This is a genomic window from Micromonospora sp. NBRC 110038 (assembly GCF_020884815.1).
Taxonomy (GTDB): Bacteria; Actinomycetota; Actinomycetes; order Mycobacteriales; family Micromonosporaceae; genus Micromonospora; species Micromonospora haikouensis.
Genome location: NZ_BBOL01000001.1, coordinates 459128 through 508398, shown reverse-complemented (window position 1 = coordinate 508398; position 49271 = coordinate 459128). Strand labels below are relative to the sequence as shown.

Sequence of the window (49271 nt, the reverse complement as noted above, 5' to 3'; positions counted from 1 at the left end):
GGTGACACGGCGTGCACGGTGACACGGCGTGCACGGTGACACGGCGTGCACGGTGACACGGCGTGCACGGTGACACGGCGTGCACGGTGGAGGGCCGGGGCCGACCGTGCCCGGCTCCGGGCGGTCAGGCTTGATCCCTCCGCCGGTCACGGTCGGCCCCGGCCGTCGGTGGTCGCCCCGGGTCGCGGGCCGCGAAGGCCAGTCGGCACCGCCGCCCCGCACCTGATCGCCCCGCCATGTCGGCGACATAGCGGTATCCCACCCCCTCCAACCCCGCCATGTCGCCGACATGGCGAGCGACCCAAGCGGGCTGGCCCGGGACGGGGCAGACCCAGGGCAGAGCTGGCCCGGGACGGGGGCGGGTTGGCCGGGGCCACGCCCGGCTGGAGCTCCACCCGTCGCGCGCCGCCCAGTCGTCCCGGTGATCAAGAGAAAAGTGTCAAAGTTGATCGCGACGATGACGCAAACCTCTTGATCACCGCAGTGGGGGCGCCCGGTGCTCGCCCCTCGCCCGGAAGACGGGTGGCGGGAGGCGGGAGGCGGGAGGTGGGTGGGTGGGCGGGTGGTGGGTGGGTGGGTGGGTGCGCAGCCCGCAGGGCACGCGGCGGGGCAGGCCGTGGGGGCACCGCGGTGGGGCAGCGCGTTCGGGGCAGCGCCTGGCGTCGGGTGGAAGGGCCCGGACGGCGACGGGCGCCGCACCCCTGGGGGGTGCGGCGCCCGTCGTACGGGTTGACCGGGCGGGTCAGCGCTGGTCGAGGTTGCCCGCCTTGTCCTCCTGGTAGCTGGCCCCGTTGTCGGATTCGCTGGTCAGCGGCTTGGAGCCGCCCTCCGGCGGGCCGGCGAGGCTCTGGCCGGCGGCCAGCTCGGGGAACTTCGCGTCGAACGCGGGGCGCTCGGAGCGGATCCGGGGCATCCGGTCGAAGTTGCGCAGCGGGGGCGGCGAGGTGGTCGCCCACTCCAGCGAGTTGCCGTGGCCCCACGGGTCGTCGACCTCGACCACCGGGCCGGTCTTGTACGACTTCCAGCAGTTCCAGATGAACGGCAGGGTCGAGATGCCGGTGATGAACGCCCCGATCGTGGAGATCATGTTGAGCGTGGTGAAGCCGTCCTGGGGCGCGTAGTCGACGTACCGCCGGGGCATGCCCTCGTTGCCCAGCCAGTGCTGCACCAGGAACGTGGTGTGGAAGCCGATCATGGTCAGCCAGAAGTGGATCTTGCCCAGGCGCTCGTCGAGCATCCGGCCGAACATCTTCGGGAACCAGAAGTAGATGCCGGCGAAGACGGCGAACACGATCGTGCCGAAGAGCACGTAGTGGAAGTGCGCCACCACGAAGTACGAGTCGTGCACGTGGAAGTCCAGCGGCGGGCTGGCCAGGATCACGCCGGTGAGGCCACCGAAGAGGAAGGTCACCAGGAAGCCGATGGCGAAGAGCATCGGCGTCTCGAAGGTGATCTGGCCCCGCCACATGGTGCCGATCCAGTTGAAGAACTTCATGCCGGTCGGCACGGCGATCAGGTAGCTCAGGAAGCTGAAGAACGGCAGCAGCACCTGGCCGGTGGAGAACATGTGGTGCGCCCAGACGCTCATCGACAGGGCGGCGATGGCGATCGTCGCGGCGACCAGCCCCTTGTAGCCGAAGATCGGCTTGCGGGAGAAGACCGGGATGACCTCGGTGATGATGCCGAAGAACGGCAGCGCGATGATGTACACCTCGGGGTGGCCGAAGAACCAGAAGAGGTGCTGCCACAGCATCGGGCCGCCGGTGGCCGGGTCGTAGACGTGCGCGCCGAGCAGCCGGTCGGCGGCGAGCGCGAAGAGCGCGGCGGCCAGCAGCGGGAAGATCAGGATCGCCAGCAGGCTGGTGACCAGCATGTTCCAGGTGAAGATCGGCATCCGGAACATCGTCATGCCGGGGGCGCGCAGGGTCAGGATCGTGGTGATCAGGTTGACCGCGCCGAGGATGGTGCCCAGACCGGAGATGGCCAGGCCGACGACCCACATGTTCGCGCCGACGCCCGGCGAGTGCTCGGCGGTGCTCAGCGGGGTGTACGCGGTCCAGCCGAAGTCGGCCGCGCCACCCGGGGTGATGAAGCCGGCGGTCGCCATCGTGCCGCCGAACAGGTAGAGCCAGTACGCGAAGGAGTTCAGCCGGGGGAACGACACGTCCGGGGCGCCGATCTGCAGCGGCACCACGTAGTTCGCGAAGGCGAACACGATCGGCGTCGCGAAGAACAGCAGCATGATCGTGCCGTGCATCGTGAACAGCTGGTTGTACTGCTCCGGCGACAGGAACTGCAGCCCCGGGCGGGCCAGCTCGGCCCGCATGATCAGCGCCATCAGGCCGCCGATCATGAAGAACGCGAACGCGGTGACCATGTACATGATCCCGATCTGCTTCGCGTCCGTGGTGCGCAGCAGCCGCGCGATTGCCGACCCCTTGACCGGCTCTCGGACCGGCCAGGGCCGGGTCACGACCGGCTTGGGTGCGACGGTGGTCACGAGTGGCCTCCGGTTCTGGGTTGTCCCGCTCGGCACGCCCTGGTTATCTGCGAGCCGTCATCCGCAAGGAGGATAGTCCCCGGCAGGTGGGGGTGCCGCGTGGGGTGGCCGGCTACGATCACGCCCCGTTCGCGCGCGCTCGCGCCGGCGCGACCGACGGCCCCGCGCGCCCGTCGTCGGCGTCAGGGCAGATGCGGCGGGCGGCGAACACGCGGGCGCGACCGACCGCCCCACCCGCCGGGGCGACCGACGACCCCGCTCACACCGGCTTGACCAGCAACCCGTAGTGCGCGCCGAAGATCTCCGCCCCGCGCCGGCGCAGGAACGGGTCGCGCAGGGCCGGCGGCACGTCGCGGGTGCGGTTGCGGTCCCGGGTCCGGTCCCGCACCCACTGGGTACGCGGCCGACGGCGGCTCTCGTACGCGACCAGCGCCTCCTCGACCGTGTCGGTGGTGGTCAGCGACTCGGCCAGCACCACGGCGTCCTCCAGGGCCATGGCGGTGCCCTGCGACAGGGTGGGCGCGGTGGCGTGCGCGGCGTCGCCGACGAGCAGCACCCGCCCCCGGGACCACCGGCCCAGCTCGACCTCCTCGGTGATGCCGACGTGCACCTGCTCCAGGGCGTCGAGCACCTCGGGCACCGGGCCGGCGTACGCGCCGAACAGCCCGGTCAGCCGCGTGATGGGGTCGGCGGGGGCTACGGTGCCCACCTCGTCGGCGTAGCAGTAGAGCCGGCCGGCCCCGAGCGGCACGACGAGGAAGCCGGCCTGCTGGCCGAGCAGGGCGGTCCACTCGTCGACGCGCGGGCCACCCCGGACGACGCCGCGGTAGACGACGTGCCCGGCCGGGCGGGGCGCACCGCCGAGCGCGGCGAGGGCGCGCACGGTCGAGCGGGGGCCGTCGGCGCCGATCACCAGGTCGTACTCGGCGGTGGTGCCGTCGGCGAAGGTGATGCCGACGGCGGCCGGCAGCGGCTCGACCTCCCGCACCTCGACGCCGTGGCGGACCTCGCCGCCGGCCCCGGTGAGCAGCACCCGGTGCAGCTCCGACCAGGGCAGCGCGCGGCATTCGCCGACGTCCGCCCAGAGCGAGCCCAGGTCGACCTCGCAGAGCGGGTCGCCGGCGGCGTCGAGGAAGCACTGCCGGCGGATGATCTGCCCGAGGGGACGCACGGGGCCGTCGAGGTCGAGCCCGCGCAGGGCGCGGGCCGCGTTGCCGGGCAGGTAGAGACCAGTGTCGACGAGGGCCGAGGCCGGCAGGCGCTCGGTGACGTCGGGCCGGAGGCCCACCCTCCGCAGTGCCCGGGCCACGGCCAGACCGGCGATGCCCGCACCGACGACGAGGATGCGCAGGGGGGAGCCACCCATCGTGGTGTACGCCTCCGGGGGGTAGCGGCACGCGTTGGAGGCAAGACACTACTCGGTGCGATCGACGCACGCCAGGGCCGTTCGTCTCGGGCGGGTCGACCCTCGACGGGTTGCGTCGATTGCCGGGGGACGGCCCACGGACCGGCCGGCTGGGCGAAAAAGTTGTTCCGCGAGGTGAACGCCGTTCCGTCGGTACGCCGATCCATCGACGACCACTAAAGTGTTGGGGGTGACGGCGGACGACGCGCACCGGGCGGTGAAGTCGGCCGGTCGCGCGCTGGACGTGCTGGAGGCGCTGGCGGCGGCCGGCGGCCCGCGCCCGCTGGGCGAGCTGAGCCGGACGCTCGGCATCCCCAAGAGCAGCCTGCACGCGCTCCTGCGCACCCTGCTGTCGCGGGGCTGGGTGGAGACCGACGACGGCGGCGGCCGGTTCGCGCTCGGCCTGCGGGCCCTGGAGGTCGGCGCGGCGTACCTGGGGCGCGACGGCGCGACGGGCCTGCTGGGCGGTGTGCTCGACCGGCTGACGGCCCGGTTCGGCGAGACCGCGCAGCTGTTCCGGCTCGACGGCGGGTCGGTGGTGCTGCTGGCCCGGCGGGAGTCGCCGCACGCGCTGCGCGCGTACCACCCGATCGGCTGCCGACTGCCGGCGCACGCCACGGCGGCGGGCCGGGCGCTGCTCGCGCAGCGGCCGGACGACGCGGTGGACCGGCTACTGAGCTGGCCGCTGCCGGCCCGGACGGCGAGTACGGCGACCGGGCCGGCGTGGCTGCGCGCCGAGCTGGCGGCGGTGCGCGAGCGGGGCTGGGCGGCGGAGGCGCAGGAGTGCGACCCGGGGCTGGGAGCGGTCGCGGTGGCGATGCCGCTGCGGCAGCCGGCGACGGAGGCGATCGCGCTCTGCGCGCCGGTCGCGCGGCTGGGGCCGCAGACCCGGGCGCGGATGGCCGCCGCGCTGGTCGAGGCGGCCGCGCGGGTGGGCGCGGGGCGCCCACTGCTGGCCGGGGATTCGTGGCCGCCGTTCGACGGGCCGAACGGCGATCCTCCGCTAGCTTAACCGTTTCATTTGCGCAACGGTTTCAAACATGTAAATGTGTCGGCGGAGCGTGGGAGCGCTCCCGCGCCCACCTCCAGACCGCACCGCACCCCCGACCCGTCCCGACCGTTTCGCCGTCGCAGCAAGGAGCATCATGAAGCGTCCACTCCGCGCACTCGCGGCCGCCGGCCTCCTCGCGGCCGCCTCGATCGTCGCCGTCGCCGTCGGCGGCACCGCCTCCGCCGACACCCAGATCTGCGAGCAGTTCGGCTCGACGGTCATCGGCGGCAAGTACGTCGTGCAGAACAACCGCTGGGGCACCACCGCCCAGCAGTGCATCAACGCCACCAGCACGGGCTTCGAGATCACCACCCTCAACGGCAGCAGCCCGACCAACGGCGCGCCGACCGCGTACCCGTCGATCTTCGTCGGCTGCCACTACACGAACTGCTCGCCGGGGACCAACCTGCCGGTGCAGGTCAGCCAGATCAGCAGCGCCCCCAGCAGCATCAACTACCGCTACGTCAGCGGGGCCATCTACAACGCCTCGTACGACATCTGGCTCGACCCGAGCCCCAAGCGGGACGGGGTGAACCAGATGGAGATCATGATCTGGCTCAACCGGCAGGGCCCGATCCAGCCGATCGGCTCCCCGGTGGGCAACGCCAACATCGCCGGTCGCAACTGGGAGGTCTGGCGCGGCAACAACGGCGGCAACAACGTGATCTCCTACGTCGCGTCGTCGGCGATCCCCAGCCTGAGCTTCGACGTGCTGCACTTCATCAACGACACCCGCAACCGCGGGGCGATCACCAACTCCTGGTACCTGACCAGCATCCAGGCCGGCTTCGAGCCCTGGCAGGGCGGCGCCGGGCTGGCCGTGACGAACTTCTCGCAGAGCGTCAACACCGGCGGCACCCCGCCCACCACCAACCCGACCCCGCCCCCGGGCACCGGCGCCTGCGCGGTGAAGTACACGGCCAACTCGTGGAACAACGGCTTCACCGCCGACGTGCAGATCACCAACACGGGCACGGCGACGCTCAACGGCTGGACGCTCAACTACAACCTGCCGGGCGGGCAGCAGATCACCGGCTCGTGGAACGCCACCGTGTCCCAGAGCGGCTCGGCCGTGACGGCCCGCAACATCAGCCACAACGGCACCCTCGCCCCGGGCGGCACGGCCACCTTCGGCTACCAGGGCACGCTGAGCGGCGCATACTCGTCGCCGAGCAGCTTCACCCTCAACGGCATGACCTGCACCCGCTCCTGACCAGCCACCGCACGACGGGGGCGGCCCGGTCTCGGGCCGCCCCCGCGCCGTGGGTCGGGCCCGCCCCCGGGTGGACGTCAGCCGCCGAGGGCGTCGATGTCGCGCATCTCCTCGGCGGTCAGCGAAAAGCCCCAGATGTCGGCGTTGGTGCGGATCCGCTCCGGGGTGACCGACTTCGGGATCACCACGATCCCGTGGTCGACGTGCCAGCGCAGCACCACCTGGGCCGGCGACACGTCGTGCGCGGCGGCGATCCGGGTCAGCACCGGGTCGGACAGGTCTGTGGTCTTGAACGGGCTGTACCCCTCCAGCACCACGCCCCGGTCCCGGTGCTCGGCGTGCCGCCGCCGGTCGTACAGCGCGGGACCCCAGCGGATCTGGTTGACCGCCGGGACCTCCCCGGTGGCCTGGATCAGCTCGTCGAGCTGCGCGGTGCCGTAGTTGCTCACCCCGACGGCGCGGGTCAGGCCCTCGTCCCGCGCGGCGAGCAGTTCCCGCCACACCGGGATGCTGTCCGACGCCGCCGACGGCGGCCAGTGGATCAGCCAGAGGTCGACGTGGTCGAGGCCCAGGGCGCGCAGGCTGGCCTCGATCGTCTCGCGCTCCCGACCCACCCGGTCGGGCGGCAGCTTCGTGGTGACGAAGACGTCCTCCCGGCGCAGGCCGCTGTCGCGGACCGCCCGGCCCACCTCCGCCTCGTTGCCGTACATGGTGGCGGTGTCGACGTGCCGGTAGCCGGCGTCGAGGGCCGCGAGCACCGCCGCGTGCCCGGCCTCGCCGGTGGCCTGCCAGGTGCCGAAGCCGAGCAGCGGCATCCGCACGTCGCCGGGAAGCAGAACGGTGGGCTGGTCGAGGGTGTCCATGGCCGCTGTCCTACCCCTGATCGGGCCGGCCATGCCGCCCACGGACGACCGGCACACCGCACCGCGACGACCGGCGCACCGGCACCGCGACGACCGGCGCAACCGCACACCGGCCTGCGCGCCCGTCCGGTTCGACGGAGAATGCGGGGGTGGCCGACCGCCTGGAGGAGTACCGCCGCCGGCGGGACGCGCAGCGGACCCCCGAGCCGGTGCCGCAGCGTCCCCCGCGCCGCCGCCGGGGTGCCGGCGACGGGCGGCGGGCCCGGTTCGTGATCCAGCAGCACCACGCCCGCCGGCTGCACTGGGACCTGCGGCTGGAGCACGAGGGCGTGCTCGCCTCCTGGGCGGTGCCGCGCGGGCTGCCCCGGGAGCCGGGCCACAGCCACCTGGCCGTGCACACCGAGGACCACCCGATGGAATACCTCGACTTCCACGGCGAGATCCCGGCCGGCGAGTACGGCGGCGGGAAGATGATCATCCACGACGCCGGGACGTACCGCAGCGAGAAGTGGCGCGACGACGAGGTGGTCGTGGTGCTCGACGGGCGGCGCACCAGCGGCCGGTACGTGCTGTTCGCCACGGGCGGGCGGGACTGGCTGGTCCGCCGCACCGATCCCGCGCCGCCGGGCTGGAGCAGCATGCCGGAGCTGGTCCGCCCCATGCGCCCCACCCGGGCCGCCGGGCTCCCGCGCGACGCCGCCGACTGGGGGTACGAGCCCCGCTGGGACGGCGTCCGGGCGACGGCGTACGTCTCCGGCGGCCGGCTGCGGCTGAGCGACGACTCGGGCGGGGACGTCACCGGGGCGTACCCGTGGCTGCGGGAGCTGGCCGAGGAGCTGGCACCGACGGAGGCGGTCCTCGACGGCGTGCTGGTCGACATCGACCGGCGCGGCCGGGTGCGGCCGGCCCGACCCGGCGGCGGCCGGCGCTCCGACCCGGCGGGGCAGTACCTGCTGTTCGACCTGCTCTGGCTGGAGGGCGCGCCGAGCGCCGACCTGCCGTACGCGCGCCGCCGCGAGCTGCTCGACGGCCTGGCCCTGGCCGGCGCGCACTGGCAGACCCCGCCATGGTTCCCGGGCACCGGGGTCGAGGCCCTGCGGGCGGCCCGCGAGCAGGGGCTGCCCGGGGTCGTGGCCAAGCGGCTGGACTCGGCGTACGAGCCGGGGCGGCGCAGCCGGCGCTGGCTGAGCATCGACGCGACCACCGCCGCCAGCATCGACGCGACCTGACAGCTCCGAGCCGAGGGCGGGAGAACGCACCGTGTACCTGACGCACCTGGAGTGCCCGCGCTGCGGGCGGGCGTACCCAACCACGGAGCCGCAGAACCTGTGCGCCTGCGGCTCGCCCCTGCTGGCCCGCTACGACCTCGCGGCCGTGGCCGCCGCGGTCACCCCGGAGCGGTTCGCGCTGCGCCCGGCCGACCTGTGGCGCTACCGGGAGCTGCTGCCCGTGGCCGACCCCCGGCACGTCACCACGCTGGGCGAGGGCTGGACGCCGCTGCTGCGCGCCCCGGCGTACGGGGCCCGGATCGGCATCCCCGACCTGATCGTCAAGGACGAGGGGCTCACCCCGACGGGGTCGTTCAAGGCGCGGGGCGCCGCGGTCGGCGTGAGCCGGGCCCGGGAACTGGGCGTACGGCGGATCGCCATGCCCACCAACGGCAACGCGGGCGCGGCCTGGGCGACGTACGCGGCCCGCGCCGGCCTCGCGTCGACCATCGTGATGCCGCTGGACGCGCCGGCCATCTGCCGGCGGGAGGTGCTGGCCGCCGGGGGCGACCTGCGCCTGGTCGACGGGCTGATCAGCGACGCCGGCCGGCACGTGGCCGCGCTCGTGGCGGCGGCCGGCGGCGCGGTCTTCGACGCCGGTACGCTGCGCGAGCCCTACCGGCTGGAGGGCAAGAAGACCATGGGGTACGAGATCGTCGAGCAGCTCGGCTGGCAGGTGCCCGACGTGATCGTCTACCCGACGGGCGGCGGGGTGGGGCTGATCGGCATCCACAAGGCGATGCAGGAGCTGCACGGGCTGGGCTGGATCACCGACCGGCCGCCCCGGCTGGTCGCCGTGCAGTCGACCGGCTGCGCGCCGATCGTGCGCGCCTTCGCCGCCGGGGAGGACCGGGCACGGCCGTGGGCCGACGCGCGCACCGTCGCGTACGGGATCACCGTGCCGGCGCCGCTCGGCGACGAGCTGATCCTGGCCGCGCTGCGGGCCAGCGCCGGCACCGCGATCGCGGTGGACGACGCGGAACTCCTGGCCGACCTGCGGCACTTCGGCGCGGACGAGGGGCTGCTGCTCTGCCCGGAGGGGGCGGCCTGCCTGACCGCCGCCCGGCACCTGCGCGAGGGCGGCTGGATCCGGGCCGGCGAGCGGGTGGTGGTGCTCAACACCGGCGCCGGGCTGAAGTATCCGGAGACGGTGGACGTCTCGGCGGCCCCGGTCGTGGCCTGACCGGCCGGGCGCAGCGGGCCGGGTCAGCTCGTGGTCGGGTCGGTCAGCCGCCACGCGGCGTTGACCAGCCCGATGTGCGACAGCGCCTGCGGCGTGTTGCCCAGGTGGGCGCCGGTGCCCGGGTCGATCTGCTCGGGCAGCAGCCCCACGTCGTTGGCGTGCCCGAGGAGTTGCTCGAACAGCCGCCGGGCGCGGTCCCGCTCGCCGGTCAGCACCAGGCACTCCACCAGCCAGAACGAGCACAGCAGGAAGCCGGCGGGGTCGGTGGACCAGCGCCGCACCAGGCCGTTGCCGGCGCCCAGCTCGCGCTCGACCGCCTCGATGGTGGCGCGCATCCGGGGATCGGTCGCGTCGGCGAAGCGCACCAGGGGCAGCAGCAGCGCCGAGGCGTCCAGCTCCGGCGAGCCGAAGGCCCCCGTGTACGCGCCGACCCGCTCGTTCCAGCCCTCCCGGAGCACGGTTGCGCGGATCTCGTCGCGGGTCGCCGCCCAGCGGCGCGGGTCGGCCCGCCCGCCGAGCTGCGGGGCCAGCGCCACCGCCCGGTTCAGCGCCACCCAGCAGAGCACCTTGGACGACAGGTAGTGCCGGTCGGCGTCCCGGGTCTCCCACATCCCCCGGTCCGGCAGCCGCCACGTCACGGCCACCTGGTCGGCGAGGCCGACCACCATCTCCGCCAGCTCGTCGGCGAGCGTGTCGCCGAGCTGCTCGTGCAGCCGCCAGACCGCCGAGATCACCTCGCCGGGCACGTCGAGCTGCCGCTGCCGCCAGGCGTCGTTGCCGAGGCGGACGGGCCGACTGTCGGCGTATCCCCGCAGGTGGAGGCAGTCGTGCTCGGAGAGGTCCCGCTCCCCCTCCAGCCCGAACAGCACGGGCACCGGCGCGTCGCCGATGCGGCCGATCGAGCGGGCCGCCCAGGCGAACAGGCGCGACGCCTCCTCCGGGCAGGCCGCCACCCACAGGGCGCGCATCGTCGCCGCGAAGTCGCGCAGCCAGGAGAACCGGTAGTCGTAGTTGCGGTCGCCGCCGAGGCGTTCCGGCAGCGAGGTGGTCAGGGCCGCGGCGACCGCGCCGCTGCGGGCGTACGTGAGGCCGGTGAGCACCACCGCGCTGTGCCGCACCTGCGGGACGTACTCGCCCTCGTAGTGGTGGGACTCGCGGAACGCCTGCCACGCCCGGGTCGTGTCGGTGAGCGCGGCGACCGGGTCGAGGCGCACCGGCGGGTCGCCGTACGCCGGGGCGTACGCGAGGGTGAAGCCGACGGTCTCACCGGCCGCGACCGCGAACTCCTGCCGGACCCGGTCGCGGTCCGCGCGCAGGGCGGGCCCGGTCCCGGCCAGCACCAGCACCGCCGGGCCGGCGGCGGCCAGCACGCTGCCGTCGGCCTGCTCGTGCAGGTACGGCGTGAGCAGGCCGTGCTCCGGCCGGGGCGCGAGGTCCAGGCCCATCCGGACCCGGCCGGTGAGCCCCTCGACGACCCGCAGCAGCACGGCCGGGGAGTTCATGCCCAGCTCGTGGCCGCGCGCGCCGGCCTCGGCGGCGAGCGCGTCGGTGACCGCGACGCTGCCGGAGGGGGTGTGGTGGACGGTGCGCAGCACCAGCGTGTCCGGCCGGTACGCCCGCTCGACCCGCGACGGCGCGAGCGGGGCGAGCCGCCAGTGCCCGGCCGCCGGGTCCAGCACCCGGGCGAGGACGGCGGACCCGTCGAACCGGTCCGGGCACCACCAGTCGACCGAGCCGTCCCGGCCCACCAGCGCGCCGGAGCGGCAGTCGGACAGGAACGCGTAGTCGGAGATGGGCGGCTGTTCCACCCGGCCGGGGTACCCGCGCCGGCCCGGATCAGGCAGCGGGACCCGACCCGGGCGGCGGACCGGTCAGGCAGCACGGCGCGGACCGGGCGGCGGGGCCGGCCCGGCGCGCGAGCGGGCCGGGCCCCGGCCGTCGGCTCAGGAGGTGGGCGGCTCGTCCTCGCCGGCCGCCTCCGCCGCGTCGGCCTCCTCCTTGGTGTGGTGGACGGCCTGGTCGGCGTGCTCGGGCGGCCCGTAGACGGTGTAGAGCACCAGCGGGTTGGGGCCGGTGTTGACGAAGTTGTGCTTCGTGCCGGCCGGCACCACCACGAGGTCGCCCTGGGCGACCTCCTTCTTCTCCCCGGCGACGCGGGCCTCGCCCGTGCCGCTGACGAAGGTGAGGATCTGGTCGATGCCCTCGTGGACCTCCTCGCCGATCTCGCCGCCCGGCGGGATCGTCATGATCACCAGTTGGGTGTGCTCACCGGTCCACAGCACCCGCCGGAAATCCGGGCTCTTCTCGGCGACGGTCGCGATCGTGAAATGCTCCATGGCCCGCACATACCCGGTCCCGCCCCGCGTCACGCCGGGAACGACGGATGGTGGAATTTCCCACTGATCCGAGGTTTGGACCCGCCCGGACCGGGCATCGAGGTCTCGACCGACGCACCCGTTCGGTCGAGCCAGGTCCCCGCCGGCGTACCGCCGTACGGCTGCGGTGGTGGGAGACGGCCGGAGCGCGGCGACGTTACGACCCCCGGGTCGCGGCGGCGCCGTGCGCTCCTGTCCGGAGCCGGCCACCGAGCGCCGTCCGATCACGGACTCGGGCCGCCCGCGCGGCCAGCCGGCGCGCGTCAGCGGTCGCGGTGCAGCCAGGCCAGCAGGTCCGGTGGGGCGAGGGCGGCGGTCCGCGCCCGGTAGCGGGCCAGCGTCGCCGCGTCCAGCAGTTCCCGGCCCTGCCCCGAACGGCCGCGCCGGAAGAAGGCGTTCCGGTCCTTCAGCACCCCCGCCGGATCCGGGACCAGCAGGTCCGCCCGCTCGCGCATCCGGTCGAAGGTGGCCGCCTCGACCAGCTCCGGCCAGCGCGGCTGCGCCACCTCGACGCCGAGCCGCCCGGCCAGGGCGCGCATCTGCCCCGCCAGGTCGGCCACCAGGTCGTCGTAGTGCACGAGGGTCACGTTGGGCCGGTCGCGACGCCCCCAGGCGTCGCCCAGGTGCCACAACACCCCCTGGAGCGAGTCCAGCTCCGCGCGCGGGTCGACCTCGCGGTCCACCCACCGTCGCAACGACTCCACCAACGGGGTACGCGGGGCGGGCAGCCCCGCCGGGGCGGGCCGGCCGGTCAGCTCCGCCAGCCGCGCCCGGTCGAGGTTGCCGCTCTGGTGCCAGAGCGAGACCGCCCTGTCCAGCGGGTGCCGGGCCACCACCACGTAGTGCGCCCGGTCGTCCAGGGGCACGCCGTCGAGCGGGGTGTGGGTCTTGACGAACCGGCGGTGCCGCTGGGCGGCGAGCCGGGCGTACACCTCGTCGCGGGGTTCGGCCAGCCAGTCCAGCCAGGGCGAGAGGTGCGACAGCGGGGCCGGCAGGTCGGGCGTGCCGAACACCAGCAGGGCGCAGATCATCTGCATCCAGGTGGTGCCGCTCTTGGACCGGGTGCTGATGACGATGTCGCCGTCGCGGAACGGGAATCCGGCCCAGCGGGCGCTGTCTTCTTCGGACGATCGGTAGCGAAAGGGCGCGTCGGGCATCCGGGGATCGTACGATCGCCCCTGGCCGGACGCCCGGCATTTGCCGCAGGCCCTGTGACGAGCGCCGATGTGTCGCTACATTGAAGTATGGTGCCCGCCCACGGGAGCCGGGCGGCGGAACCGGTCTACCATCCCATCCTCGCCTGCCACCGCGGCGAACTGGAGGCGCTCCGCCACCTCGACAGCGCCACGGCCGCCCTGATCGCCCCGGTCCTCGACGTGTCCATCCTGGACCGCGCCCTCGCGGAGGCGTTCACCCGGCTCCCGCCCGGGCTGCTGCCGGCGGTCGACGTCACCGCCCTGCCCGACGGGCCCGACGCCGAGCTGGCCCGGTGGAACGTACCGCTGGTGCCGGTGGCCGGGCTCGCGGACAGCGACGCGCGGCTGGCCGCGCACGGCGTGGCGGCCCGGGCGTACGCCGGGCGGTTGGTGGTGCGGCTGCGGGCCCGCAGCGACCGGTATGGTCCGGACGCCGCGACGGCCTCGGTGGAACGGATCTGGCGGATCACCCGGCTCGTGCCCGAGCAGTGCGAACTCCTCGTAGACGCCGGGGACGTCTGCTGCCCGGCGGACGTCCGGCTGGCCGAGCCGCGCGTCCGACGACTGGTGGACTGGGCGCGGCGGCACGCCTGGCGGTCGGTGACGGTGGCGGCCGGTGGGCTGCCGCCGACCGGGTCCGGGTTCCCCACCGACGAGCCGGTCCGCCTGGAACGCTGGGACTGGCTGCTCTGGCGTCGGCTGGCCGACCTCGGCGTCCGGTACGGCGACTACGCGGTCGGCTGCGCGGTGCCCGGCGGCGAGCCGCTCTCCGACCGCCTGCCCACGGTCCGCTACACCACCGACCGGGAGTGGTGGCTCTACCGCTGGTCGCGGCGGGGCGGCCGGGGCGACGAGCGGGTGGCCGACCTGTGCCGGACGCTGGTGTCGGCGGCGCACTGGCCGGCGGCCGGGGCGGCCTTCTCGTGGGGTGACCACGAGATCCTGCGTCGGGCCCGGCGGGTGGCCGGGGCCGGCTCGACGACGAACTGGGCGGCCTGGAGCACCTCGCACCACCTGGCCCACGTGCTGCACCAGCTCCGGCACGGCGGCGAACGCCGCCCCACCGTACGGCCCGCACGCGCGGCGGGCCGGCGCGGCGAGGGGCCGGCTATTTCTCGGTGAAGCCGAACTGCACGACCCCCTCGTCGTCGACGGTGGCGTCGACCGAGGTGTCGGTGAGCAGGTCGGCGGCGTCGGAGTCGAGGAAGATCCGGGCGCCCTGGTGGTCGACCACCTGGTCGCCCTGGACGGGCTCGGGCACCAGTTCGATCGTGAGCGAGCCCGCGTCGGTGTCGGCGGCGATGCGCAGGCCACCGCCCTCGGCGACGTCCTCCTGGGCGGCCAGGTCGCGGATCACCAGCACGGCGTTGTCGGTCATGGTCAGCATGGACACTCCTCGTGGATTCTCGGTCGCGGTCGGCGCAGACCGGGCTCAGCCCGCGGACGATCACACGGGGGAGCTCGGGTGACGGCAGGGCCGTCACCGGGCGGAACGGGGCTGCTCGGCACACGCCCCTGCACCCACCGTGCCCGCTGCGGCCGCATCCGTCAAATGGAACGAGTTCGATCACCCCTTGCGGCGGAACCGGCTCCGAGCTGCCCGGATGCTCCCTAGGCTGAAGCCATGGACGACGCGAGGCGGTACGCGGCCGAGTTCGTCGGCACCCTGCTGCTGGTCTTCTTCGGCGTGGGCAGCGCGGTCTTCGCCCAGGTCCAGGGCGGCGTGGTGGTAGTCGCCCTGACCTTCGGCTTCATCGTGCTGGCGCTGGTCTACACCATCGGCCCGCTCTCGGGCTGCCACGTCAACCCGGCGGTGACCCTGGGGGTGCTGCTGTCGGGAAAGATCTCCCCGGTCGGCGCGGTGGCGTACTGGATCACGCAGTTCGCCGGTGCCACGGTGTCCGCTTTGATCATCTGGGGGCTGACCCGGTGGGGCGGCGTGGTGGACCAGACCGGCGCGCTCGGCACCAACGGCTACGGCGCGCACATCAACCTGGGCGGCGCGGCCGTGCTGGAGACGGTGCTGACGTTCCTGTTCGTCCTCGTCGTGCTGGTGGTGACCAGTCGGGCCGAGCATGCCGGGTTCGCGGGGCTGGCGATCGGGCTGGCCCTCGCGGCCTGCATCGCCGTCGGCCTGACCCTCGACGGCGCCTCGGTCAACCCGGCCCGGTCGTTCGGCCCGGCGGTGTTCGAGGGTGGCGCGGCCCTGCGGCAGCTGTGGGTGTTCGTCGTCTTCCCGCTGCTCGGTGGCGCGCTGGCCGCCCTCGCGGCACCGCTCGTGGTGCGGCGCAACCCGCACTACCGCGCCGACCCGGAGGAGCCCACCGGCCCCGCACCGAGGACCGCCTGACCCGGCCGACGGGCGCAGGACCGGGACGAAAGACGCCCGCCTGCGCCGCCGGGAACCCTTGGCACCTCCCGATTCGGCACTAACCTTCGCCCGATGGGGTTGGCCGGCAGAATTCTCCATGGCAGCATCAGCGCATGCAGCGTTGCGCCGCAGGCCCCGAACGGGTGCAGGCGTCACCTGTCAGACCGGCCCGGGCCCCTTCCGGGTGCGGAGGAAGGGGCCCGGGCCCACGGGCGCCCCACGGATCGACGGGCGCGTCAGGCGCCGGGGCGGTCCGGCGGGCGCACCGTGGCGGCCGGGTCGCCCCGCTCGATCAGCAGGTCTATCTCGGCGGCCCGCAGGCCCCGCAGGGCGAGCACCCGCCGGCCCCAGCGGTGCAGCCGGCAGGGGTGCGGGCTGGCGTCGTTGCGGCAGACCGTCCCGCCGGACCAGCGCCGGGGGGCGTGCACCACGACCGCCCGCACCGCGAACTGGGCGTCCTCCCCCGTCACGTACGGCGGCAGTGGAATGTCCCACAGCCCGTCCCCGGACTCCTCGCGGGCACCGGGGACGGCTGCGGAACGGACGGCACGGGTGGGGGTGGCGGTGCTGCTCATCGGGCAAGCCTCCACAGAGGACGGACGGACCAGGTCAGCGGAAAACCTACGACCGTCCAGAGGCGGCATGACGGACAAACTGTCCCGACCGGCGGGTAGGCGCCGACCACCCGGAACCGGCTCAGCGCAGCGCCACCGCCTGCAGGTTGACGTTGCCGCACCCGCCGAAGGTGGCCTCGACGGTCCAGGTGAGCAGCAGCTTCGCCCCCTTCGGGGCCCGGAACCGCACGGTGAACTCGGCGGTGTGCGTGGTGTGCGGATCCTCCAGCCGGCGGACGGTCGTGGCGCCGCCGCTGGACAGCCGCGCCTCCAGCCGGCCGCGCGCCATCCACAGGCCGGCGTAGAGGCGCACGGTGCGGGCCTCACCCCCGCCGTCCACGGCGAGCGCGAAGCCGCTGCCGACGCCGCAGGCGGAGACGCCGGTCGTGGTCGCCGTGGACGACGTCACCGGCGAACCGTCGCGCCAGCTGAACGTCTCCGGGCTGACGTCGTGGCCGACCCGGTCACCACGGCCGCCCTCGTCGGCGATCTCCCCCGAACCGTCGCGCTTGCGGACCGTCGAGTCGGCCCCCCGCAGTCCCCAGTGGACCCAGTCCCGGGTGCCCGCCGCGGTCAGGTCGACGTCGGCCGGCACGTCGGCCTGGGCGACGTCGAGGTGGACCGCCGCCGGTTGCGGCGCCACCGGGCTCGACGGCGACGGCGGCGGGGCGGTCGGGGTCCGCTGCCGGGGACGCAGGCCGGGCGTGGCCGCGTCGGCCGGCGAGCCCGGGCGGTCCACCACCGGGAACCCGCCGCTGGGCCGGCCCGCGGGGGCCGGCAGCACGGCCTCGTCGTCCGGCCCGGCGGCGGGGCCGCCCGGCGCGGCGGCGTACACCCCGAGGGCGACGAGACAGGCGAGCACCACCAGGCCCTCGACCGCCCACCGCCGGCGCTGCCGGGCCCGGGCCAGCCGACGCTGCTCCGAGCGCGTCCGGCCGTCGGCCGGCTCCCCGACCCGGTACGGCGGGTCGGGCACCCCCCGTCCACCAGGGCCGACGCCCCGCGTGAGGTCTTCCTGCGCCACCTGGCCTCCACTCCCCACCCGGTGTCCCGGTCCCGGCGACCGCCGCACACCGGCGTGAGCCGTATCACGTTGGCACCACCCCCGCCCGGACGCCAGGGGTGTCCCGCCGGGCGTTTCCACTTCGTTACCGTCCGGTAGGGACCGGCGCACGACCGGATCACCGGCGACCGGGCGGGCTGCGCCACGGTGCCGGTTCACCGGACGGGCGCGGGAACGTCGGCGGGGGTCAGCCGGACGGGCGCCGACGTCGCGGCGAGACAGGCAGGGCGCACCGCGACGCGCCGAGGCGGTGGTGGCGCCGCCGGCTGCGCTGAGCGTACTGGAGGTCACGTTAAGCGCGAAAGCGGCGAAGTCCACGAACCGGGGCGGGCCCCGGTCGAGCCGCCGGTCAGCCCACCTGGAAGCCGAGGGCCCGCGCCAGCAGCACCGCCTGCTCGGCGTCGATCAGCGCGCCGGCCCGCTGCACCGTCGTCGGATCCAGCGCCGACAGGTCGCTGCCCCGCAGGTCGGCGCGCAGCAGGCGGGAGCCGTGCAAGTGGGCGCCGGAGAGGTCGACGCCGGTCACCGTGGCACCGGTCAGATCGGCACCGGCCAGGTCCGCCTCGCGCATCCGGACGTCGGTCAGGCGCACCCCGCGCAGGTCGGCACCGGGCAGCGCCACGAACGACCAGTCGCCGCCGTCGACCCGCAACGGCCGCAGGTCGCACTGCTCGAAGCTGCTGCCGACCAGCTTGCAGCCCGTGAACTCGGCCTCGAACAGGTTGCACCGCTTGAACACGCAGCGGGTGAAGGCCGAGTCGACGTGGCGGGAGGCGTTGAACGCCACGTTGCCGAAGACGCACTCGGTGAAGACCGCACCCCGGCTGACCGCCTCGGTCAGGTCGACGTGGAAGAACTCGCAGCGCACGAAGTGCCGGTCGGCCAGGTCCTCGGCGTACCAGTCGTCGTGGCGGAAGGTCGCGTCCTCGGTGGGCTCCGGCACCCGGCCAGCCTAACGGCGGCCACCGACGTCTTCCGCGCGGCGCGTACCGGCTAGTAGGTTCGGTGGGTGAGCCTGGCCCTGCGCACCGACCCCGACCGCATCGGCTTCGACCCCGCCCGGCTGGCGCGGATCGACGAGCACTTCGGCAGGTACGTCGACGACGGCCGGCTCGCCGGCTGGCAGATCGTCGTCACCCGCCGGGGCGAGATCGCCCACTCCGCCACCTACGGCATGCGCGACCGGGAGGCCGGGCTGCCGGTCGAACCGGACACCATCTGGCGCGTCTACTCGATGACCAAGCCGATCACCTCCGTCGCGGCGATGATGCTGTGGGAGGAGGGCCGCTTCGAGCTCACCGACCCGATCGGCCGCTGGCTGCCCGAGTTCGCCGACGTCCGGGTCTACGACAAGGGGCCGGTGACCAAGCCGTACACGGTGCCGGCGGTCGAGCCGATCCGGATCTGGCACCTGCTGACCCACATGTCCGGCCTGACGTACGGCTTCGCCCAGGTCTCCGTCGTCGACGGGCTCTACCGGGCGGCCGGCTTCGACCTCGGCGTGCCCGTCGGGGCCGACCTGGCAGCCGCCAGCCAGGGGCTGGCCCGGCTGCCGCTGCTGTTCCAGCCCGGCACCGGCTGGAACTACGGGGTCTCCACCGACGTGCTCGGCCGGCTGATCGAGGTCGTCTCCGGGCAGCGCCTCGACGAGTTCCTCGCCGCACGCATCTTCCGGCCGCTGGGCATGACCGACACCGGCTGGTGGGTCGAGGAGGCCGACGCCAAGCGGCTCGCCGCGCTCTACTTCCCGCACCCCGCGACCGGGCAGGCCATCCGCGCCGACGCGCTCGGCCGGCTCGCGCTGACCGCGCCCGACTTCCTCTCCGGTGGCGGCGGGCTGGTCTCCACCGCCGCCGACTACCACCGGTTCACCCAGTTCCTGCTGCGCGGCGGGGAGTTGGACGGCGTACGCCTGCTCGGGCCCCGCACGGTGCGCTTCATGACCCGCAACCACCTGCCCGACGGCCGCGACCTGGCCTCGTACTCGCCGACCGGCTTCGCCGAGACGGTCCTCGACGGCATCGGCTTCGGCCTCGGCTTCGCCGTGGTGCAGGACCCGGTCCCGTCCCGGGTGCCGAGCAGCGCCGGCGAATACTACTGGGGCGGGATGGCCAGCACCGCCTTCTGGGTCGACCCGGCGGAGGAGGTCACCGCCATGCTGTTCACCCAGCTCATGCCGTCGAGCACCCATCCGCTGCGGCCCCAGCTGCGCCAGCTCGTCTACTCCGCCCTGGTCGACTGAGCCGGGTCGGTGGGCCCGCCGCCCGCCCCGTCGTCGACGCCGGGGAAGCGCGGCCGGGATCGCCGGAACGGCACCGCCGGGCCCGGCCGGCTCCTAGCCTGGGGCCATGAGCAACGTCGTGGTGTTCGGCGCCGGGGGCACGGCGGGGTCGCGGATCACCGCCGAGGCGGTCGCCCGGGGCCACCGGGTGACCGCAGCCGTACGCCGCCCCGAGGCGACCAGCTACCTGCCGGCCGGGGTCGACCTGGTGACCGGGGACGTCACCTCGGCGCACAGCGTGCGGGAGCTGGCCCCGGCCGCCGACGTGATGGTCGTCGCCGTGGGCGGCGACGAGGGCCGGGCGCTGTGGCGGGACGCGGCCGAGAATCTCGTCACCGTGCTGCGGGAGGTGCCGAACCCGCCCCGGATCATCCACGTCGGCGGCGGGGCGACCCTGCTGACGCCGGGGGGCACCCCGTACCTGGAGGAGCCCGACTTCCCCGAGGAATACCGGGACTCCGCCCTGGGCCAGGCCGACGCCCTGGCCTGGTACCGCTCGGCTGCCGACGGGGTCACCTGGACGTACGTCTCCCCGCCGCCGCTGGAGTTCCACCCCGGTGAGCGCACCGGCCACTACCGCACCGGCCTCGACGAGCCGGTGACCGACGAGCGGGGACGCGCGGCCCTGAGCTACGAGGACCTGGCCGTCGCCGTCGTCGACGAGATCGAGAACCCGCGCTTCGAGAACATGCGCTTCACCGCCGGCTACTGAGCCCGCCGGCTTCAGTCGGCGAGGCGGGCCGGGAAGCCGCCGGTGGCGATCGGGCCCCAGCCGTCGATGGTGACCCGGATCAGCGACTTGCCCTGCCGGACCATCGCCGCCCGGTACTCGTCCCAGTCGGGGTGCTCGCCCGAGATGCTGCGGAAGTATGCGACCAGCGGTTCCAGCGCCTCGGGCAGGTCGAGCACCTCGGCGGTGCCGTCCACCTGCACCCACGGCCCGTCCCAGTCGTCGGAGAGCACGCAGGCCGAGACGCGCGGGTCCCGCCGGATGTTGCGGGCCTTCGCCCGCTCGGGGTAGGTGGAGATCACCAGCCGGCCCTCGGGGTCCACCCCGCACGCCACCGGGGAGGACTGGGGGCGGCCGTCGGACCGGGTGGTCATCAGCAGGACCCGGTGCCGGGGACGGATGAAATCGATCAGGGCGGCCCGGTCGACCCGGGTGTTGCTCGCGATGCTGCGTGCCATACCCGTTTCTACCAGCAGCGCCGTCAGCTCGGCCGGGCGGTGCTCCGCCCGGCCGCCGGCTGGGCGGGCACCCGGGGACGCACCGTGGGCCGCCAGGCCCGGCCGTTGGCGTAGATCACCCGGAAGCCCAGGTACGCCGCCAGCGGCGCCCAGTGCGCCGAGCCCATCCGCAGCTCGGCGGCGTTGTGCCGCTGCCCGTTGGCCAGCACGTCGAGCAGCACGGTCTCGAAGGCCGCCGACTCCACCCAGTCGACCTCCCGGGTGAACCCGCAGATCAGCGCCGCGCCGGTCTCGTCGAGGAAGTCGCGCAGCGCGGCGTCGGACGCCCGCAGCACCGAGCAGCTGCCGAAGTAGAGCCGACGGCCGTCGCAGCGGCCGGCCATCCGCTCGGCGACGTCGGAGAGGTCGACCGAGTCCCAGTCGGTGAGGCAGAGGCGGCTCGGCTCGCCGTGCATGGCGAAGAAGCCCACCCGGTAGTCGGCGTACTGCTTGAGCAGCCAGCGGTCGAGGAAGTAGAACAGCTCGTCGCGGGTCGCCGCGTCCTTGTGGATGAAGCGGATCTTGCCCAGCCGTTCGAGGAGTTCCAGGGTCGGCAGGACCGAACCGCGTTCGTTGAGGTCACGGTGCCACTGCCCCTCGACACAGAAGACACCACCGCGCGCCACCAGCCACCTCCCCGAGCCCCCGCTGACGTTACCGCCAGCCGCCGCCACCTCGGGGATCACCCTCCGTACGACCCGACGCGACCCCGCATCGTCCTGCCGTGGGATCCCCGATCGCGCTCGATCAGGGGAGAGTGGCGTCACTGGCGGCGGGAGGCCACTCGATCCGTGATCGGGCACGACCTGACCACGCCGCACCCCCGCACTGTCCTGGAGACAAGCGATCCTGGGAGCAGTCGGCCCCTCCGGGGGCGGAATCTTCCAGGGTCGGAGCCGACGGGAGCCTCCGCGGGTCCAGGCCGATCGCGATGCGTACCCGGATGGGGTCTTTCGCAGCAGGTCGGAGCGGAAACGGCCCGGTCGCGAGGGGCAACCCCCACGACCGGGCCGACGCGACGTTCCCCGTCAGCTCGCCCGAGGCCAGCGCGGCGCGGCGGCGTTGGGCGGCACCGGCCGGCTGGGCAGGCCGGGCCGGACCACGGGCCGCCCGGTGGGCACGGAGACCCGCCCAGGCGCAGGGGGCACCCGTCCAGGGGGTGTCGGCACCCGCCCCGGCGGAGTGGGCACCCGCCCGGGAGGTGTCGGCATGCGCCCCGGGGGCGTCGGCATGCGCCCCGGCGGTGTCGGCATCCGTCCGCCGGACGCGGAGACCCGGCCCGGCGGCATGGGCGTACGCCCGCCCGGGTTGGCGGCGCGGCCCGGTGGCGTCGCGCCCCGCCCGGACTGCGTGGCCGCCGGGTGGGCGGCGGGCCGGTCGGCGCGCGACGGACCGGTCGCCGTGAACGGGAACGGCACGTGCACGAACGGGTTCCCGTGCCGGATCAGGGCGTCGATCTGACGCCCGTTGAGGCCGTGGGCCTCCAGCACCCGCCGGCCCCAGCGGTGCAACCGGCAGGGGTACGACGCTCCGTCGTTGCGGCACAACGCCCCCGACGGCCACTCCTCCGCGGTGTGCACCACCACCGCCCGGACCGCGAGCCGGACGTCCTCGGGTGTCAGGGACGCCGGGACCGGCACCTCACCCAGCACTTGGTCGATGGGATCCGTCGACTGCTCACCAACTCGCACGGCAGGCCTCCCGCAGCTCGGCAGCGGTGCGGCCGACCCGCCGCACCACATCCTCGCGCAGTGGTACGGCGCGCGGGGGCGATGAGTTCAATCGCGGTAGGCGGTCAGCAGATCCTCCGCCGACAGCGCCCGCACCCCGTCCACGTCGACCCCGGCGCGCGACACCGCGACCAGTTCCGTCCGCTCGTCCGCGCCGGGCAGCAGCGACCGGTGCAGCAGCAGCCGCCCGAGGTCGTGACCGTCGAACGCACGCCGCTCCAGCCACTTGATCGAGCCCACGAAGGTCACCCGCCGGGCCACCGGCTCCCGGTCCGCGCCGACGAGGCCGATCTCGGGGTTGTTCGTCCGGGTCCAGAACCCGCCGACGGCCGATGTTCCCTCCGGCAGCCGGTCGGCGGGCAGCCTGCGCAACGCCTCCCGGACGGCGGGTTCGATCGCCCGCCCCCGCCAGGTCGTCCAGGAGGTGGTGATCCGGGCCAGCGTCAGGTCGCCCCGCCCCCGTGAAACAACCAAGTTCGACGAATCAGCGGCGATGCCAAAGTCATGACGGTCAGGTGGCGGTATCCGGGGCGGATGATCACGCAATGTCGCTGACATGGAGTCGATCAAGGGCGCGCGGCGGCGCCAGAGCGGGGCGCGGAGCGCTCAGAGTTCCGCGTCGTGGACCAGGATGGCGACCTGGACGCGGTTGTTCAGGTCGAGCTTGGTCAGCAGGCGGGACACGTACGCCTTGACCGTGGCCACGCTCATGAACAGCTCGGCGGAGATCTCGGCGTTGGTCCGGCCCCGGCCCAGCGCCAGCGCGACCTCCCGCTCCCGCTCACTGAGCGCGGCCAGCAGCCGCCGCGCCCGGTCCCGGCGGGGGTCGCCCCCGGCCGGTTCGGCCGCCGTGACGTGCCGGATCAGTTGCCGGGTGACCGTCGGCGACAGGGTGGCCTCGCCCGCCGCCACCCGGCACACGGCCCGGACGATCTCGGCGGGCGGGGTGTCCTTGAGCAGGAAGCCGGCCGCCCCGGCCCGCAGCGCCCGCAGCACCTGGTCGTCGGCGTCGAACGTGGTCAGCACCAGCACCTCCGGCGGCCGGGGCAGTGCGCGCAGCGCCTCGGTGGCGGCGAGGCCGTCGACGCGGGGCATCCGGATGTCCATCAGCACCACGTCGGGCGCGCAGGCGGCGACGGCGGCCGGCACCTGGTCGCCGTCGGCGGCCTCGCCGACGACCCGCAGCTCCGGCGCGCCGCCGAGGATCATCGACAGCCCGGCCCGGACGAGGGCGTCGTCGTCCACGATCAGCACCCGCACCGGCTGCGGGGAGCCTTCCCCGCCCGTCATGCCGGCCACGGCAGCCAGGCGGTCAGCCGGAAGTCGCCCGTCTCGTCCCGCCCGTGCGTCAGCCGCCCGCCGGCCAGGCTGACCCGCTCGGCGACGCCGATCAGCCCCGTCCCCGCGCCCGGGATCGCGGCCCGCTCCCCCGCGCCCACCGGCCGGCCCGACTGCGGGTGACCGCCGACCGGCCAGCCGGACTGCGGGTGACGGCCGACCGGCCGGCCCGGCAGCGGGTGACCGCCGACCGGCCAGCGGTTGCGCACGTCGACGGTCAGCCCCGTCCCGGCCGCGCCGGCCAGCCGGACGGTGACGGTGGCCCCCGCCGCGTGCTTGCGGGCGTTGGTCAGCGCCTCCTGCACGATCCGGTACGCCGTGCGCCCCAGCCCCGCGGGCACCGCCCCGGGGTCGTCGACGGCGTCGTCGACCTCGACCCGCATCCCGGCCGCGCGGGACTCCCCGACCAGCGCGGGCACGTCGGCCAGGGTCGGCTGAGGGCGTTCCACCGCCGGGCCGGGCGGCGCGTCCGGGCCGGCGGGGACGGGGGCGGGGTCGTCGGCGCGGAGCACCCCGATCACGTCGCGCAGGTCCGCCAGGGCGGCATGGGCGCTCTCCCGGATCACCCCGGCCGCCCGGGCGACCTGCTCGGGCGGCGCGTCGGGCCGGAACTCCAGCGCCCCCGCGTGCAGGCTGAGCAGCGAGATCCGGTGCGCGAGCACGTCGTGCATCTCCCGGGCGATCCGGGTCCGCTCCAGGTGCCGCGCCTGCGCGACCCGCAACTGCTGCTCGGCCTCGGCCCGGTCGGCCCGCTCCCGCAGGGAGAGCACGAGCTGCCGGCGGGCGCGGACGAACATCCCCCAGGCCAGCACGGAGCCGAGGAAGACGATCGCCCAGGCCACCTCGCCCCAGAACCCGAACCCGCGCTCGGGGCGCACCGCCGCGTAGCTGAAGCAGGTCAGCACGTTCGCGCCGATCACGAGCGCGGCCTGCGGGAACGGCCGGTGCACCACGACCGTGAACATGATGATCAACAGGGCGACCCCGGCGGTCGCCGAGAACAGCCCGAGCGGCAGGGTGGCCACCGCCAGCCCGACCGGCCACCGGCGGCGCAGCCAGAGCGCCGCGCAGGCGAGCGGGCCGAGCACGTTGTCGAGACCCTGCAACCACTCGTGCGGCAGCGGCCCGGCCAGCGCCGGCTCGGGCTGGGCGGCGTCCCAGGCGACGGCGACGGCCCAGCCGAGGGCGAGCAGGAACATGTGGGTGTCCACCAGCCAGTCGCGGGTGGTCCGCCGGGGCCGCGCCCCGGACGCCGCGTCGGTGAGGGCACCCGGCAGCAGCCAGGGATGATCCGGTACGGCGGCGCTGGTCATCGCCCCATGCTAGGCAGGGCCGCCGGCCGCCCGACAGCTACCAAAGTCGACGCCGGGCGTGGCCGGAGGTCGACGGGCGCTCGACCGCCGGCCGCAGCGCCCGGCCGGGTGGCGCGGGCAGGCTCGACCCATGATCGAAGTAGCGCACCTGACCAAGCGGTACGGCGGGAGCACCGCCGTCGACGACGTCAGCTTCACCTGCGCGCCGGGCAGCGTCACCGGCTTCCTCGGCCCGAACGGCGCGGGCAAGTCCACCACGATGCGGATGCTCTGCGGGCTGACCCCGCCGACGGCGGGCACCGCCACGGTCTGCGGGGTGCCGTACCGGCGGCTGGCCAACCCGGGCCGGGAGATCGGCGTGCTGCTGGACGCCTCCGCGCAGCACGCCGGCCGGACGGGGCGGGAGGTGCTGGCGCTCGCCGCCGCCGTCATGGGAGTGCCCCGGCGGGAGGTCGACGTGAAGCTCGACCTCGTCGGGCTGGGCGCGGCCGCCGCCCGGCGCCGCGTCGGCGCGTACTCCCTGGGGATGCGCCAGCGGCTCGGCCTGGCGCATGCGCTGCTGGGCGACCCCCGGGTGCTGGTCCTGGACGAGCCGGCCAACGGCCTGGACCCGGAGGGGATCTTCTGGATGCGCGGCCTGCTGCGCGACTTCGCCGACCGGGGCGGCACGGTGCTGCTCTCCTCCCACCTGCTGCGGGAGGTGGAGGCGGTGGCCGACCGGCTGGTGGTGATCGGCGGCGGCCGGGTGGTCGCCCAGGGCGGCACGGAGGAGCTGCTCGCCGGCGCCGGCACGCTGGTGCGGGCGCGCGACGGCGCGGCCCTCGGGCGGGCGCTGGCCGCCGCCGGCCTCGACGCCACCCCCGGCCCCGGCGGCGGCCTGCTGGTGCGGGCCGACCCCGACCCGGTCGGGCAGGCCGCCGCGGCCGCCGGGGTGGCCCTCACCGAGCTGCGCCCCGCCGGTGGCGGCGGCCTGGAACAACTCTTCCTCACCCTCACCGGCGGCACGACCACGAAGGAGACCACCGCATGACCGCGCAGACCGTCCCCACGGCACCCGCCGTCGCCGAGCCGCGCTACCCGGGGGTACGCGGGCCGTCGCTGACCCGGTTGACCGCCGTCGAGCTGCGCAAGCTCGCCGACACCCGGGCCGGCCGGTGGCTGCTGGCCGGCATCGCCCTCGTCTCCGTCGTGATCGTCGTGGTGCAGCTGTCGGTGCTGGCCGACGAGGAGCAGACGTTCACCGAGTTCTTCGTGCCACAACTGCTCCCCGCCGGCCTGCTCCTGCCGGTGCTGGGCATCCTGTCGATCACCGCGGAGTGGTCCCAGCGCACGGCGCTGACCACGTACGCGCTGGTGCCCCGCCGGGAGCGGGTGATCGTCGCGAAGCTGGCCGCGGTGGTGCTGGCCGCGCTGGCGTCGGTGCTGGTCAGCCTGGCCGTCGCCGCGCTTGGCAACCTGGTCGCCGGTGCCACGGGCGGGGCGGCCGACTGGTCGTTCGAGGGCTCCCGGCTGCTGCACGCGGTGCTGTTCGAGGTCACGAACGTGCTGATGGGCGCGGCGTTCGGCCTGCTGCTGCTGAGCACCCCGCTGGCCGTGGTCAGCTATCTGCTGCTGCCGACGGTGTGGACGCTGCTGTCCGGCATGATCGCGGCGCTGCGCGAGCCGGCCCGCTGGCTGGACACCGCCCGCACCATGGAGCCGCTGCTCGGCCCGGAGGTGACCGCCGGCCAGTGGGGGCGGCTGGGGGTGTCGCTGCTGGTCTGGTTGGCGCTGCCGCTGGCGGCCGGGCTGATCCGGACGCTGCTCCGCGAGGTGTCCTGACCCGGCCCGGCCGGGCGGGCCGAGCGAGCGGGCCGGGCCGGCCGGGCGGGCCGGGCGATGTCGGCGACATGGCGGTGTCCGGGACGGATGATCACGCCATGTCGCCGACATGCAGTCGATCAACCAGCGACGATTTCGGCCCCGTAAAGTTTCCCGGCGCTCTCCCGCTGTTCACGCCGACGCCGATAGCATCGCTGACCATGAATACAAGGAGCGTCACCCGCTCGCGATCCGGGCGGCTGATCACGGCGTTCGCACTGGCCGTCACGGTGCTGACACCCGTCGTGGCGAGCACCTCCGCGTCGGCGGCGACCACGCTGACCGTGGCACAGGCGCTGGCCGCCCAGGACGGCCGCACGGCCACCGTCACCGGGTACGTCGTCGGGCAGCCGACGGCGACGACCACGGTGATCACCTCCGGCTACACGGCGGACACGGCGATCGCCATCGCCGACAGCGCCGCCGAGACCGGCACGGGCAGGATGCTCTACGTCCAGGTGACGGCCGCCTACCGCAGCACCTTCGGGCTGCTGACCAACCCGGGGCTGCGCGGCCGGCAGGTCACCGCCACCGGGGCGCTGACCGCGTACTTCAGCCACGGCGGGCTGAAGAACCCGACCGCGATGAGCCTCGGCGGCGCCACCCCGGGCCCGACGCCGACGCCCACCGCGTCGCCCAACCCGTCGCCCAGCCCGACCGGCGGCGGTGGCCCGTACGACTCGACGTACTACGCCAGCGCGATCGGCAAGACCGGCACCGCGCTGCGCAGCTCCCTGCACGCCATCATCAGGACGCAGACGAAGCTCAACTACGACCAGGTGTGGGAGGCGTTGAAGGACACCGACCAGGACCCGGCCAACGCCAACAACGTGCTGCTGCTCTACAGCGGCCGCTCGCAGAGCAAGACCAGCAACGGCGGCGACGCCAACGACTGGAACCGCGAGCACGTCTGGGCCAAGTCGCACGGCGACTTCGGCACCGCCACCGGCCCCGGCACCGACGTGCACCACCTGCGCCCCGAGGACGTCTCGGTCAACTCGACGCGCGGCAACAAGGACTTCGACGCCGGGGGCAGCGGGGTGTCCGAGTGCACCGGCTGCTACTCCGACGCCGACTCGTTCGAGCCGCGCAACGCGGTCAAGGGCGACGTCGCCCGGATGATCATGTATATGGCGATCCGGTACGAGGGCGACGACGGCTGGCCGAACCTGGAGATCAACAACTCGGTGTCCAACGGCACGTCCCCGTACCACGGGAAGCTGTCGGTGCTGCTCGCCTGGAACCTGGCCGACCCGCCGGACGCCTTCGAGAAGCGCCGCAACCAGGTCATCTACGATCGCTGGCAGGGCAACCGCAACCCGTTCGTCGACCACCCGGAGTGGGCCACCGCCATCTGGGGCTGACCCCGCCCGGGGCCACCCGGTTGTCGCGGATCACCCCGCCCGGTCGTGAGATGGCGACCGGGGCGGGGTAGGACAACCGGGTGGCACGGCCCGGCCGCGCGGCCTCCGCGCGCCCCGGGCCCCTGACGATGGGAGAGACGGCCGACATGGCGAACACGGTTCCCGACATCGCGCTCAACGACGGCAACACCATCCCCCAGCTCGGCTTCGGGGTCTACCAGATCGCGCCGGAGGACACCGCCGAGGCCGTCGGGCGGGCCCTGGAGATCGGCTACCGGCACATCGACACCGCCGAGATGTACGGCAACGAGGCCGAGGTGGGCCAGGCGGTGCGCGCCTCCGGCCTGGACCGGGACGAGGTCTTCGTCACCAGCAAGCTGAACAACGGCTTCCACCGCCCCGACGACGCCCGCCGCGCGTTCGACTCCACCCTCGCCGCGCTGAAGATGGACCACATCGACCTGTTCCTGATCCACTGGCCGCTGCCGACCCTCTACGACGGCGACTTCGTCTCCACCTGGAAGGTGCTGGAGGAGTTCCGGCGCGACGGTCGGGCCCGCTCGATCGGCGTGTCCAACTTCCAGGTGCCGCACCTGGAGCGGCTGGCCGCCGAGGCCGACGTGGTGCCGGCCGTCAACCAGATCGAGGTGCACCCCTACCTCGGCAACGAGGAGGTGCGGGCGTACGGCCACGCGCACAACATCCTCACCGAGGCGTGGTCGCCGATCGCCCAGGGCGCGGTGCTCGACGACCCGACCCTCGTCGACGTCGCCGAGGAGGTCGGGCGCACCGTGCCCCAGGTGGTGCTGCGCTGGCACGTGCAGCGCGGCGACATCGTCTTCCCCAAGTCGGTCAACCCGAAGCGGATGGCGGAGAACTTCCAGATCTTCGACTTCGAGCTGGACGACGCGACGATGGAGCGGATCACCGGCCTGGACCGGGGCGAGGCGGGCCGGCAGGGCCCGAACCCCGACACGTTCGACTACGTGCCCGCCTGAGCGGGCGACCCCAATGGCGGGCCTGCCGTGGCAGGCCCGCCATTGGCGCGTCCGGGCGGGGCCGTCAGCGGTCGAAGGTGTCGGGCAGGTGGATGCGGTCGGCGGGCACCCCGGCGGCGAGCAGCCGCAGCCGCGCGCCGGCCACCATCGGCGGCGGCCCGCACAGGTGCACCTCCTGGTCGCCCGCGTGGTGGCGCAGGGCGACGGTGAGCGCGTCGCCCTGCTCGGCGGGGCCGGCCGCCGGGTCGTGGGAATACGCGGGCACCACCGTCAGCCACTCGTGGGCGGCCTCCAGCTCGGCGAGGGTGGCCCGGTCGTAGAGGTCGGCCGGGGTGCGCGCCCCGGCGACCAGGGTCACCCGCCGACCGTCCGGGGCGGCGGCGAGCTGCTCGACGAGGGCGCGCAGGGGCGCGAGGCCGGTGCCGCCGGCGACGAGCAGCAGGTCGTGCCAGGGGCTGGGGTCGAGCAGCAGGCTGATCCCGCACGGCGGGCCGAGTAGCAGCGGCTCGCCGGGGCGTACCCCGTCGACGAGGGTGCCGGAGACGGTGCCGGCGGCGACGGCGCGCACGTGCAGCTCGACCGTGCCGTCGGGGCGGGGCGCGTTCGCCGGGGAGTACCACCGCCAGGCGCCGGGCCGGCGCGGGGCGCAGACGGGAACCGCCTGCCCCGGCCGGTACGGCAGCGGCCGGCGCGGGCGTACGGTGAGCACGGCCACGCCGTCGGCGGCCCGGTCGTGGGCGACCACCTCGGCCCGCCACCACGCCGGCCCGTCGCCGACTCGGGCGGCGGCCCGGCGCACGGCGGTGACCGCCCGGCGCAGCCCGCGTTCCCAGCCGCCGGCGAGGGCGGCCGTCCAGTGTGCCCGGTTCTCCCGGGCGACGGCGGCGAGCAGGGCGTCGCCGAGCAGGTCGGCGTGCTGCGGCAGCAGGCCGACGCCGCGGTGGGCCCGGGCCAGGACCGCCAGCGCGGCGGCCCGCCCGGCCGTGTCGTCGACGCCACCGGCCAGCCGGCCCAGCGCGGCGAAGACCACGGTGTGGTCCCGCTCGGGCAGCAGTCCGGGCAGGCGGTCACTCACGGTGTCCAGGAAGTTGGCGGCCGCCCGGTCGACGGCGGCGGCGGTCGCCGCCCAGGACGGCCCGAGGTCGGCGCTCACCGCCCGGATCGTCTCCGCCACCCTGACTGTCGGCCCCGCTCGCAGCTCGGTCGTCTTCACGGCGATGGGTACGGACGGTGACCATCGATGGTTCACCCCCTTGACCGAGGGTGATCAGTCGATCACCCCTGCGGCGGTTGGCGCTCCCGCCACTCCCGGGCCAGGATCGCGAAGACGAGCCGGTCGGCCCACTCCCCGCGGAACAGGTAGCTCTCGACGTGGCGCGCCTCCTGGCGCATGCCGAGCCGCGCCATCAGCCGGGCCGACGCCTCGTTGCGGGCGTGGCACCGCGCGTAGGCCCGGTGCAGCCCGAACTCGCCGAACCCCCAGTCCAGCAGGGCCGTGGCGGCCTCCGTGGCCAGCCCGCGCCCGTGGTGGTCGGGGTGCAGGACGTACCCGAGTTCGGCGGTGCGGTCGGCCGCGCTGCGCCAGACCAGCTCGACGGTCCCGATCACCCGCGCGTCGGCGACCACGGCGAGGGCCAGGCAGTCGCCCTCGGCGCGCAGCGCGTCCTCGCCCGCCATGGCGGTCACCGAGGCGAGCGCCTGCGCGCGGGTGCGTGGCCCGGCGTCGAGCATCCAGCGGGTGACGTCGGGTCGGCTCTGGTAGGCGTGCACGTCGTCGAGGTCGTCCAGCGCGACCGGGCGCAGGGCCAGCCGCGCGGTGCGGATCGGATAGGTCGGACGGAACATCGACCGATCGTAGGGGCCTGGGCGCGGCCCCGCCGCCCCTGGACGGTCGGACGGCCGCATCGGACCGGTCGGCCATATTCATCGACGGCCATCGACCAATAGGCTGCCGGTCATGCGTGCCCGTCGCGTCACCGCCGCAGCCGCCGTCGCCGGCCTGCTGAGCCTGCTCGCCGTCACCGCCGCCCGCGCCGACGACGGCCCGGCCCTCACCACGCCCGGCGCGCCGGTCGTCGTGGCCAACGAGCCGCACCAGCTCACTCTCACCTGGGCACCGTCGGCGTGGGTGGGCGAGCCGGGTGGCACCGAACCCATCACGTACGAGGTGCTAGTGCCGCTGGGCCCCAACACGTACCGGGGGCTGGGCAGCACGCAGACGCCCTCGATCACGCTGACCGCCCTGCCGCCGGGCACCGAATACCGGGTCGCCATCCAGGCCCACACCATCGGCGGCTACTCCGACACGTCGGCGACCACCGACCTGCGCACCGCGTACGGCCGGGCCAAGGTCAGCTACCTCAACCTCGACTGGGCGCCCACGGACAACCAGATCCAGTTCGTCGCGCAGGTCGTCAACACCGGCACGCAGCCGCTCGACCTGCGCACCGTGCGGGTGGACTACCACCTGACCTTCGAGGGCGGCAACACGTCCCTCGTGACGGAGTGCGACTGGGCGGCGCTGGGTTGCGACAGGATCCAGCGGCAGCTGTTCTTCTACCTGCCGCCCGCGCCGCCGCCCCCGCCCCCGGGCAGCAGCCCCACGCCGGTCCCCACCGCGACGCGGTACCCGGTGCCGGGCACGCCCGTACCCGGCCACGTCCGGCTCACCTTCACCGGCGGGACCCTCGCCCCCGGCGAGTCGAGCGGGCCGATCCAGCTCCGCTTCCACCGGCAGAACTGGACCGCCGTCGACGAGCGGGACGACCCGAGCTGGCGGGCCGCCACCGGCACGTGGACCGACAACAGCCGGATCACCGTCGACGTCGACGGCGTCCGCGAGTTCGGCGACCAGTACGCCGGCTGAGCCCGGCCGGAACTACTTTTAAGTAGGTTGGCAGCCCGCTGCGCGTATCCCCCTGATTCGCCCCGCCCTGAGGTAGCTTCTACTCCGCGCGCGACACCCTTCTTGGACGACGCATCCCGATCGTCCACATTCACTTTCCCTCGTGAAGGGCCCGACGTCGGACATGGGCGAACCCCTCGAACCTTACGTACCCGACCCCACGCTCAGGGCGGCGCTGGAGGACTTCGGGCAGCAGTGCGACCGGGAGATCAGCGTCCCGCCGCAGACGCGCCTCGACCGGGGCTACGGAGGCGGCACACTCTTCGTCGCGCGGCTCACCGAGCCGGCGCCGCCGGGCCGGGAGCCCACCCGGAAGGTCTTCGTCAAGGTCCTGCCGGCCCGCTCGCGGCACCGGGAGGTGCGCGGCCAGCAGTGGTCACGGGCCACCGCGCGCGCCACCGTGGGCGACTTCGCCCGGCAGCACCTGGCCGAGCAGATCTTCCCGCCGATCGACCTGCGCGACGGCCGACGGCTGATGTTCCAGGAGCCGACCAGCGACTTCCAGGAGACGACCGACGACGGCGCCCAGGTGCGGGGCCTCGACGAGCTGGACGGCGAGGACCTGCTCGCCGCGTTCCGGGCTGTGCTGGAGGCGGTGCTGCACGAGTGGAACAGCATCCCACCGGCCCCCGCAACGGCCGGCCCGCCGGCCCGCGAGACCACCCTCGGCCCGTACCTCGAACGGGAGCTGAGGGCCGCCGGCGCGTGGGAGAAGATCCACCACGCGATGAGCATCTTCGGCTTCCACGGTGGCGCAGAGTCGCTGCTCATCGACTCGCGGCCCCTGCCGAACCCGCTGCGGACCGTCGACCCCGCGTCGCCGCACCACCGCCAGCCGGTCCGCTTCCACGCCGGCTTCGCCCACGGCGACCTGCACGGCGGCAACGTGCTCGTGCCCTGCGGGGCCGACGGCCGGCCGCACCCCGAGCGGTTCTCGCTGGTCGGGTTGAGCGCCGTCGACGCGGAGGCCCCGCTGACCCGCGACGTCGCCGCCCTGCTGCTGGCCACCGTGCTTCGGTACGTCCCCGGCCTCACCCGCGACGAGTCCGAGGCGCTGATCGACTATCTCGTCCACCCCCAGCGGGGGCGACCGGGCACGCTACCCGCGCCCGTCGCGGAACTCGTCCGGATCGCCGACGAGGTGGGCACCGCGTACGCTCAGCCGCTCGCGGGCGCGGCGATCTGGCGCAGGCAGGCCCGCCTCTCCCTGATCGCCCAGGCCCTGACCTGCACCACCTTCGAGGACCTGCGGCCCGACCGGGGCCTGTGGTGCCTCCGGCTGGCGGCCCGCGCCATGCAGGCCCACATCGAGGAGAACCCGATCCCGTACGTGGCCGCGACGGCACCGCCCGCTGATCCGGCCGCTCCGGTCACCGCCGTGGGCAGGTGGCCGGTGAGCCCGCCGGACGCCGTTGCTCCCGCCGTCCCGGCGGTGCCGACGGGGTCGCCGGGAGCGTCACCGCGCCAGGTGCTCCTCTGGTGCATGCTCGCGGCAGCGCTGCTAGCCCTGGCAGGCGTCACAGCATGGGCGCTGGCCCCAGGCCACACCTGATAGATCTTGGAAGCGAACGGCCCCTCCAGGGGCCCAGGACTTCCAAGATCTACCCCAATCTCCCGTGCAGGTGGTCGAGGATCGCCTGGTTGGCCTGCCAGCCGTCGGGGAACTTCACCGGCACGTCGAGGTGCACCGGCTCGGTCGATGGGTGCGCGTCCAGCAGCTCCGCGATGCCCGCCCGCGCCACCACCACGCACGCGTGCCGGTGCCGGGACGTCAGCACGCACAGCCGCCCCGACTCCAGGTGGAAGGCGGTCGCGTCCCGCCGGCCCGACAACGGGTGCAGCACGATCGTCACGTCGTACTCGCGGCCCTGGAGCCGGTTGGCGGTGTCCACGGTGATGCCCGCCCCGGCCGCGCCCAGGTGCGCGCGGATGGCGGCGGCCTGGTCGCGGTGCGCGGCCCCCACGGCGATCCGGTCGGCGGTGACCGGCGCGCCGGCCGGCGCGTGCTCGGAGACGGCGACCGCGCCGCGCGCCAGCACCCGCAGCGCCAGCGCGGCGCACGCGGCGGCGGCCTCGGAGTCGGTACGCGGGGTGTGCCGCTCCGGCAGTTCGTACAGCGCCCAGCCCGTCGACGCCGCCAGCTCCACCGCCGCGTCGACGGCGTCCCCCGGCCCGGCGTCGGTGAACGCGAGCACCCGGTCGTCGCGGCCGGTGCCCGCCCGGAACCCGGTGAACGGGTAGAACGCCGCCGCGACCACCGGGGCCGCCGACGCGGGCAGCCGCCACGACACCGGCAGCCGGTGCACCGGCAGCTGCGGGTTGTGCCGCAGCAGCACCGCCACCGCGGACTGCATCGGGTCCCAGGTCAGGCCCGTCCAGCGCACGGTCTCGACCGTGGAGAACGGGTCGAGCTGCCCGGGATCCCCCACGAACAGGGCCCGCTCGAACCTGCCGGCCACGCGCAACAACGCGTCAGACCGCATCTGGTACGCCTCGTCCACGATCGCCCACGGCCAACAGCCCTCGGTGACCATGGCCCACTTGGCGGCCGTACCGATGACGACGGCCGGCTCGCCGAGGTCGGCGACCTTCGCGGCCACCTTGACCGTCGGGTGGTCCTTCACCCGGTCGGTCGGCCTGTATTCCGTGGCGGAGAGCCGGCCGATGCGCAGCCCGGGGGCCTTGCGGGCGAGCCGGTCGATGAGGTCGTCGACCTGCTCGTTGGTCTGCGCGACGATGATCAGCGGCTCCCCGGCGGCGGCCAGCTCGACGGCGGCGCGGACGACGAGGGTCGACTTGCCGGCACCGGGCGGCGAGTCGACGACGACGCCCCGGTGGTCACCGGTGCGCAGGTCGGCCAGCACCGCGTTGACGACCCGCTCCGCCTCGACGGACGGCGGCACCTCCAGCCCGAGCATCGACTCTCCCCCCGTGGTTACCGGAGATTACGCCCGGTCAGGCCGCGCAGGAACGCCAGCCCCTCGACGGCGAGGGCGTCGGGGCCGGCGGCGAGGGGCCGCCACACGGACATCGGCACGGCCAGGGCCTCGGCGGTGAACGACTCGACGTTGACCTGGCCGGAGTAGCCGATGCCGGTCAGGGCGTCGAACATCCCCGGCCAGTCGAGGTGGTCGCCGCCGGGCACCCCCCGGTCGTTGCCGCACACCTGGACGTGCGCGAGGTGGCCGCCGGCCAGCCGGATCGCGGCCGGCAGGTCGCGTTCCTCGATGTTCAGGTGGAAGGTGTCCAGTGCGAGGCCCAGCCCGGGGACGCCGTCCACCACCTCCAGCGCCTGTTCGACGGTGTTGAGCAGGCTCGTCTCGAACCGGTTGAGCGGTTCCAGGGCGATCGTCACGCCCTGCCCGGCGGCCTCCTCGGCCAGCGGCCGAAGCCGCGCCACGAGGCGGGCGGTGGCGGCCCGCCGGGCGTCCGCGTCGAGCAGCCACCGCCGGCCGGCCGGGGCGTAGAGCGGGCCCGCCACCACGGCGGCACCCACCCGGCCCGCGACCCGCACGCAGTGCCGGACGAATCCTTCCGTACGCCGCAGCACCTCCTCGTCGTCGGCGAGCAGGTCGTGCTCGGGCAGCAGGCCCGCGCAGACGGCGGGGGCCAGCTCCAGCCCGGCGAGCAGGTCGGCCGCTGACGCGGGGTCCCAGTCGCCGGGCGCCTGGACGGTCAGCTCGATGGCGTCGAAGCCCCACGCCCTGATCCGGGGGGCCAACCGGGCGAGCGCCCGATCGGTCAGCGGGGCCGCCCACGCCCACGTGTTGATGCCGATCAGCATCCAAACCCTCTCGCCGCAAGATCATCGGAACCCGTCGACTGTAGAGGGCCGCCGGTCAGGCGGCGACGCCACGCCGCCCCTGGGCCGCGTCACCCGGCATCGGCAGCTCCTCCACGTGCTGCCACTCCAGGTCGCCGTTCCCCCGCAACGCCGCCTCACCCCAGCACACGCGGAGCAGGCCGGCCTCCGAGTTGCAGGCGTACCCGATCAGCAGCACCTTCGGCTCGACCGGGAGCCGCTCGACGGCCTCCCGCAGCTCCGACCGAGCATCGGCCTCCTGATCGCTGAGCGGCATGAGCGGCAGGGTGTCCTGCTGGTAGCGCGGCTGGGGGCCGCACAGGGCGAGCAGGGCGCGGGCGAAGCGGCTGAGGGTGCGCTCCGGCCGGGTGCGCGCGATATCGGCGTCGCTCCTGGTGGAGTAGTGCCAGGGCAGCAGCAGGTGCCCTGCGCAGACCGTGATCCTGAACTGGGCACCCGGCGGCCGCAGGTCCGTCACGTCGGGCAACTCCCGGAGGTGATGGTGCAGTTCCTCGTACTGCACGAGCCAACGCACGGACCCGAAGGCGTGGTCGCTGGTCATCTCGGACGCCTCCCGGGCGTTCATGGCGCGCTCCACCGCCCGCTTGAGGGCCGCCGGGACGCGCTTGCGCAGCGCCACCGCCTGAGCAAACCCGAACTTCTCGATCGACCATCGCGACGGCCCGTCGGCAACACCCACACCGATCACCCCTCGTGTCCTGTCGCACACGTTCCGACATAGACGGTCTCACGAAGGTCGATGCCGGGCCAGGGGTCTCACCGCATCCCGGCCACCTCCTGACGGTGGACGCGCAGCGCGGCGGCATCCGGGTGGTCCGCCGCGCGGGCCGGTGGGCGCAGCTTCTCGCCGTGCCAGCTCGCGTAGTGTCCCGCCTCCGCCTTGACCCGGACACGGAACTGCTCGTCGACCCAGATCAGTCCCCGGTCGAAGAGGTTGTGCACGTCGGCCCGGAGCAGCAGACCGTTGGTCACCCGGTTCGTGGTCGGCCCGTCGTAGGGCGAGATGTGGGCGGCCTGGAGAGCAGCCTCGGTGTCGCAGCCGGTGATCGCGCAGCGCCCCCCGTACGCCTCGATGAGCCTGCGCCGGAAGTCGGCCTGCCCCTGGCGGGCGGTGACCTCCGCGAGCCGGCGGCGACGCCCCGCCGGCAGCTCGTCGGGCTCCGGTGCCCTGATCGCCTTCAGCGCGTCCGCGAGCCGGTCGCGCTCGGTCGCGCTCATCGCCCGCACGCCCCGCGCCGACCCGGCCGGCACGACGGGTACGCCCCGCTCGCTGCCGAGGATTCGACGGGTCAGTTCGGCGTCCCAGCGGACCGCCACCCGCCACTCCAGCCCGCCTTCCGTGGCCCGTCGACAGGGGTCGTCCCATGCGACACCCGCCGCGACGAGGCGGGCGGACTGCTCGGCGGCGTATGCCCAGATCCGGTCTCCGGCGGCGATCTGGTGATAGCCGGCGGAAAGCTGCCAGTCGACCACCCCGTCGCTGGAGAAGCACTCCCAGACGTCGCGGCTCTCCTCCGACGGTCTGTCGCCCAGGTTCACCGGATAGATCCAGTCGGTCGGTTCGCGCCGGCCCAGCACCGCGTCCGCGAGTGGCTGACAGTGCCCACGCGCATGCAGGGTCCGGGATCGCAGCAGCGGCTCGGTGAGGGCGCGGGCGGCGAGGACGATTCGCTCGTCCCCGAGCGCCGCGATCAGATCCTCGACGTCACCGGCGAGGCACTCCTGGTCGGGCCCCGCATCGACGTAGTCCGACCGCCAGGTGGTGAGGGCAGGATGGGCCGCCCGGAAGCCTGCGGGCGTCCAGTGCCGGTCGAGCACCGACTTGCGGACGACCAGAAAGCCCTCGGCCCGGGCACCGACGCCCGGCTCGGTCGGTTCGTGCAGCACGAACGTCTCCATCGTCTTCATGGAGATCGCCGACAGCCGGCGCGGGTTCGTCCTGGTGCTGGGCAGGCAGGAGAGCGCCCAGCGGTCCCGCTCCGTGGAAGCCGCGTCCGGCACGACCGCGTCGAGGTAGGCGCGGTTGGCGGCCACCACGGAGCTGAAGTACGGGCCGTTCGCCAACCGCTCGAAGCGGCTCACGGGATCCGTGGACGCGCCCCGCTGCCCGGAGCCCAGCCGGTTGAACCGTGGCGTGACCACGGCGAGTAACGCATCCTTCAGCGCCTTCGGGTCGACCTCCTCCCGCCACCTGATCTCGCACCGGCCGAGCCAGGCGGCGATCTCGTCGGTGCTCGCCTGCCGTCCGAACTCCTCGTCGAGCAGCTCACCGACCTGCTTGTGCAGCACCGACGAGCCGCGGTTGCCCCGTAGGTGGGCGCGGAGCCGCTCCCGAAGGGTCCGCCCCGTCTCACCCACGTAGACGATGTCGCCGTCGCAGGTGACGACGTGCGTTCCGGGCGCGAGCGGCGCCTGGGCGACCGTCTCCCCGGTGAACGGCATCGGATCGGTGAAGGCGGCGAGCAGACCGTCGAGAGTGGAGTCCGGCATCCCGCGAGGCTACGCCGTCTGCTGCGGCAGGATCTTTGTCAGGGCCGCCGGGTCGGGCAGGTGGAGGCGGTCCTCGGGCACCCCGGCGAGGGGCAGCCAGCAGCGGGCGATGTCGACCATGGCGGGCGGGCCGCAGACGTACACCTGCTGGTGGGGTCGGTGGTGGCGCAGGGCGAGGGCGAGCGCGTCGCCCTGCTCGGCCGGGTCGGCGTGCGGATCGTGGGAAAGGGCGGGCACGATGGTCAGCCAGTCGTGAGCGCGCTGAAGCCTGTCGAGGGCGGTCGCGTCGTACAGCTCGGCGAAGGTGCGCGCGCCGACGACCAGCGTGACCCTTCGGCCGTCGGGGGCGGTGGCGACCTGCTCGACCAGGGCGCGCAGTGGGGCCAGCCCGGTGCCGCCGGCCACCAGCAGCAGGTCACCGTCGCGCAGGCGCAGGCCGGCGTCGCGCGGCGGGCCGAGGTGCAGCAGCTCGCCGGGGCGTACCTCGTGGACGAGGCCGCCCGAGACGGTGCCGGCGGCCACGGCGCGGACGTGCAGCTCGACGGTGCCGTCGGGGCGGGGCGCGTTGGCCGGGGAATACCAGCGCCACTGCCCGGGATGGCGTGGGGTCTGGACGGGGACGGCCTGGCCGGGGCGGTGGGGCAGGCGCGACCAGGGTCGCAGGGTCAGGACGGCGATGCCGGGGCACGGCCGGTCGTGGCCGATCACCCTGGCCGGCACGCCGTCACCGGCCCACACCCCGGCGGCGTTCATCGGGCCACCGCCCGGCGCGCGTGGGCAATCCGCTCGCTCGGCAGGTCGGCCGCCCAGCACACCCCGACCAGGTAGTCACCGATCCGCCGACGCTGCGCCTCCGACAGGCCGAGCCCACCCCAGGCGTCCGCCGGCTCATCGGCGAGCGCGGCGGTCAGGCTCGCCGTCAGGTGCGCGGCGATCCGGTCCAGATCCACCCCGACGAGGTACGGGGACAGCTCCGCGTCCGCCAGCACTAGGCGCAGCCACCGACGGACGATCTCGGCCGACGTCACGCCGCGCCGCCCGTCGCCTGGTGGCCCTATGGGGAGGTCCGCTGCGATGATGCCCATGGTGTCTGCGCCCCTGGATGTCGTGCCGGATGGAGTGGGCGCCGGGGCGGGCGGGGACGAGGTCGCGTCGTTCGAGTCGACACGCCCCGGAACCCAGCACCCGCCCCGGGCCATGCATCCACCCTTGCCGGGCAGCCCTCTTGACGACATGACCACGGAACGCACCTACACGGTCACCACGCTGCAAACACTGCCGTTAGAGTGCACATGACCTGACTCGATGTGAGCTGAGGCGGCACGATGGCGACCGTGCAGCGATGGAGCGGCCGGGAGAGCAGGACGCTCCGGCACGCGCTCCGGATGAGCATCCGCGACTTCGCGTCGCACCTCGGCGTGGCCGAGCGGACCGTGTCCAAATGGGAAGCCGGTGGCGCTGGGGTCACCCCGCGCCCCGAGATGCAGGCAGTGCTCGACACCACGCTGGGCAAGGCGTCGGTGGAGGCGAGGGAACGCTTCACGGCCACGCTACGAGCCACATCCGTCGCAGGCGCGTCGCCCTCCTCTGCCCTTCCGCTCGGGGCTCCGGGCACCGATGCAAACCAGCTCGGTGATCTCGTCGCCGTCTTTTCCAGCCGATCCGAGTTCTCCACCCGCGTCTCGCCTGATCATCTGCTGGGCGGAGCGAGAACGGTTCGGGCCGTCGGGCTCTCACTCAACCTGTTGGCTCAGGGCTTCGCCGACAGCCAGTGGCATGGCTTCGTCCGTGCGGGCGGGCGGGCCCGCTGCCTGTTTCTCGATCCCGGAGGGTCGGCAGTCCAGGCACGCGAGGCGGAGGAGGGATTCGCACCGGGTCAGCTCTCCGCGCTGACCAAGCTGAACATCGAGACGCTGCTGCGGGTCCGAGCACGGCTACCGGAAGGGCTGGGCGATCACCTGGAGTTGGCCGTCTACGACGACACGCTCCGCTTCAACGTGGTGCTGGCTGACGACGTCTGCGTGGCGCAGCCGTACCTGCCGGTGAGTCGCGGGGTCGACTCCCCGACCTTCGTCGTCAGGCGGCAGGAGGACCGGTCCTGCCTGTACCCGGTCTTCGAACAGTTCTTCGAGGCGCAGTGGCAGCGAGGGCAGCAGTTGTGAGCGAATACCGGCACCTGCTTCCGATAGCGGAAGCAGCGGTGGCACGAGCGGCCGAGATGATGCGGCACCACTCCCCTGGCCCGCTCACCGCCAAGGGTGAGCGGGATTTCGCAACGCAGCTCGACTACGAGATCGAGCGGGACGTCCGCGCCTTCCTCCAGGCCGCCACTCCTAAGATCGGCTTTCTCGGCGAGGAGGACGGCGTCCACGGTACCGGCGAGATGCAGTGGGTCCTCGACCCGATCGATGGGACGGCGAACTTCGTGCGCGGGGTCCCGCTTTGCGCGGTGTCGCTGGGGCTGTTGCACGGGAATGACGCGGTCCTCGGCGTCATCGAGGTGCCCTTCCTGGGAAACCGGTACGCCGCCGCCCGTGGCAGCGGCGCGACAGCCGATGGGAAGCCCATCCGGGTGAGCAACACCAGCAGGCTGAGCGACGCGGTCGTGGCGATCGGCGACTACGCCGTCGGGCCGGACGCCGCAGTCAAGAACCGGTCCCGGCTCGCCCTGACGGCCCGGCTGGCCGAGGTGGTGCAGCGAGTACGGATGACCGGGACCGCCGCGCTGGACCTGGCGTGGCTGGCGGAAGGCCGGATCGATGCGGCGCTGACCCTGTCCAATCATCCGTGGGACATGACGGGCGGAACGGCCATCGCCCGGGAGGCAGGTGCGGTTGTGGTCGACCGCGACGGAAGCAACCACTGCCCTCGGTCGGCCATGACCCTTGGCATCGCCCCCGGTCTGACTGGTCAGGTGCTGATGCTGGTCGGAGCAGCCCTGCCAGAGGACTGATCAGCGGCGTCATTGTCAGCACAACATGACGCCCGGTCGACGACAGATCAGAAGATTGGCAAAATACGTCACTGGTCACCCCGACCACGAGACTCGGGAGGCTGCTCGAGGTTCTGCTGACGCTTCTTCTGCTCCGACTTCAGGCGGTGCACTTCCTCAACAAACTCGGCCAACTGCTCCTCCTCTGATTCAATGCGCTTATACCTACCGACACCCACCTCAACGGCCTCCCACTCCGCCTCAATGGCGTCAGCAGTCTGCTGCAGATAGAAGCTGCGCTCCTTGTACTTGAAGTAGCCCATGAACCCACTAGCTGTACCAACTAAGAAGGTGATGCCAAGAATGGTCCACCTATCCCAGGTCATCTGGTCAGATATGCCAGCAATTCCGGTAGCCGCCAGAGAGCCGATGATTAAAAAGGCTTGGAAGAGGTTATTAACTCTCCCATAGCGCTTACTTTCAATCCTCAGCTGATCTATGTCCGCATAGGCGTCCTCCTTGTACGCCACTCGACGGACTTTCAGGTCTCCAGAAACACCAGCAACAACGAGCTTCCGCTCGTCACGGAGGCGTGCGAGCTGAAGTTCCAGTTCCCCCTCGGACAGACGGCGAGGTTGACCTTCCGACGAAGCAGACCGCATCGGCCCGCCGGGATCCCGCTTTAGCCTTAGAGCAGCCACACCGAAGAGTGCGGCGACAATCGCGGCCGGAATAAGCACGACCTTCTTCGAGTCCCCACTCAACCAGGGGAGCCAAAAGAGGGCATAGAGAACAACGAGCAGCATCGGGCCGAAGGCCATCGAAATGTTCGACCACCTATGCCGCATACGCGCATGCGCGAGCGCATGCTCGGTCTGCCGGATCTCATGGTTTAGCAACAAAACTTGATCTTGCCGGTTTGGTGCAGGCAAGGAAACTCCCATCAAGGTCCGGGCGTAATTACAATGACGCTGTGAGCCAGACGGAATACCCACCCTTTCGCCATAGCTGTCAAACCATGGCAATAATCCACCAGGCGAGCTGCTTCGTAGCGCTCCATGAGCGACAGATCGATGGAGACAACCCGACCAGCCTGCAGAAGATTAGAAATTTCGGCGGCGGCGGCGGCGAATTCGCGAGGCGTAACACGCAAGGCCGCTTCTAACCGTACACCCGACGCGCGACCGAGGCCGACTTCATATTGCTGCGCCCGTACGGCCAGGTCTAAGGACCGCTCCAAGTCAGACGAATGGTCACGACGGCAAGCACCCCACAGTTGCACCCTTTGACGGCGCGCCACCAGACCACGGTCAACAACAACATATGCAGCCAGGACTAGCGAAACCAGCGAAATGAACAGCACAAGCACAAGCTCGGTCGACATGCCCTCGCCTCCCCACAATGCGCGCTAGCGCCATTGCCCGCAGAGGTTCTGCACGCGACCCCCGATTGCCCAAATGCCCAGCCGGGCATTGCCGACCCAACTGGGCCACTAGCATCCGCAAGATGATTCGTCAGGCGAATCTAGACTCGCACACTACGACCATGAGCGATTCTGTCCTGAATGCGACAACGACTTGCAACCCTGCAGCAGGGGCTGCGTCAAGCACGGAGAGCGGCTACCGTACCCGAGTGGCGGATCTTGAGCGGGGCGTCTACGAGCATCTGATCACCCACCACCTCGCCGGGCAGCTCCACCACCTCGATGCCGCGCTCGTCCAGCACCACCCGCTCGACCCGGTCGACGCCCACCAGCCCCTCACCCGGCACCTCGCCGCCCTCATCAGCCGTGCCCTGCAAGCCGTCCCCGGCGGCGACGACAAGCTGCGCCGCCAGGTCGACCTCGCCAACCGGATCGCGCAGGCCATCACCGATCTCGACCCGGACGCGGCCGGCCCCGACGACCAGGTCGCCGACGCGCGCAACCTGCTGCACGCCATCGCCGCGCCGCCCACCCCGCCCGCGCAGCCGACCTTCCCGGCCCGCCCGACCACCCCGCTCTCCACCGGCGCGCTGCTGGTCAACGGCCGCCACCAGCCGCGCATCGGCCACGAGGTCACCCACGAGATGGCCTCGGCCGAGCGGGTCGACCTGCTGTGCGCGTTCATCAAGTGGCACGGGCTGCGCATCGTCGAACCGGCCGTCCGCGAGCTGATCGGCCGGGGCGGGACGCTGCGCGTCATCACCACCACGTATCTCGGTGCGACCGACCAGCGGGCGCTGGACCGGCTCGCCGAGCTGGGCGCCGAGGTCAAGGTCTCCTACGAGACCAGGACGACCCGCCTACACGCGAAGGCGTGGCTGTTCCGCCGCGACAACGGCCTGACCACCGCGTACGTCGGGTCGAGCAACCTGTCGAAGGCGGCGCTGGTCGACGGGGTGGAGTGGAACGTCCGCATCTCCAACGTGGAGCAGCCGCACGTCATCGACACGTTCACCGCCACCTTCGAGGACTACTGGAACGATCCGGCGTTCGAGGCGTACGAGCCGGGCCGGGACGGCGAGCGGCTGCGGCACGCGCTGCGCGGCGAACGGTCCGACGACGGCGGCACGCAGATCGCGAACCTGGACGTGCGGCCGTACCCGTACCAGTCGGAGATCCTGGCCGAGCTGGACGCGGAGCGGCAGGTGCACGGCCGGCACCGCAACCTGGTGGTGATGGCGACGGGCACCGGCAAGACCGTCGTCGCCGCCCTGGACTACCGACGCCTGCACCGCAGCGGCACGGTCGACTCGCTGCTGTTCGTCGCGCACCAGGAGCAGATCCTGCGGCAGAGCCTGTCGACGTTCCGGCAGGTGGTGGGCGACGGCAGCTTCGGCGAGCTGCTGGTCGGCGGGAGCGAGCCGACGGGCTGGCGGCACGTCTTCGCCTCGATCCAGTCGCTGCACCGCCGGGAGATCGCCCCCGAGGCGTACGACATGGTGATCGTCGATGAGTTCCACCACGCGGAGGCGCCGACCTACGCGCGGCTGCTGGAGCGGCTGCGTCCGCGCGTACTGCTGGGGCTGACGGCGACCCCCGACCGGGCCGACGGCGGCGACGTGCGGCGGTGGTTCGACGGCCGCGCCGCCGTGGAGCTGCACCTGTGGGAGGCCCTGGAGCGGCAGTTGCTCGCCCCGTTCCAGTATTTCGGGGTGCACGACGAGGTGGACCTGTCGCACCTGCGGTGGCGGCGCGGCCAGGGGTACGACCCGGGCGAGCTGGGCGCGATCTACACCGGCGACGACGCGCGGGCGCGGCTGATCCTGCGGGCCGTGCGGGACACCGTGGACGTGGGGCGGATGCGGGCGCTCGGCTTCTGCGTGAGCATCGGGCACGCCGAGTTCATGGCGGACTGGTTCACTCGGCACGGCGTGCCGTCGGCGGCGGTGACGTCCCGGGCGGACCGGTCGGCGCAGCACGGCCTGCTGCGCGACTTCCGGGCCGGGAAGCTGCGGGTGCTGTTCACGGTCGACCTGTTCAACGAGGGCGTCGACCTGCCGATGGTCGACACGATCCTGATGCTGCGGCCCACCGAGAGCGCGACGGTCTTCCTCCAGCAGCTCGGCCGGGGCCTGCGCCTGGACGACGACAAGCCCTGCCTCACGGTGCTGGACTTCATCGGCGGGCAGCACGCCAACTTCCGGTTCGACCTGCGCTGGCGGGCCCTGACCGGGGTCAGCCGGCGGGCGGTCAGGGACGCGGTCGAGCAGGACTTTCCCTCCCTGCCCAGCGGCTGCCACGTCGAGCTGGACCGGGTGGCGAAGGAGGTGGTTCTGGCCAACCTCCGCAGCGCCCTGCCCACGTCGAGGAGGGGCCTGGTGGCCGAGCTGCGTCAGCTCGGGGACGTCGACCTCGCCGGGTTCCTGCGGGAGACCGGCCTCGAGGTCGAGGACGTCTACCGGTCGGCCTCGATCGGTGGGTGGACCGGCCTGCGGCGGCTCGCCGGGCTGGACACCCCGGCCCCCGGCCCGGACGACCGCGAGTTGGGGCGGGCCATCGGGCGGATGCTGCACCTGGACGACGCCGACCGGCTGGACCTGCTGGCCCGGGTCGCGGCCGGTGAGCGGCCGGAGCCGGGACGGCTGTGGGACATGCTGCACTTCGACCTGTGGGGTCCGCAGGCCCCGTTGACCGACCGGGAGCAGCGGCTCGCCCGGCTGTGGGCGGAGCCGGCGCGCTGCGCCGAGCTGCGGCAGCTCGCCGGGGTGCTGCGGGACCGCATCCACCGGGTCACCGTGCCCGTCGGCGCGCTGCGGGTGCACGCCCGCTACAGCCGCAACGAGGCGTGCGCCGCGTTCGGGATGCCGAACCCGGGGTCGCTGCGGGAGGGGGTGAAGTGGCTGGAGTCCGAACGGGCGGACCTGTTCTTCGTCACCCTGGTCAAGTCGGAGCGGCACTACTCCCCCACCACCATGTACGCGGACCGGGCCGTCACCGACCGGCTGTTCCAGTGGGAGTCACAGAGCACCACGTCGGCGGCGTCGGCGACCGGGCAGCGCTACGTCCACCACGCCTCGCGCGGCTCGACGGTGCACCTGTTCGTGCGGGAGACGCGGGTGCCGGACCGGGACCTCGGCGCGCCGGCCTACCTGTACGCCGGGCCGATGGCGTACCGGCGGCACACCGGGGACCGGCCGATGCGCATCGTCTGGGAGTTGGCGCATCCGTTGCCGGCCGACCTGTACGCGGCAGCCCGCGCCATCGCCGCATGAACGTCAGCTGTGCTGCGCCCGGTGGAAGATCGGTTGGGTGATCGCCCTGGTGAACTGCGGGCCCACCAGGTAGCGCTTCCCGGGGAGCCAGCCGTGGGAGTTGTCGCCGACCACGACACCGAGCCCGGTGCGCGGGTCGAAGTCCGCGAACCGCGGGCCGCCGCTGGAGCCGCCGCCCATCACGCACTCGGTGCCCCACTGGCCGGGCGGTTCCGGCCAGTCCTCGGTCGCCTGCTGCTCCACCGCCGGGCCCGTGCAGTAGGCGAGGCGTTCACCGGTGTACTCGGGCAGGCCCTCGCGGGCCTTGTCCGAGCTGGCCCGTGGGTAGCCGAACTGGTACACCACGCGCGCTCCGGGTACGTCGTAACCGATGCGCTGGGCCGCGCCGACGGCGTCCTGCACCCGGCGTCCGTCGCTGTTCGGGTGGAGCACCACGAACGCCTGGTCGTACGAGTCGTAGAGGCTTTCGATCTGGTCGTTGCGCAGCCACGTCGAGGGGGCCACCGACAGACGACCGACGAACATGCCGTACGGCGCGCCGCCGTCCCGGTAGCCGGGGACGAACAGCACGTTGCTCGACCACTGGTTGTCCTCACCGATCAGGTCGGTGTTGTTCACGCAGTGGGCGGCCGTCACCACGGTGCTGCGGTTGGCGCTGTCGAGCACGGTCGCCGTGCAGCTGCTGTCCTCCCCGTGGTCGGTGAAGAAGAGCCGCCCGACGGTACGCGAGACGGCGTTCACCCGCGTCCATGGCGCGCCGTCCGGCCCGGCGACGGCCGGCACCTCCGCCGACGGGGTCCTGAGCGCGGCGATCCGCTGCGGAGTCCAGTACGCCAGCACGGCCTGCTGCTCCGCCGCGGTGACGGCCACGGCGTGGGTGGCGACGGGACCGGGCTTGGCGGCCACGGGCTGCGGGGCGGTCCCGGCCAGGGTGGTCGTCACGAGCACGGTGATCGCGCCCGCGACGCCGGCGCGGCTGCGCCAGCCAGAAGTTGGCTCAGATGTCATGGCGGGAAGCGTAGGAACGAAATGTCAGGAACTGGTTCGCCAGACGCCTGGCGCGGCGCACGCCCCGGAGTGACAACGAGACCTTGGACAGCTGTCGTCACGGGGGCGGACGACAACTGTCCAAGGTCCGGTAGTGGCGGTCGGCGGATGCCCGCGGTCCGGGTAGAGGCGGTCAGCGGACCGGGTCGTGGGTGCCCCGGGGCACGTGCGGCTTGCAGCGGCGCAGCCGCTCGGCGGCCATCCGCCCGCCCACGGCCAGGCCGTGCCGCTCGACGGCGGCCAGCCCGTACGCGCTGCACGTCGGGGTGTAACGGCACTGGCCCGGCCAGCGGTGCGACAGCCACCGACGGTAGCCGAGGATCGCGGCCCGGCCGGCCCGGTCGACGACCGGCGCGCGGGTCGCCCCGGCGGCCACCGAGCCGAGGGTGAGCAGGAACGAGAAGAGCCCGAAGTCGCAGCAGTCCGGGCCGTCGCAGTCGCAGTCGGTGCAGGAGTCGACGCCGCGCCGCTTCTTCTTGCGGTGGCGGTCCCGCTTGAGGTTGAGCATGCCGACGATGGTGCGACACGCGCGCCACCTGACCGAACGGAGGAGTCAGGACCAGACGGTGCGGCGGAGCCCCTCGTGGGCGGCGCAGACGTCGGGCCGCCCGCCGGTGAGGGTGAGCGCGCCGTCGCGGCACTGCACCAGATGGCCCGTGCCGGCCCAGAAGTCCTGCCCGCAGTCGAAGTAGTCGCAGACCCGCACGTCGGGCCGGCGGATGCGGGAGCCGCCGCAGTAGTCGTACCCGAAGGGGTTGGCCGGCGCGCCGCAGAGCCGGTCGCGCTTCGCGGCCGGCGGACCGGCGGGCGGCAAGGCGGTGGACGACGCGGCGGTGGACGACGCGGTGCCGTGCCGCGGCCTCGGCGACGCCGTCGGGCCGGGCCGGGCGGTGGGGAGCACGGCCGCCCCGGGGGTGGGCGCTGCGGTGGCGGCGGCGGCGACGTCCGAGCCGGGCCGCACCGGCGGGTCCGACTCGAACAGCGCCACGGGCACCAGCAGCGCCGCGGCGGCGGCCACCGCGACGGTACGCCGGCCGCCCGGCACGAGGGAGGTGATCCGGGCCTGCGCGGGGGTGGCGATGGCGGGGCGGAACGGCCGGGTCTGGTCGTGTTCGGCGATCAGCTCGTCGAGCTGGGCCAGGACCGCGCCTCGCTGCTCGATGGCCTCGGCGAAGGCCAGGGTGAGGGTGAACCGGAACTCGGCGGCGGCGTCGGCGGGCAGCAGCAGGCCGGAGGTGCGCCGCCGGTCGAGGACCTGGATCAGCGTGACCGGCGCCGCCGGGTCGTGGGCCAGGCCGGTCATCCTCCCGTACGCCCAGTCGCGCCGGCCCCGCCCGCCGAGCAGCACGAGGCGGCGGTCGGTGAGCACGGCGAGGCCGGCATCGGTGACCTTGACCCCGTCGGGGCGGCGGTGGTGCAGCGCGGACCGGCCGGGGTCGACGCACAGGTCGGGGGCGGGGAGCACGGCGGTGTGCCGCAGCTCGACCAGTTGCACGGCGGGCAGCGCCCAGAACACCCGCTCGCCGGGGGCGAACTCCAGGGGCAGGCCGGCCCCGGCGGTGGCCTGCCGGCCGAAGTCGGCCGCCGCCGCGCGCAGCCGCCGCAGCTCGTCGTCGCGTCGCCGCCAGGCCCGCTCGGCGTCGCGGTACGTCCGCTGCCGCCGCTCGTTCTGCCGGTGCGCCCACCGGTACCGCCACGTGGGGGCCGCCGAAGGCCGCCAGGTGGAACCCGTCGAATCAGTCTTCGCCACGCCGACTCCTTCGCCGCGCGAGCCACCAACCGGGGTGTCACCGGGATCAACGGCAGCGACGAACCAGACGGACCCGCCAAAACAGGCTAATCACCCGATCGGTGGACCAAACAGCACGGTGGGTGGATGACAGCGCGTCGATTCATGTTCCCTGCCGGGGACCGTGTGGGGAGGTGGATCACTGGGTATCGCCTTCCGCAGCCGGGCGCGGCGGGCGTGCCGGCACCGCCGACGCCGAGGAGGAGCCGTGGCCGACCCGGACCAGCACCCGCGCGTGGTGATCGGGGTCGACATCGGCACCACCAGCACCAAGAGCGTCGCGTACGACACCGACGGGCGGCAGCTCGCCAGCCACTCGGTGGGCTACCCGCTGGACGAGCCGCAGCCCGGCTACGCCGAGCAGGACCCGCTGCTGA

General features: G+C 73.7%; 48 protein-coding genes (1 of these 48 cut by a window edge). 18 read left to right on the top strand and 30 right to left on the bottom strand.

Translation table 11 applies throughout. The annotated features are described in order from the left end of the window. Positions 1–742: 742 nt before the first annotated feature. Together ctaD and LPU61_RS02120 are read right to left on the bottom strand one after the other, a co-directional pair. Entirely contained in the window at positions 743–2500 is a 1758-nt protein-coding gene (ctaD, locus tag LPU61_RS02125; RefSeq protein WP_043962167.1) for a cytochrome c oxidase subunit I, read from the bottom strand. Between the two features lie 259 nt (positions 2501–2759). After that, positions 2760–3866 carry an FAD-dependent monooxygenase gene (locus LPU61_RS02120; protein ID WP_229403920.1) on the bottom strand — a complete coding sequence of 369 codons (1107 nt, stop codon included), beginning with the start codon at positions 3864–3866 and terminating at the stop codon, positions 2760–2762. A 229-nt stretch (positions 3867–4095) separates the two neighbouring features. On the opposite strand from LPU61_RS02120, the gene LPU61_RS02115 reads away from it, so the two are divergent. Beyond that, positions 4096–4917: an IclR family transcriptional regulator gene (locus LPU61_RS02115; RefSeq protein WP_229403919.1), complete on the top strand. Its 822-nt coding sequence runs from the start codon at positions 4096–4098 to the stop codon at positions 4915–4917. 133 nt (positions 4918–5050) lie between these two features. Further along, positions 5051–6169, top strand: a complete 1119-nt coding sequence (locus LPU61_RS02110) for a cellulose binding domain-containing protein (protein ID WP_043962164.1) — start codon at positions 5051–5053, stop codon at positions 6167–6169. 77 nt (positions 6170–6246) lie between these two features. Here LPU61_RS02110 and LPU61_RS02105 read toward each other — a convergent pair whose 3' ends face one another. Then, complete coding sequence (locus LPU61_RS02105; RefSeq protein ID WP_043962163.1) at positions 6247–7032, bottom strand: aldo/keto reductase; 786 nt, start codon at positions 7030–7032, stop codon at positions 6247–6249. A 149-nt stretch (positions 7033–7181) separates the two neighbouring features. Between LPU61_RS02105 and LPU61_RS02100 the strand changes: the two genes are divergently transcribed. Further along, complete coding sequence (locus LPU61_RS02100) at positions 7182–8261, top strand: DNA polymerase ligase N-terminal domain-containing protein (protein ID WP_043962162.1); 1080 nt, start codon at positions 7182–7184, stop codon at positions 8259–8261. Positions 8262–8292: 31 nt separating this feature from the next. After that, on the top strand, positions 8293–9483 hold the full coding sequence (locus LPU61_RS02095; RefSeq protein WP_043962161.1) for a threonine synthase: 1191 nt from the start codon (positions 8293–8295) through the stop codon (positions 9481–9483). Positions 9484–9506: 23 nt separating this feature from the next. On the opposite strand, the gene LPU61_RS02090 is transcribed toward LPU61_RS02095, so the two are convergent. The 3 genes from LPU61_RS02090 to LPU61_RS02080 all read right to left on the bottom strand — a co-directional run bounded on the left by LPU61_RS02090 (position 9507) and on the right by LPU61_RS02080 (position 13015). Further along, complete coding sequence (locus LPU61_RS02090) at positions 9507–11291, bottom strand: glycoside hydrolase family 15 protein (RefSeq protein WP_043962160.1); 1785 nt, start codon at positions 11289–11291, stop codon at positions 9507–9509. 135 nt (positions 11292–11426) lie between these two features. Further along, positions 11427–11819 (bottom strand): cupin domain-containing protein, encoded by a 393-nt coding sequence (locus LPU61_RS02085; protein ID WP_007075021.1) that lies wholly within the window; start codon positions 11817–11819, stop codon positions 11427–11429. A gap of 302 nt (positions 11820–12121) precedes the next feature. Further along, positions 12122–13015, bottom strand: a complete 894-nt coding sequence (locus LPU61_RS02080) for a sulfotransferase domain-containing protein (RefSeq protein ID WP_229403918.1) — start codon at positions 13013–13015, stop codon at positions 12122–12124. Positions 13016–13102: 87 nt separating this feature from the next. Between LPU61_RS02080 and LPU61_RS02075 the strand changes: the two genes are divergently transcribed. Further along, positions 13103–14176, top strand: coding sequence for a beta family protein (locus tag LPU61_RS02075; protein WP_199485982.1), 1074 nt, complete (start codon positions 13103–13105; stop codon positions 14174–14176). On the opposite strand, the gene LPU61_RS02070 is transcribed toward LPU61_RS02075, so the two are convergent. Beyond that, a complete protein-coding gene (locus LPU61_RS02070) occupies positions 14163–14441 on the bottom strand; it encodes an iron-sulfur cluster assembly accessory protein (protein ID WP_043962158.1) in 279 nt (92 codons plus the stop codon). The two genes, LPU61_RS02075 and LPU61_RS02070, sit on opposite strands and share 14 nt — an antisense overlap. 237 nt (positions 14442–14678) lie before the next feature. Here LPU61_RS02070 and LPU61_RS02065 point away from each other — a divergent pair, with 237 nt between their 5' ends. Beyond that, positions 14679–15404, top strand: a complete 726-nt coding sequence (locus tag LPU61_RS02065; RefSeq protein ID WP_043962157.1) for an MIP/aquaporin family protein — start codon at positions 14679–14681, stop codon at positions 15402–15404. A gap of 257 nt (positions 15405–15661) precedes the next feature. On the opposite strand, the gene LPU61_RS02060 is transcribed toward LPU61_RS02065, so the two are convergent. From LPU61_RS02060 to LPU61_RS02050, 3 genes are all read right to left on the bottom strand, one after another. Then, positions 15662–16000 carry a hypothetical protein gene (locus tag LPU61_RS02060; protein ID WP_043962156.1) on the bottom strand — a complete coding sequence of 113 codons (339 nt, stop codon included), beginning with the start codon at positions 15998–16000 and terminating at the stop codon, positions 15662–15664. Between the two features lie 121 nt (positions 16001–16121). After that, positions 16122–17063: a hypothetical protein gene (locus LPU61_RS02055; RefSeq protein ID WP_229403917.1), complete on the bottom strand. Its 942-nt coding sequence runs from the start codon at positions 17061–17063 to the stop codon at positions 16122–16124. Positions 17064–17451: 388 nt separating this feature from the next. Next, the gene (locus tag LPU61_RS02050) at positions 17452–18045 is read right to left on the bottom strand and encodes a pentapeptide repeat-containing protein (protein ID WP_229403916.1); all 594 of its coding nucleotides are present in this window, start codon (positions 18043–18045) and stop codon (positions 17452–17454) included. A gap of 72 nt (positions 18046–18117) precedes the next feature. Here LPU61_RS02050 and LPU61_RS02045 point away from each other — a divergent pair, with 72 nt between their 5' ends. Both LPU61_RS02045 and LPU61_RS02040 read left to right on the top strand, forming a co-directional pair. Beyond that, positions 18118–19344 carry a serine hydrolase domain-containing protein gene (locus LPU61_RS02045; protein ID WP_374199614.1) on the top strand — a complete coding sequence of 409 codons (1227 nt, stop codon included), beginning with the start codon at positions 18118–18120 and terminating at the stop codon, positions 19342–19344. A 106-nt stretch (positions 19345–19450) separates the two neighbouring features. Continuing rightward, a complete protein-coding gene (locus LPU61_RS02040) occupies positions 19451–20095 on the top strand; it encodes an NAD(P)-dependent oxidoreductase (RefSeq protein WP_043962152.1) in 645 nt (214 codons plus the stop codon). An 11-nt stretch (positions 20096–20106) separates the two neighbouring features. Here the strand turns inward: LPU61_RS02040 and LPU61_RS02035 are convergent, their stop codons facing one another. From LPU61_RS02035 to LPU61_RS02010, 6 genes are all read right to left on the bottom strand, one after another. Next, positions 20107–20571, bottom strand: a complete 465-nt coding sequence (locus LPU61_RS02035) for a PPOX class F420-dependent oxidoreductase (protein ID WP_229403915.1) — start codon at positions 20569–20571, stop codon at positions 20107–20109. 23 nt (positions 20572–20594) lie between these two features. After that, the gene (locus tag LPU61_RS02030) at positions 20595–21236 is read right to left on the bottom strand and encodes a DUF6642 family protein (RefSeq protein WP_043962150.1); all 642 of its coding nucleotides are present in this window, start codon (positions 21234–21236) and stop codon (positions 20595–20597) included. 402 nt (positions 21237–21638) lie between these two features. Continuing rightward, complete coding sequence (locus LPU61_RS02025) at positions 21639–22262, bottom strand: hypothetical protein (RefSeq protein ID WP_229403914.1); 624 nt, start codon at positions 22260–22262, stop codon at positions 21639–21641. A 126-nt stretch (positions 22263–22388) separates the two neighbouring features. After that, positions 22389–22814: a DUF234 domain-containing protein gene (locus tag LPU61_RS02020; protein ID WP_043962148.1), complete on the bottom strand. Its 426-nt coding sequence runs from the start codon at positions 22812–22814 to the stop codon at positions 22389–22391. Positions 22815–22946: 132 nt separating this feature from the next. After that, a complete protein-coding gene (locus LPU61_RS02015; protein ID WP_374199613.1) occupies positions 22947–23648 on the bottom strand; it encodes a response regulator in 702 nt (233 codons plus the stop codon). After that, positions 23627–24991: a sensor histidine kinase gene (locus LPU61_RS02010; protein WP_229403912.1), complete on the bottom strand. Its 1365-nt coding sequence runs from the start codon at positions 24989–24991 to the stop codon at positions 23627–23629. Before LPU61_RS02010 ends, LPU61_RS02015 begins: the two co-directional genes overlap by 22 nt. A gap of 130 nt (positions 24992–25121) precedes the next feature. On the opposite strand from LPU61_RS02010, the gene LPU61_RS02005 reads away from it, so the two are divergent. Together LPU61_RS02005 and LPU61_RS02000 are read left to right on the top strand one after the other, a co-directional pair. Further along, complete coding sequence (locus LPU61_RS02005) at positions 25122–26021, top strand: ABC transporter ATP-binding protein (protein WP_229403911.1); 900 nt, start codon at positions 25122–25124, stop codon at positions 26019–26021. Continuing rightward, positions 26018–26812 (top strand): ABC transporter permease, encoded by a 795-nt coding sequence (locus LPU61_RS02000; protein ID WP_229403910.1) that lies wholly within the window; start codon positions 26018–26020, stop codon positions 26810–26812. Before LPU61_RS02005 ends, LPU61_RS02000 begins: the two co-directional genes overlap by 4 nt. A 91-nt stretch (positions 26813–26903) precedes the next feature. Here the strand turns inward: LPU61_RS02000 and LPU61_RS01995 are convergent, their stop codons facing one another. Beyond that, a complete protein-coding gene (locus LPU61_RS01995) occupies positions 26904–27128 on the bottom strand; it encodes a hypothetical protein (RefSeq protein WP_229403909.1) in 225 nt (74 codons plus the stop codon). On the opposite strand from LPU61_RS01995, the gene LPU61_RS01990 reads away from it, so the two are divergent. Beyond that, positions 27097–28215: an endonuclease gene (locus LPU61_RS01990; RefSeq protein ID WP_229403908.1), complete on the top strand. Its 1119-nt coding sequence runs from the start codon at positions 27097–27099 to the stop codon at positions 28213–28215. The genes LPU61_RS01995 and LPU61_RS01990 overlap by 32 nt on opposite strands. A gap of 146 nt (positions 28216–28361) precedes the next feature. Further along, entirely contained in the window at positions 28362–29213 is an 852-nt protein-coding gene (locus tag LPU61_RS01985; protein WP_043962142.1) for an aldo/keto reductase, read from the top strand. A 64-nt stretch (positions 29214–29277) separates the two neighbouring features. Here LPU61_RS01985 and LPU61_RS01980 read toward each other — a convergent pair whose 3' ends face one another. Beyond that, on the bottom strand, positions 29278–30366 hold the full coding sequence (locus LPU61_RS01980; RefSeq protein ID WP_229403907.1) for an FAD-binding oxidoreductase: 1089 nt from the start codon (positions 30364–30366) through the stop codon (positions 29278–29280). Between the two features lie 122 nt (positions 30367–30488). Beyond that, complete coding sequence (locus tag LPU61_RS01975) at positions 30489–31058, bottom strand: GNAT family N-acetyltransferase (protein WP_043962140.1); 570 nt, start codon at positions 31056–31058, stop codon at positions 30489–30491. 112 nt (positions 31059–31170) lie between these two features. Between LPU61_RS01975 and LPU61_RS01970 the strand changes: the two genes are divergently transcribed. Next, on the top strand, positions 31171–32079 hold the full coding sequence (locus LPU61_RS01970; protein ID WP_229403906.1) for a cellulose binding domain-containing protein: 909 nt from the start codon (positions 31171–31173) through the stop codon (positions 32077–32079). Positions 32080–32221: 142 nt separating this feature from the next. Beyond that, positions 32222–33670: a hypothetical protein gene (locus LPU61_RS01965; RefSeq protein ID WP_229403905.1), complete on the top strand. Its 1449-nt coding sequence runs from the start codon at positions 32222–32224 to the stop codon at positions 33668–33670. A 49-nt stretch (positions 33671–33719) separates the two neighbouring features. On the opposite strand, the gene LPU61_RS01960 is transcribed toward LPU61_RS01965, so the two are convergent. The 6 genes from LPU61_RS01960 to LPU61_RS01935 all read right to left on the bottom strand — a co-directional run bounded on the left by LPU61_RS01960 (position 33720) and on the right by LPU61_RS01935 (position 39516). Further along, a complete protein-coding gene (locus tag LPU61_RS01960) occupies positions 33720–35036 on the bottom strand; it encodes an AAA family ATPase (RefSeq protein WP_229403904.1) in 1317 nt (438 codons plus the stop codon). Between the two features lie 17 nt (positions 35037–35053). Beyond that, positions 35054–35902 (bottom strand): sugar phosphate isomerase/epimerase, encoded by an 849-nt coding sequence (locus LPU61_RS01955; protein ID WP_229403903.1) that lies wholly within the window; start codon positions 35900–35902, stop codon positions 35054–35056. A 55-nt stretch (positions 35903–35957) separates the two neighbouring features. Then, positions 35958–36620 carry a hypothetical protein gene (locus LPU61_RS01950; protein ID WP_229403902.1) on the bottom strand — a complete coding sequence of 221 codons (663 nt, stop codon included), beginning with the start codon at positions 36618–36620 and terminating at the stop codon, positions 35958–35960. Positions 36621–36697: 77 nt separating this feature from the next. Further along, positions 36698–38431, bottom strand: coding sequence for an HNH endonuclease (locus LPU61_RS01945; RefSeq protein WP_229403901.1), 1734 nt, complete (start codon positions 38429–38431; stop codon positions 36698–36700). A gap of 9 nt (positions 38432–38440) precedes the next feature. Continuing rightward, on the bottom strand, positions 38441–39184 hold the full coding sequence (locus LPU61_RS01940) for an FAD-binding oxidoreductase (protein ID WP_229403900.1): 744 nt from the start codon (positions 39182–39184) through the stop codon (positions 38441–38443). Further along, the gene (locus tag LPU61_RS01935) at positions 39181–39516 is read right to left on the bottom strand and encodes a hypothetical protein (protein ID WP_229403899.1); all 336 of its coding nucleotides are present in this window, start codon (positions 39514–39516) and stop codon (positions 39181–39183) included. Before LPU61_RS01935 ends, LPU61_RS01940 begins: the two co-directional genes overlap by 4 nt. A 240-nt stretch (positions 39517–39756) precedes the next feature. Between LPU61_RS01935 and LPU61_RS01930 the strand changes: the two genes are divergently transcribed. Further along, positions 39757–40593, top strand: a complete 837-nt coding sequence (locus LPU61_RS01930) for a DUF5919 domain-containing protein (RefSeq protein ID WP_229403898.1) — start codon at positions 39757–39759, stop codon at positions 40591–40593. Next, positions 40590–41384 carry an inositol monophosphatase family protein gene (locus tag LPU61_RS01925; RefSeq protein WP_229403897.1) on the top strand — a complete coding sequence of 265 codons (795 nt, stop codon included), beginning with the start codon at positions 40590–40592 and terminating at the stop codon, positions 41382–41384. The genes LPU61_RS01930 and LPU61_RS01925 overlap by 4 nt, the downstream gene beginning before the upstream one ends. A gap of 68 nt (positions 41385–41452) precedes the next feature. On the opposite strand, the gene LPU61_RS01920 is transcribed toward LPU61_RS01925, so the two are convergent. Together LPU61_RS01920 and sepF are read right to left on the bottom strand one after the other, a co-directional pair. Continuing rightward, positions 41453–42169 carry an SLATT domain-containing protein gene (locus LPU61_RS01920; protein ID WP_229403896.1) on the bottom strand — a complete coding sequence of 239 codons (717 nt, stop codon included), beginning with the start codon at positions 42167–42169 and terminating at the stop codon, positions 41453–41455. A gap of 137 nt (positions 42170–42306) precedes the next feature. Then, complete coding sequence (gene sepF, locus LPU61_RS01915; protein WP_229403895.1) at positions 42307–42747, bottom strand: cell division protein SepF; 441 nt, start codon at positions 42745–42747, stop codon at positions 42307–42309. Between the two features lie 248 nt (positions 42748–42995). On the opposite strand from sepF, the gene LPU61_RS01910 reads away from it, so the two are divergent. Beyond that, a complete protein-coding gene (locus tag LPU61_RS01910; RefSeq protein ID WP_229403894.1) occupies positions 42996–46058 on the top strand; it encodes a DUF3427 domain-containing protein in 3063 nt (1020 codons plus the stop codon). Positions 46059–46061: 3 nt separating this feature from the next. Here LPU61_RS01910 and LPU61_RS01905 read toward each other — a convergent pair whose 3' ends face one another. The 3 genes from LPU61_RS01905 to LPU61_RS01895 form a co-directional block, all read right to left on the bottom strand. Further along, complete coding sequence (locus tag LPU61_RS01905; RefSeq protein WP_229403893.1) at positions 46062–47066, bottom strand: serine protease; 1005 nt, start codon at positions 47064–47066, stop codon at positions 46062–46064. A gap of 172 nt (positions 47067–47238) precedes the next feature. Continuing rightward, entirely contained in the window at positions 47239–47613 is a 375-nt protein-coding gene (yidD, locus tag LPU61_RS01900; protein ID WP_077936442.1) for a membrane protein insertion efficiency factor YidD, read from the bottom strand. Between the two features lie 45 nt (positions 47614–47658). Beyond that, a complete protein-coding gene (locus tag LPU61_RS01895; RefSeq protein WP_229403892.1) occupies positions 47659–48855 on the bottom strand; it encodes a hypothetical protein in 1197 nt (398 codons plus the stop codon). 247 nt (positions 48856–49102) lie between these two features. Here LPU61_RS01895 and LPU61_RS01890 point away from each other — a divergent pair, with 247 nt between their 5' ends. Then, on the top strand, positions 49103–49271 hold the 5' end (the start) of the coding sequence (locus LPU61_RS01890) for a gluconokinase (RefSeq protein WP_229403891.1). 1385 nt of this gene lie beyond the right edge of the window; only the first 169 of its 1554 coding nucleotides appear in the window; it begins with the start codon at positions 49103–49105; its stop codon lies off the right edge, out of view.

Bases quoted from the DNA above. Each gene is read 5' to 3' on its own strand.
- LPU61_RS02120 (WP_229403920.1), bottom strand. From the start codon at position 3,866: ATGGGTGGCTCCCCCCTGCGCATCCTCGTCGTCGGTGCGGGCATCGCC.
- LPU61_RS02110 (WP_043962164.1), top strand. From the start codon at position 5,051: ATGAAGCGTCCACTCCGCGCACTCGCGGCCGCCGGCCTCCTCGCGGCC.
- LPU61_RS02105 (WP_043962163.1), bottom strand. From the start codon at position 7,032: ATGGACACCCTCGACCAGCCCACCGTTCTGCTTCCCGGCGACGTGCGG.
- LPU61_RS02085 (WP_007075021.1), bottom strand. From the start codon at position 11,819: ATGGAGCATTTCACGATCGCGACCGTCGCCGAGAAGAGCCCGGATTTC.
- LPU61_RS02080 (WP_229403918.1), bottom strand. From the start codon at position 13,015: ATGCCCGACGCGCCCTTTCGCTACCGATCGTCCGAAGAAGACAGCGCC.
- LPU61_RS02075 (WP_199485982.1), top strand. From the start codon at position 13,103: ATGGTGCCCGCCCACGGGAGCCGGGCGGCGGAACCGGTCTACCATCCC.
- LPU61_RS02070 (WP_043962158.1), bottom strand. From the start codon at position 14,441: ATGCTGACCATGACCGACAACGCCGTGCTGGTGATCCGCGACCTGGCC.
- LPU61_RS02065 (WP_043962157.1), top strand. From the start codon at position 14,679: ATGGACGACGCGAGGCGGTACGCGGCCGAGTTCGTCGGCACCCTGCTG.
- LPU61_RS02060 (WP_043962156.1), bottom strand. From the start codon at position 16,000: ATGAGCAGCACCGCCACCCCCACCCGTGCCGTCCGTTCCGCAGCCGTC.
- LPU61_RS02040 (WP_043962152.1), top strand. From the start codon at position 19,451: ATGAGCAACGTCGTGGTGTTCGGCGCCGGGGGCACGGCGGGGTCGCGG.
- LPU61_RS02035 (WP_229403915.1), bottom strand. From the start codon at position 20,571: ATGGCACGCAGCATCGCGAGCAACACCCGGGTCGACCGGGCCGCCCTG.
- LPU61_RS02010 (WP_229403912.1), bottom strand. From the start codon at position 24,991: ATGACCAGCGCCGCCGTACCGGATCATCCCTGGCTGCTGCCGGGTGCC.
- LPU61_RS02005 (WP_229403911.1), top strand. From the start codon at position 25,122: ATGATCGAAGTAGCGCACCTGACCAAGCGGTACGGCGGGAGCACCGCC.
- LPU61_RS02000 (WP_229403910.1), top strand. From the start codon at position 26,018: ATGACCGCGCAGACCGTCCCCACGGCACCCGCCGTCGCCGAGCCGCGC.
- LPU61_RS01985 (WP_043962142.1), top strand. From the start codon at position 28,362: ATGGCGAACACGGTTCCCGACATCGCGCTCAACGACGGCAACACCATC.
- LPU61_RS01975 (WP_043962140.1), bottom strand. From the start codon at position 31,058: ATGTTCCGTCCGACCTATCCGATCCGCACCGCGCGGCTGGCCCTGCGC.
- LPU61_RS01970 (WP_229403906.1), top strand. From the start codon at position 31,171: ATGCGTGCCCGTCGCGTCACCGCCGCAGCCGCCGTCGCCGGCCTGCTG.
- LPU61_RS01960 (WP_229403904.1), bottom strand. From the start codon at position 35,036: ATGCTCGGGCTGGAGGTGCCGCCGTCCGTCGAGGCGGAGCGGGTCGTC.
- LPU61_RS01955 (WP_229403903.1), bottom strand. From the start codon at position 35,902: ATGCTGATCGGCATCAACACGTGGGCGTGGGCGGCCCCGCTGACCGAT.
- LPU61_RS01945 (WP_229403901.1), bottom strand. From the start codon at position 38,431: ATGCCGGACTCCACTCTCGACGGTCTGCTCGCCGCCTTCACCGATCCG.
- LPU61_RS01940 (WP_229403900.1), bottom strand. From the start codon at position 39,184: ATGAACGCCGCCGGGGTGTGGGCCGGTGACGGCGTGCCGGCCAGGGTG.
- LPU61_RS01935 (WP_229403899.1), bottom strand. From the start codon at position 39,516: ATGGGCATCATCGCAGCGGACCTCCCCATAGGGCCACCAGGCGACGGG.
- LPU61_RS01930 (WP_229403898.1), top strand. From the start codon at position 39,757: ATGGCGACCGTGCAGCGATGGAGCGGCCGGGAGAGCAGGACGCTCCGG.
- LPU61_RS01920 (WP_229403896.1), bottom strand. From the start codon at position 42,169: ATGCTGCTCGTTGTTCTCTATGCCCTCTTTTGGCTCCCCTGGTTGAGT.
- sepF (WP_229403895.1), bottom strand. From the start codon at position 42,747: ATGTCGACCGAGCTTGTGCTTGTGCTGTTCATTTCGCTGGTTTCGCTA.
- LPU61_RS01905 (WP_229403893.1), bottom strand. From the start codon at position 47,066: ATGACATCTGAGCCAACTTCTGGCTGGCGCAGCCGCGCCGGCGTCGCG.
- yidD (WP_077936442.1), bottom strand. From the start codon at position 47,613: ATGCTCAACCTCAAGCGGGACCGCCACCGCAAGAAGAAGCGGCGCGGC.